Raw genomic sequence first — 57,272 nt, 5'->3', positions numbered from 1 at the left:
GCGTCTGTTGCCTACAAGGTCAATCCGTTTTGGCGCATTTACTGCGAAGTCCACGGCCCATACCGTCGTACGACAGCAGAGGCACCAATATCGGAAAGGCACCTGCCGTATGTGGGATCAGTGATGTCTCCCAGGCTTCGAGCCTGGGTGATTGCTCGCTGATGACAACTACAAACAAGGATCGGGATCGTCATGCGCCATACCACTGTTCTATCCGCAATTTTTGGCACCAGCCTGCTGGCTGTGGCCACGATGGGCCAAGCCGCCGACAAGAAGAGCCTGGTGTTCTGCTCTGAAGGCAGCCCGGCCGGGTTTGACACCGCGCAGTACACCACCGCCACCGACAACGATGCGGCCGAGCCGCTGTACAACCGCTTGGTTGAGTTCGAAAAAGGCGCGACCAATGTGGTACCTGGGTTGGCAACCAAGTGGGATATTTCCGAAGACGGCCTGACCTACACCTTTCACTTGCGTGAAGGGGTGAAATTCCACAGCAACAAGGAATTCAAGCCGACGCGCGACTTCAACGCCGACGACGTGCTGTTCACCTTCAACCGCATGCTTGACCCCGACCACCCGTTTCGCAAGGCCTACCCCACCGAGTTTCCGTACTTCAACGGGATGAGCCTGAACAAGAACATTGCCAAGGTCGAGAAAACCGACCCGCACACCGTGGTGATGACCTTGAATACGGTCGACGCTGCGTTCGTTCAAAACATCGCCATGAGCTTTGCCTCGATTCTGTCGGCCGAGTACGCCGAGCAGTTGCTCAAGGAAGGCAAGCCCAGCGACATCAACCAGAAGCCGATCGGCACTGGTCCGTTTGTGTTCCAGCGTTATCAGAAAGACTCGCAGATCCGTTACGTGGGTAACAAACAGTACTGGGACCCAAGCCGGGTCAAGCTGGACCAGCTGATCTTCGCCATCAACACCGATGCGTCGGTGCGGGTACAGAAGCTCAAGGCCGGTGAATGCCAGATCACGCTGCACCCGCGCCCGGCCGACGTCGACGCCCTCAAGGCCGACCCGAACCTGCAACTGCTGACCAAACCCGGCTTCAACCTGGGTTACATCGCCTACAACGTGCGCCACAAACCCTTCGACCAGCTCGAAGTGCGTCAGGCGCTGGACATGGCGGTGAACAAGCAAAGCATCCTCAACGCCGTGTACCAGGGCGCCGGCCAACTGGCAGTCAACGCCATGCCGCCGACCCAGTGGTCCTACGACGACACCATCAAGGACGCTGCCTACAACCCGGAAAAAGCCAAGGAATTGCTCAAGGCCGCCGGCGTCAAGGAAGGTACCGAGATCACCCTGTGGGCGATGCCGGTGCAACGGCCTTACAACCCCAATGCCAAGCTGATGGCCGAAATGCTGCAAAGCGATTGGGCCAAGATCGGCCTCAAGGTCAAGATCGTCAGCTACGAATGGGGCGAGTACATCAAGCGCACCAAGAACGGTGAGCACGACATCAGCCTGATCGGCTGGACCGGCGACAACGGTGACCCGGACAACTGGCTGGGCACTCTTTACAGCTGCGACGCCATCGGCGGGAACAACTACTCCATGTGGTGTGACCCGGCGTACGACAAGCTGATCAAGCAAGCCAAGGTCGTGACCGACCGCGAACAAAGGACTGTTCTCTACAAACAGGCGCAGCAACTGCTCAAGCAGCAGGTGCCGATCACGCCCGTCGCCCACTCGACGGTCAACCAGCCGTTAAGCGCCAAAGTCGAAGGTTTTAAAGTGAGCCCCTTCGGCCGCAACGTGTTCTCGGGCGTCAGTATCAACCCATAAAAAAATAACCGGATTGCAGGGAGCGACGTTGGCTCCCTGGCAAACGTGCAGCCTTTTGTTGGGAAATTTCCTAGGGCAAACGTTTGCAAAGGCTTGAACGAGTTACACACCCAATAGCCGGTTCACCTAAAAAGACCGGCATTAAAAAGAGAACCAAAGGAGCTCCACCCATGAAACTGAGCAGCAAAGCGCTTCTGGCCCTGGCCATCAGCAGCATCACGGCGACCGCCTTCGCTGAAACCCAGAGCCAGGACTTCGTTCCGACCACATTGGCCGGCACCAGCGCCCAAAGCGAGGCCAAAGGCTTTATCGACGGTCAAAGCCTGGGCGGTACTACCCGTAACTGGTTTTCCAACGAGCAGCGTTTCCGTGGTAGCAAGTTCACTTACCAGAAGCACGGCGAGGCTCGCACCGACGCCTACCGTACCAACTGGCTGCAAGGCACCATCCTTAACTACTCCTCGGGCTTCACCCAAGGCACTGTTGGGGTAGCAACCGAAGTAGCGGGTTACAACGTCATCGCGCTCGACCAGAGCAAGCGTGACATCAAGGGCGGTTCCAACCGTACCCTGGCCGACTCCGACGGCGATGCCGTAGGCCAGTGGAGCAAACTGGGCCTGGCCAACGTCAAGTTCCGTGTGTCCAACACCACCTTGACCGCCGGTCGCCAGAACTTCAGCAGCGGCATTATCGACACCATCGGCAACCGCGCACTGCCGTCGAGCTTTGAAGGTTTTGCCCTCAACAGCGAAGAGTTCAGCAACCTGTCGTTCCAGGGCGCTTACTTCGACCGCGTGTCGCCACGTACCGAACAGAGCCTGTCGAAATTCCGCAGCGAATACGGCAATGGCCAGGAAGCGGATCACGTCTACACCGCCGGTGTGAACTACCAGCCGTTCAAGAGCCTGAAAACCAGCTTCTTCGGCGCTCAAGTCAAAGACTTCTGGAACCAGTACTACTTCGGCGCAACCCATGAACTGGGTGACAGCCAGCAACTGAGCCTGACCACCGGCCTGAACTACTACAAAACCGTCGACGAAGGCAAAAAGTTGATGGGCAAGATCGACAACGACACTTACTCGCTGTCGCTCGGCCTGACTCACCAGGCTCACAGCCTGACCTTCTCGTACCAGGAAGTGAACGGTAACGAGTACTTCGACTACCTGCACGAAACCAACGGCATCTACCTGGCCAACTCCCTGACGTCCGACTTCAACGGCCCGAACGAGAAATCCTTCCAGATCGCCTACGGCATCAACATGGCCGAATACGGCGTGCCAGGCCTGAAGTTCAACATCTACTCGGCTCGCGGCTGGGGCATCGACGGCACTCACTACACCGGCGACGGCGGCGTGAAAGGCTTTGCTTACAACGGTATCCAGACCCAAGACGGCGAGAAACACCAGGAATACGGCGTAGGTACTTCCTACGCGATTCAAAGCGGCGCACTCAAGGCCACCACCATTCGTGGTACCTACGTGACTCACCGCGCCAGCGCCAACCAGGCTGACGGTAACCTGCGTGAGTTCCGCCTGGTCACCACCATCCCGTTCAACATTCTTTAATTAGCGCCAGGTAAACGGCGGGCTCAGGACGAGCCCGCTGTCTACGCTTGTCTGGTTCACTCGATTGCAGAGGGCTCTGAATGAAAATGCTCCCGTTACAAGCTGCCATTGCCGCTGCGCTATTGAGCGTTGCGATCGGCGTTTCGGCCAAACCGTTGGTGGTCTGCACCGAAGCCAGCCCGGAAGGTTTTGACCCGGTCCTGTACACCACCGCCGTCACCGCTGACGCCGCGGCAGAAACCATGTTCAACCGCCTGGTGGACTTCAAGCCCGGCACCACCGAAGTCGTGCCTGCCCTGGCCAAAGACCTGCCGGAAATCAGCGCCGATGGCCTGACCTACACGTTCCACCTGCGTGACGACATCAAGTTCCACACCACCGATTACTTCAAACCCACGCGCAACATGAATGCCGACGACGTGCTTTGGAGCTTCCAGCGCCAGCTGGACCCGAATCACCCGTGGCACAACAAGTCCAACGTGGGCTACCCGTACTTTGAAAGCATGGGCTTCAAGGAACTGCTCAAGAGCGTAGAGAAGACCGATGACCACACCGTGGTCTTCACCCTGACCCGTCCTGAAGCACCGTTCCTGTCCGACCTGGCCATGGCGTTTTCCTCGATTCACTCCGCCGAATACGCCGACCAGTTGCTCAAGTCCGGCAAGACCGATGACCTGAACGCCAAGCCCATCGGCACCGGCCCGTTCATCTTCAACCGTTACGCCAAAGACGCCCAGGTGCGCTTCAAGGCCAACCCGGACTACTTCCGTGGCAAGCCGCCGGCTGACCCGTTGATCCTGGCCATCACTACCGACAGCAACGTGCGCCTGCAAAAGCTCAAGGCCAACGAATGCCAGATCGCGCTGTACCCCAAGCCCGATGATGTGCCGAGCGCCAAGGCTGATCCGAACCTGAAAGTCGCGGAACTGGCGGCGATGACCACCAGCTACACCGCCTTGAACACCACCCACAAGTACATGAGCGACGCGCGCGTGCGCCACGCGATCAACATCGCGTTCGACAAAAAAGGCTACAACGAGTCCCTGTACGGCAAAGGCAACGCTGTCGACGCCACCGGCCCGTATCCGCCAACGCTGCTGGGCTTTAGCGACAAGCTGAAAAACCCACCGCGCGACCTGGACAAGGCCCGCGCCCTGCTCAAGGAAGCCGGCGTGCCGGAAGGCACTGAGTTCACCCTGTTCACCCGTAACGGCGGCGGCCCGACCAACCCCAACCCGATGCTCGGCGCCCAGCGCATGCAGGCGGATCTGGCGCAGATCGGCCTGAAAGTGAACATCAAGGTCATGGAATGGGGCGAAATGCTCAAGCGCGCCAAAAACGGTGAGCACGACATGGTGTCCGCCGGTTGGGCGGGGGATAACGGGGACCCGGATAACTTCCTCACACCAAACCTGAGTTGCGATGCAGCCAAAAACGGCGAAAACTACGCCCGCTGGTGTAACAAAGAGTTTCAAGACTTGATCGACAAGGCGCGCGCTATCGCTGAACCGGCCCAGCGCGCTGCACTCTATGAACAAGCACTGGACGTTTTCGAGAAGGATCAACCGTGGATTCCCATGGCTTACCCGAAAATGTTCACCGCCATGCGCAAAAACGTCGAGGGTTATACCCAAAGCCCTCTGACGACCAATAACTTCGCCACCACCCAGGTGAAGTAATAAGAGAAGACGCTCGGCACCGTCGCCATTGACGGTGCCGAACCTGCCTAACCGGCTGATTGAGGTACACAACAAGATGTTTAGTTTTATTGCCCGCCGATTGGGGTTATTGATCCCCACGTTTTTCGGCATCACGTTGCTGACGTTTGCGTTGATTCGCATGATCCCCGGCGACCCTGTCGAAGTCATGATGGGCGAACGACGAGTCGACCCCGAGATGCACGCACAGGCAATGGAACGCCTCGGCCTTAACAAGCCGCTGTACGCGCAATACCTGGACTACGTAGGCAAACTCGCCCACGGCGACCTCGGTGAGTCACTGCGCACGCGCACCAGCGTGTGGACCGAATTCACCGCCCTCTTCCCTGCGACCCTGGAACTGTCCATGGCCGCCCTGTTGTTCGCCGGTGTCCTGGGCCTGTTGGCCGGGGTGATCGCGGCCTTGAAACGAGGATCCCTGTTCGACCATGGGGTGATGGGCATCTCCCTCGCGGGATATTCGATGCCGATCTTCTGGTGGGGCCTGATCCTGATCATGTTCTTCTCGGTCAGCCTGGGCTGGACCCCGGTTTCCGGGCGTATCGACCTGCTCTACGACATCGAGCCGCGCACCGGCTTCATGCTGATCGACACGCTGCTGGCTGACGAGCCCGATGCGTTCTTCGACGCCCTGCACCACTTGATCCTGCCGGCCATCGTGCTCGGCACCATCCCGCTGGCGGTGATCGCGCGGATGACCCGTTCGTCGATGCTCGAAGTCCTGCGCGAAGACTACATCCGTACCGCCAAGGCCAAAGGCCTGTCGCCGGCGCGCGTGGTATTTGTCCACGGCCTGCGTAATGCGCTGATCCCGGTACTCACCGTGGTCGGCCTGCAAGTGGGCACGCTGCTGGCCGGTGCGGTCCTGACCGAAACCATCTTCTCGTGGCCCGGCATCGGCAAATGGCTGATCGAAGCCATTGGCGCTCGGGACTATCCCGTGGTGCAAAACGGCATCCTGTTAATCGCCTGCCTGGTGATTCTGGTGAACTTCGTGGTGGATATCCTCTACGGCTTCGCCAACCCACGCATCCGTCACCAGCGCTGAGATCATGACCATGACCACACCTACTTCCGCGGTAGCAGTCGATCAAAGCCTGCTGTACCCGTCCCCGTACAAAGAATTCTGGCAAGCCTTTTCCAAGAACAAAGGCGCCGTTGCCGGCCTGCTGTTCATGTTGCTGGTGGTGTTTTGCGCGATCTTCGCCCCTTGGGTTGCGCCGCATAACCCAAGCGAGCAATACCGCGACTTCCTGCTCACCCCTCCAGCCTGGCTGGAAGGCGGGCAGATGCAGTTCCTGCTCGGCACCGACGAACTGGGCCGTGACCTGCTCTCGCGCCTGATCCAGGGTTCGCGCCTGTCCTTGCTGATCGGCTTGTCGTCGGTCGTGATGTCGCTGATCCCGGGCATCCTGCTGGGCCTGTTCGCCGGGTTCTTCCCGCGCATGCTCGGCCCAACCATCATGCGCTTGATGGACATCATGCTGGCCCTGCCGTCGCTGCTGCTGGCTGTCGCCATTGTCGCAATCCTCGGCCCTGGCCTGATCAACACCGTGATCGCCATTGCGATCGTGTCGCTGCCCTCGTATGTGCGTCTGACCCGTGCTGCGGTGATGGGCGAGCTGAACCGCGACTACGTAACGGCCGCCCGCCTCGCTGGTGCCGGCCTGCCACGCCTGATGTTCATCACCGTGCTGCCCAACTGCATGGCGCCGCTGATCGTACAGGCGACCTTGAGCTTCTCCTCGGCGATTCTCGATGCCGCGGCCCTGGGCTTCCTTGGCCTTGGAGTACAACCGCCAACCCCTGAGTGGGGCACCATGCTGGCTTCGGCCCGTGACTACATCGAACGCGCCTGGTGGGTCGTGAGCCTGCCGGGTTTGACCATTTTGCTCAGCGTGCTGGCAATCAACTTGATGGGTGACGGCCTGCGCGATGCGCTGGACCCGAAACTCAAGAACGCCGCCTGAGGAGATTCCCATGTCACTGTTAGAAATCAAGAATCTCAACGTACGCTTCGGCGACGCGACCGCCGTGCCGGTGGTCGATGGCCTCGACATTTCGGTCGACAAAGGCGAAGTACTGGCGATCGTTGGCGAGTCGGGCTCGGGTAAATCCGTGACCATGATGGCGCTGATGGGCCTGATCGAGCACCCCGGCATCGTCACCGCCGACGCCCTGAACTTTGATGGCAAAGACATGCTCAAGCTGAGCAACCGTCAGCGCCGCCAAATCGTCGGCAAAGACCTGGCGATGGTGTTCCAGGACCCGATGACCGCGCTGAACCCCAGCTACACCGTGGGTTTCCAGATCGAAGAAGTGCTGCGCCTGCACCTGAAAATGTCCGGCAAGCAAGCGCGCAAACGTGCGATCGAACTGCTCGAAAAAGTGGAAATTCCGGGCGCGGCCAGCCGTATGGATGCCTACCCGCACCAACTGTCCGGTGGTATGAGCCAGCGTGTCGCAATCGCCATGGCAATTGCCGGCGAGCCGAAACTGCTGATCGCTGACGAACCGACCACTGCGCTGGACGTGACCATTCAGGCGCAGATCATGGAGCTGCTGCTGGCCCTGCAGAAAGAGCAGAACATGGGCCTGGTGCTGATCACCCACGACCTGGCCGTGGTGGCTGAAACCGCACAGCGCGTGTGCGTGATGTACGCCGGCCAGGCCGTGGAAGTTGGCCAGGTGCCGCAGCTGTTCGACATCCCGGCGCACCCGTACAGCGAAGCGCTGCTCAAGGCGATCCCCGAGCACAGCCTGGGCGCCACGCGCCTGGCCACGCTGCCGGGTATTGTTCCCGGTCGTTATGACCGCCCGCAGGGTTGCCTGCTGTCGCCACGTTGCCCGTATGTGCAGGAATCCTGCCGTGCCCAGCGGCCTGGCCTTGACCCGAAAAGCAACAGCCTCGCGCGCTGCTTCTACCCCTTGAACCAGGAGGTGGCGTAATGGCCGTCGTTCTTACCGCCCGCGACCTGACCCGTCACTACGAAGTCTCCCGTGGCCTGTTCAAGGGCCACGCGCTGGTACGCGCGCTTAATGGTGTGTCGTTTGAACTGGAAGCCGGCAAGACCCTCGCCGTAGTAGGCGAGTCGGGTTGCGGCAAATCCACCCTGGCCCGCGCGCTGACGCTGATTGAAGAGCCGTCGTCCGGCTCGTTGAAAATCGCCGGCCAGGAAGTCGCCGGTGCCGACAAGGCCCAGCGCAAGCAATTGCGCAAAGACGTGCAGATGGTGTTCCAGAGCCCGTACGCCTCGCTGAACCCTCGGCAGAAAGTCGGTGATCAACTCGGCGAGCCGCTGTTGATCAACACCAACCTGTCCGCCGCCGAACGCCGCGAAAAAGTGCAGGCGATGATGAAGCAAGTGGGCCTGCGCCCCGAGCATTATCAGCGCTATCCGCACATGTTCTCCGGTGGCCAGCGCCAGCGTATTGCCCTGGCACGCGCCATGATGCTGCAACCTAAAGTGCTGGTGGCGGATGAACCGACCTCGGCACTCGACGTATCGATCCAGGCCCAGGTACTTAACCTGTTCATGGACCTGCAACAGGAATTCAACACCGCCTACGTGTTCATTTCCCACAACTTGGCAGTGGTGCAACACGTTGCCGACGACGTGATGGTGATGTACCTAGGCCGCCCGGTGGAAGTGGGCCCCAAGGAAGACATCTACGCTCGTCCGCTGCACCCGTACACCCAGGCGCTGCTGTCGGCCACCCCGACCATCCACCCAGACCCGAACAAGCCGAAGATCAAGATCGTCGGCGAACTGCCCAACCCGCTGAACCCGCCATCTGGCTGCGCGTTCCACAAGCGCTGCCCGTACGCGACAGCACGTTGCAGCAGCGAGGAGCCGCTGTTGCGGCCGCTGGATAACCGCCAAGTGGCTTGCCACTACGCGGAGCAGTTCGTGGCCTGAGCCTGCGTGCAACAAAAATGCCCTGGCGATAACGCCAGGGCATGACAGGTGTTCTACAAGCCCTTCCCATCAGGTTGCGCATCAGCCTGTTGGGAGGGGCTTTTTTTTGGCTGATCACCACCCGCATTTGATCAACAAATCCCCTTCAGTATTCGAAACCAATCTAACTGCCTGTCAGTTCTCACAGTAGCCAGCCACGGCCTTTTGCATTGTTATGAGCTCACCCCCTTTATCCAATGGACGGGTAATCGCTCATGACAACATTCACTGTTTTTTTCTGCGGCACTGGCTCAACCAAGTTTGACGATACTCACGCCAGTTATTGGAACGGTGAGTTGATTTCCACGCTGGCGCAAAACACTCAAAGCGTCAGTAAGGAGTTTGCCGAATGGATCGTTATCGACGGCCCCGGCAGCGGCAACTTGCAAGCCGATGAAATGTTCTCCGAGTCTGGCAATTATCTTCAATTAAAGGGCACCGCCCTGGGCTCTGGCTGGGAAGAAAATGTGGCTCACGCGGTTAACATCATGAAGGGCACGTTTACCTGGCAGCGCGAAAAACTGACTGAGGAAAACTACACCCAACTGCAAAAAGCCGGCATTCCAATTGAAGACGTCAAAGTCACCGGCAGTTGGTATTGGCGCACTTACGATTACGGTACGCGCAAAGTAACGCAGCAACAGTTGCAAGAGCAGATCATCAAGACCTTTCGAAAAGACGGGATCATTCCCACGCGCGTCAACCTGGTCGGTTGGAGCCGCGGCGGGATCAGCTGCCACATGCTGGCCAACGCCATGCTCAATGACAGCGTCTTGAAGAATGTGCCGGTCAATATCTTCGCTGTCGACCCGGTTCCCGGGCTCTTGAACTTCCAGAGCAGTCGAGTAACGCTCGGCAGCAACGTTAAAGAGTACGTCGGTTTTTACGCCAGGGACGAGCGATCCTCCGGATTCGCGTGTGTCGTACCCGCCTTTGATACAAACACCCATGTTCATATCTATCCAATGCCCGGGCGCCACGCGACCTTGGTGGGTAATGCAGCCCCCGACGGAAACCAGGGTGCAAAGGTATATGCCGAACCCGGCGAGATTGTTCGTCACTTTGCAGAAACTTGCCTGACGCGATGGGGGGTGCGCCTGGAAAAGAAACTCAACCTCACGCCCGGCCAGATTAATGACCGTCTTACCAAAATGAATAATGATTTGAGCGGGTACGTGGCGATGCGAAATACGGTCTACACCACCCGTACGTCCACAGCCGGTGAGCGCAGCATTACCAAGGGCAGCAGTGATATGAAATTCACCGCAGCGAGCAGTACCGATTACCTGCCAGGACAGGGACTTTCAATAGACAAGATAGTGAACAGCGACTACTTCAACGATATCGCATGATTCAAAGGGGGGCGGGTTTAACGGTATACAGCCCTCCCGTCAGGCGGTGCATACCTGACGGGTGGGACTGTACTTCAGGCCGACTCAGGTATCGCTGTCACCTTGATCGCTATCATCGTCATCCGGGGCTTGCTGGTCGTCATCATCCTTGGAACCGCCTTGGTCCTCATCGCCTGGCTCGGCTTCCGACTTGGCCAGTTGCAGTCCCTTGCCCTGCGCTGTCTGCACCGCCGAAAAGCCCGTCTGACTGCCCTGCACCGGGTTATGCGCCCAGGCCGTCGACATCCCCAACGACAACAGCACCAGCACTTTTATCAACAGCACTACACGTTGAAAAATACTCATGGTCGATTTCCGTCCAGTCAGTAGATGAATCCTGCACGACAGCGTTTTACCGTCGCCAGGTTAGAAGCTAGTCCCAATGCCGGGTTTGCGCCAGGCTTCAGGTGTCGCCATCGTCGTAGGTGTCGCTGTCCTCGCCTTCGTTATAGGGGTTTTCCGCATCCTCCTTGGGCGCGGGCTGGGCTTGGGGTTGCCAACTGCCGGAGTTGACCTCGTTCTGCTTTTTCTTGGTCACCGGGCCGGTGTCTTTCCATTGGGGCGTGCCGGTGTCGGCCAACGCCGAGGTGCATGCCAAGGCGGTGGACACACCCAGGGTGCCAAAAAGCACCAACCAGATAGCCCGTTGAGTTATACGCAAGGTAGCCTCCAGATCCGTCGGTGAATGGGTGAATTATTTGAAACGCTAGACCGGATGCGGATATCTCGCCAATTCATCGCCTTGTGGAGATCAAAATGTGGGAGTGGGCTTGCTCGCGAATGCGGAGTGTCAGTCACTGAATATGTTGACTGATACACCGCATTCGCGAGCAAGCCCGCTCCCACACTTAGAATATCGGCGCCCACAAAAAAGGGCGAAGCCATGACAGCTTCGCCCTTTTTGTGCCGCTCAGACCTTAATGGTGCTCACGGGTCGCGCGGAATTTCACATCCGGCCAGCGCTCTTCCATCAACGCCAGGTTCACCCGGGTCGGGGCCAGGTAGGTCAGGTGACCACCGCCGTCCACTGCCAGGTTTTCCACAGCCTTGTTGGAGAACTCTTCCAGCTTCTTCTTATCGCTGCAATCGATCCAGCGCGCGGAGTACACGGTGATTGGCTCGTAGGAGCATTCGACCTTGTATTCCTCTTTCAGGCGGCTGGCGACCACATCGAACTGCAGCACGCCGACGGCACCGAGGATGATGTCGTTGCTGCGCTCGGGGAAGAACACCTGGGTGGCGCCCTCTTCCGCCAGTTGCTGCAGGCCCTGGCGCAGTTGCTTGGATTTGAGCGGGTCGCGCAGGCGTACGCGGCGGAACAGTTCCGGGGCGAAGTGCGGGATACCGGTGAAGCCCAGCACTTCGCCCTCGGTGAAGGTGTCGCCGATCTGGATGGTGCCGTGGTTATGCAAGCCAATGATGTCGCCGGCGTAGGCTTCTTCGAGCTGTTCACGCTCGGAGGAGAAGAACGTCAGGGCATCGCCGATGCGCAGGTCCTTGCCGGTGCGCACGTGGCGCATCTTCATGCCTTTTTCGTATTTGCCGGAGCAGATACGCATGAAGGCGATACGGTCGCGGTGCTTGGGGTCCATGTTCGCCTGGATCTTGAACACAAAGCCGGTGAATTTTTCTTCAACCGGTTCCACCGTGCGCTCATTGGCAACCCGGGCCAGAGGTTTCGGCGCCCAGTTCACGACGGCGTCGAGTACGTGGTCGACACCGAAGTTGCCCAACGCAGTACCGAAGAACACCGGCGTCAGTTGGCCGTCGAGGAATTCCTGCTGGTTGAACGCGTGGCAGGCGCCCTGCACCAGTTCCAGTTGATCGACGAAGCGGTCGTACTCGTCACCCAGGTGGGCGCGGGCTTCGTCGGAGTCGAGCTTCTCGATGATCTTGACGTCGGTGCGCTCGTGGCCGTGGCCGGCGGTGTAGACAATGATGTAGTCGTCGGCCAGGTGGTACACACCCTTGAAGTCGCGGTAGCAACCGATTGGCCAGGTGATCGGCGCAGCCTTGATCTTCAGGACGGCTTCGATTTCATCGAGCAACTCGATCGGGTCGCGGATATCGCGGTCGAGTTTGTTGATGAAGCTGACGATCGGCGTGTCTCGCAGGCGGCAAACGTCCATCAGCGCGATGGTACGTGGCTCAACGCCCTTACCGCCGTCGAGGACCATCAAGGCCGAGTCCACCGCCGTCAGGGTGCGGTAGGTATCTTCGGAGAAGTCTTCGTGGCCCGGGGTGTCGAGCAGGTTGACCATGTGGTCGCGATACGGGAACTGCATGACCGACGTGGTAATGGAAATACCCCGTTGTTTTTCCATTTCCATCCAGTCGGAGGTGGCATGGCGGTCCGATTTGCGGGATTTCACCGTGCCGGCCACTGCGATTGCCTTGCCCATCAGCAGGAGCTTCTCGGTGATGGTGGTTTTACCGGCATCGGGGTGGGAAATAATGGCGAAAGTGCGGCGTTTCGCGACTTCGGCGGCCTGGTGGGTCATGGGAAATCGCCTGGCAGGTGAGTCAAAAAAGGGCGGCGAGTATAGCGCAAACCCAGGGAGCCAGACCACCGTTCACCCGATTGGGGGTGGCTAAATGCTGCCAAGTGTGGAACCTTTTAAAAGGTAGAGACGTCCACTCCCCTGCTATCGCACTCGTACCAGGGGCTGAAAAATCAGCAAGTTAGCCTGACGAGGCTGCGCTCATGGCTTGACCTCATGTCGTCTAACCGGCATTGGCAAGCTGCATTTCGCGACCACATTCGCCGACAGCCAGGAATGGCATTGCCGCTCGGAAATGTGGACGCCGACAGAAGAAAAAAAGGAGTCCGCCTGTGGCTATTCGCTATGGCAAAGGGCTGATAGGAGGAGCGGTTGTCGTCGCTCTCCTGGCCCTGCTGGTCCACTGGATCGGCATCAACACGATCGAACTGTACCGCGACGATTTGTTGTTTTACCTGCAAGCACACCTGATCCTCGTTCTTGTCTCCATGCTGGCCGCCCTCGTTGTAGGCATCCCCGCCGGTATCCTGCTCAGCCGACCGAACATGGTCGGGCGCGCAGAACGCTTCATGCAGATCTTCAACATCGGCAACACCGTCCCGCCCCTGGCCGTACTGGCCATCGCCCTCGGCGTCCTCGGCATCGGCAGTGGCCCGGCCATCTTCGCGTTGTTCCTCGCCTCGTTGCTGCCCATTGTGCGCAACACCTACGAAGGCCTCAAAAACGTTCAAGGCTCGTTGAAAGAAGCCGCCACCGGCATCGGCATGACGCCGCGCCAGGTGCTGTTTCGCGTGGAATTGCCCAACGCCGTGCCGATCATCATCGGCGGTGTGCGCGTGGCCCTGGCGATCAACGTCGGCACCGCACCGCTGGCGTTCCTGATCGGTGCCAACAGCCTGGGCAGCCTGATCTTCCCCGGCATCGCCCTGAACAATCAGCCGCAACTGCTGCTCGGCGCCGCGTGCACCGCGCTGCTGGCATTGCTGCTTGACGGTCTGGTGACCATGGCCAGCCGCCTCTGGCTGGAACGCGGGTTGCGTCCGTCTTAAGGCTTGGCAAAGGAATCGACATGAAAAAGTTAAGCTTGATATTAGGCTGCGTCCTGCTGTTGGCAGGTGTTGCGCAAGCCGCCGAAAAACCCGTCATCCGCATCGGCGCCCGCGTGTTCACTGAACAGACGCTGCTCGCCGAAATCACCTCCCAGTACCTGCGCACCAAGGGTTACGACACCCGCGTGACCGGCGGCCTGGGCAGCAACCTGGCGCGCAGTGCCCAGGAAAGCGGGCAACTGGACCTGATCTGGGAATACACCGGCGTGTCGCTGGTGGCCTACAACCATGTGGACGAGAAGCTCGACAGCGAACAGTCTTACGCCCGAGTCAAAGAACTCGATGCGAAAAAAGGCCTGGTCTGGCTCTCCCCGTCGAAATTCAGCAACACCTACGCATTGGCGTTGCCGGAAAACGTGGCCAAGGAATTCCCGCAGATCAACAGCATCAGCGACCTGACCCAAGCCCTGGCCGAGAAAACCAAAGGCACGCGCCTGGTGGCCCTGGACACCGAGTTCGCCAACCGTTCCGACGGCATGGCCGGCATGGTCAAGCTGTATGACATGAACCTCACGCGCAAAAACACCCGGCAGATGGACGCCGGCCTGGTCTACACCGCGCTGCGTAATGGCCAGGTGTTTGCCGGGTTGGTCTACACCACCGACGGTCGCCTGAACGCCTTCAAATTGAAGCTGCTGGAAGACGACAAACACTACTTCCCGGACTACACCGCCGCGCCGGTGGTGCGTCAGGATTATCTCAACGCTCACCCTGAACTGGCCGCCGACCTGAAACCACTGGCCGCGCTGTTCGACGACGCAACCATGCGCCAGCTGAACGCGCGGGTCGACGTGGACCATGAAAGCCCGTCCGCCGTGGCCGCAGACTTCCTGCGCCAACATCCCATCAGCCAATAAGAGGAGAAGACATGGAATTTCTGAACGCCTTTTCCCATCTTGATTGGGCCCAGGTCCTGCACCTGACCTGGCAGCACATCACCCTGGTCGGCATTGCCGTCATTCTGGCAATCGTCGTGGGCGTGCCGCTGGGCGTGCTGATGACGCGCTTCCCGACCCTGGCCGGCCCGCTGCAAGCCAGCGCCACCGTGCTGCTGACCGTGCCGTCGATCGCGCTGTTCGGCCTGCTGCTGCCCTTCTACTCCAAGTTCGGCCAGGGCCTGGGGCCAATGCCGGCGATCACCGCGGTGTTCCTCTACTCGCTGCTGCCGATCATGCGTAACACCTACCTGGCCCTGACGGGCGTGGAACCGGGCATTCGCGAAGCCGCCAAAGGCATCGGCATGACCTTCGGCCAGCGCCTGCGCATGGTTGAACTGCCCATCGCCGTGCCCGTGATCCTCGCCGGTGTGCGCACCGCCGTGGTGATGAACATTGGTGTGATGACCATTGCCGCCACCATCGGCGCCGGCGGTCTGGGTGTACTTATTCTGGCTTCCATCAGCCGCAGCGACATGTCGATGCTGATCGTTGGCGCCGTGCTGGTCAGTCTTCTGGCCATCTTCGCCGACCTGCTTCTGCAATGGCTGCAACGCTCGCTGACTCCAAAAGGACTGCTCAAATGATCGAACTTCAAAACCTGACCAAGACTTTTCAAAGCAACGGCAAAACCGTATCTGCCGTGAACGACGTAAGCCTGACCGTCAATGAAGGCGAGATTTGCGTGTTCCTCGGCCCCTCGGGTTGCGGCAAAAGCACCACGCTGAAAATGATCAACCGCCTGATCAAGCCCACCTCGGGCAAGATCCTAATCAACGGCGAAGACACCACCGACCTGGATGAGGTGACCCTGCGTCGCAACATCGGTTACGTGATCCAGCAGATCGGCCTGTTCCCGAACATGACCATCGAGGAAAACATCGTGGTGGTGCCCAAGCTGCTCGGCTGGGACAAGCAGAAATGCCACGACCGCGCCCGCGAGTTGATGAGCATGATCAAGCTGGAACCCAAGCAATACCTGCATCGCTACCCGCGTGAACTGTCGGGCGGCCAGCAACAGCGCATCGGCGTGATCCGTGCCCTGGCGGCCGATGCACCGCTGCTGCTGATGGACGAGCCGTTCGGCGCGGTGGACCCGATCAACCGCGAGATGATCCAGAACGAATTCTTCGAGATGCAGCGCGCGCTGAACAAGACCGTGATCATGGTCAGCCACGACATCGATGAAGCGATCAAGCTGGGCGACAAGATTGCGATCTTCCGCGCCGGCAAGCTGCTGCAGATCGACCACCCGGACACGCTGCTGGCGCATCCGGCTGACGAGTTCGTGAGCAATTTCGTCGGCCAGGACAGCACCCTCAAGCGCCTGCTGCTGGTGAAAGCCGAAGACGCGGCGGACAACGCCCCGTCGGTGAGCCCGGAAACCCCGGTGGCCGAGGCGCTGGAGCTGATGGACGAAACGGACCGTCGCTACGTGGTGGTCACCTGTGCCGAGAACAAGGCGCTGGGTTATGTACGACGTCGCGACCTGCACCGTCAGACCGGTACGTGCGGCCAGTACCTGCGCGAGTTCAACGCCACGGCCGCGTACGACGAGCACTTGCGCATCCTGTTGTCGCGCATGTACGAGTTCAACCGCTCGTGGTTGCCGGTGATGGACGCGGAGCGCGTGTTCCTCGGTGAAGTGACCCAGGAGTCGATTGCCGAGTACTTGAGTTCCGGTAAGTCGCGTGGGGGCAAGACCAGTATTGTTTCCCCTGCCGAGACTGCGCTGGCCTGACCTGAAATAACACAGCGCAACAGGTGGGAGGGGGCTTGCGCCCGATAGCGGTGGATCAGTGACTGATGAAGTGACTGACACACCGCCATCGGGGGCAAGCCCCCTCCCACATTTGCCCGTTGGTGAGTCAGGGAAATCCCACCGATTTGGCCCTCCCGGGGAACATCAATCCGTCACACCGGTCGGTTACATAAGTAGCTGCACGCGGTCCTGCGACGAACGCGTGCAAAAACGCGACATTTTTAGTTGATCTATGGCCCCTCACGTCCTAAAGTTCGCGCCGAACGTCCATGCTGGAAACGATCCATCCGGCTCAAGTACTGACGACGAGACAGCAAGGCCAAGGGAAGCGGTTATTCCCGTGGCCTTTTTGCTTTCGGCGACATGCCTTGGGAAGTAGGCGAACCAAAGTGGGGATACGGAGGACGTTCATTTGCACCCATTGATCAAATTAGTTTGCCCTTAGGAGTTCCCAGCATGTCGATCAACGTCGAAGATTATTTCGCGCGCGCCACTTTTGACAAAATGAAGGCGTTCGCCGACAAGCAAGAAACCCCGTTCGTGGTGATCGACACCGCGATGATCAGCCAGGCCTACGATGACCTGCGCGCCGGTTTCGAATTCGCCAAAGTCTATTACGCGGTCAAGGCCAACCCTGCCGTCGAGATCATCGACCTGTTGAAAGACAAGGGTTCGAGCTTCGACATCGCCTCGATCTACGAGCTGGACAAGGTCATGGACCGTGGCGTCAGCCCCGACCGTATCAGCTACGGCAACACCATCAAAAAATCCAAGGACATTCGCTACTTCTTTGATAAGGGCGTGCGTCTGTTCTCCACCGACTCCGAAGCCGACCTGCGCAACATCGCCAAGGCCGCGCCGGGCTCGAAAGTCTATGTGCGTATCCTCACCGAAGGCTCGACCACGGCTGACTGGCCTTTGTCGCGCAAATTCGGCTGCCAGACCGACATGGCCATGGACCTGCTGATCCTCGCCCGTGACCTGGGCCTGGTGCCATACGGCATCTCTTTCCACGTCGGCTCGCAGCAGCGCGACATCAGCGTGTGGGACGCGGCGATTGCCAAGGTCAAAGTGATCTTCGAACGCCTGAAGGAAGAAGACGGCATCCACCTCAAGCTGATCAACATGGGCGGTGGCTTCCCGGCCAACTACATCACCCGCACCAACAGCCTGGAAACCTACGCCGAAGAAATCATCCGCTTCCTCAAGGAAGATTTCGGCGACGACCTGCCGGAAATCATCCTGGAGCCGGGCCGTTCGTTGATCGCCAACGCCGGCATCCTGGTCAGCGAAGTGGTGTTGGTTGCGCGTAAATCCCGCACCGCCGTCGAGCGTTGGGTATACACCGACGTGGGCAAATTCTCCGGCCTGATCGAAACCATGGACGAAGCCATCAAGTTTCCGATCTGGACCGAGAAGAAAGGCGAGATGGAAGAAGTGGTCATCGCCGGCCCTACCTGCGACAGCGCCGACATCATGTACGAGAACTACAAGTACGGCCTGCCGCTGAACCTGGCGATTGGTGACCGTTTGTACTGGCTGTCGACCGGTGCGTACACCACCAGCTACAGCGCCGTGGAATTCAATGGCTTCCCACCGTTGAAGTCTTACTACGTGTAAGCAATTCGCACACAAAAAACCCATGACATGTCATGGGTTTTTTTATCGGTTAGCAAAGGCTCGCGGCGCGCTGTTGGTAGGCCTCGGCCATTGCACGAATCTGTGGGTCAGTGGCTGCGGCCAACGCAGCGTGGGCCGTTCGCAAAAACTTCAGATTGCCGCCCGCCAGCGCCTTGCGCAGCCACGCCAATGCCTCGTCGATTCGGCCTCGGTCAGCCAATATCGCGGCATAACTGAACTGCCCGCGAAAATCCCCGCCTTCGGCTGAGCGCCGATACCACTCGACGGCCGCCTCAAAATCCCTCGGGCAATAGTGGCCGTCTTCCAAATAACGCCCCACAAGGTTCATCGACTTGGCGTGGCCCTGCTCTGCAGCCAGCCGATAAAACCCCAGCGCTTGCGGTCGGTCTTCGTCGACACCACGACCGGTGGCCAGCAGGTTGGCATAGTTGTATTGGCCCCAGTCCAACCCGGCCTCTGCCGCCAGGCGATACTCCCGCGCAGCTGCCACCTCATCTACGGCGCAGCCCCAGCCATGTTCCAGGCAACGCCCGGCCATATTGCGTGCCATCAACTGCCCGCCGTTGGCGGCGATCTGGAACCAGCGCAGCGCCAGCGCTTCATCGCGCGCAATGCCGCGCCCTTCCAGCAGGATTTGTCCCAGCAAGGCCTGGGCATCAACCACGCCCGCCTTGGCTGCCATCAAAATCGCCTGGGCGGCGCGCACCGGGGAATCGTCGAGCATGCTTTGCAGTTGCTCGACGTTGAGCACTTCTTCACGGCGCAATAAAAAGCCCATGTCAGACCTCGACCCAGCGGCGCAACAGGTTGTGGTACGTGCCGGTGAGCTGGATCAGCGCTGGATGGTCAGGAACATCGCGGGTCAGTTGCTGGATGGCGCCGTCCATCTCGAACAGCAAGGTGCGCTGGCTGTCTTCACGCACCAGGCTTTGGGTCCAGAAGAACGAAGCGTAACGCGCGCCACGGGTTACGGCGTTGACTTTGTGCAGGCTCGAACCTGGGTACAGCACCATGTCGCCGGCCGGCAGCTTGACCCGCTGCAGACCAAAGGTGTCCTGGATCTCCAGCTCGCCACCGTCGTATTCATCCGGATCACTGAAAAACAGTGTGGACGACAGATCGGTCCGGACCCGTTCATGGCTGCCCCGCGCCTGGCGCACGGCGTTGTCGATGTGGAAGTCGAAACTGCCACCGGCCGTGTAGCAATTGAGCAAAGGCGGGAAGACCTTGTGCGGTAACGCCGCTGACATAAACAGCGGGTTTTTCCACAAACGCTCGAGCATCGCCGCGCCAATTTCCTTGGCCAGCGGGTGGCCCTCGGGCAATTGCAGGTTGTGTTTGGCTTTGGCGGACTGATGCCCGGCGGTGATTTTACCGTCGGCCCACTCGGTGTTTTCCAAGGCTTGGCGAATGCGCAGCACCTCCTCGCGAGAGAACAGGCCGGGAATGTGCAGCAGCATGGGGCGGTACCTGAAGGCAGAGAGGCGCCAATGGTATTGATTCTTATCCGCCCTGTAAAACGCGGGAGACGAACGAGTTCGTAAAAACCGTAAGCAAAAAGTGTAAAGAATGTAAATTCAGTGCGAATAGTAATGTATCGCAATTGATAGAAACTCTTGTTGACCCTATATTCCGCGGCCTTACAACCTTGGGGAAGGGACACGTCAATGTCGCGCACACTGCTAAAAACACCAGCCAGTTCACCACGCATGCTGGCTTCGGCCATCGGCGTCGCACTCAGCGCCAGCTCTGCCGCCCAATTGGCGCAAGCGGCCGAAAGCACCGAACACAAAGGCGAGCGCAACAGCATCTCCCTGGGCGCCACCAGCATTACCGGCCAGGAGCAGGACAACACGTCCTACCAGGTGGAAAAAGCCGCTTCGCAAAAGTACACCGCGCCACTGGTAGACACCCCGCGTTCGGTGACCGTGGTGCCGCAACAAGTGCTCAAGGACACCGCCGCCACCTCGTTGCAGGACGCCTTGCGCACTGTACCGGGCATTACTTTCGGTGCCGGTGAAGGCGGCAACCCTCAGGGCGACCGTCCGTTCATTCGCGGTTTTGATGCCCAGGGCGACACTTACCTGGACGGCGTGCGCGACACCGGCGGCCAGAGCCGCGAGATCTTCGACATCGAATCGATTGAAGTCAGCAAAGGCCCGAACTCCTCGTTTGGCGGTCGGGGTTCGGCTGGCGGCAGCATCAACCTGGTGAGTAAAACGCCACAGGCGCGCGACTTCACCAACGGTGGTTTCACCTACGGCTCCGACCAGACCCGCCGCTACGTGCTCGACGTGAACCGCCAGTTCCTCGACAACGCCGCGTTCCGCTTGAACCTGATGAGCCACGAGCAGAACGTGGCTGGCCGCGATGTCATCGACTATGACCGCTGGGGTGTAGCACCGTCGCTGACCTTCGGCCTGGGCACGCCGACGCGCGTCAACTTCAGCTACTACCACATGGAAAGCAACGACCTGCCGGACTCGGGCATTCCCTACGGCTACAGCTCGCCGACCGCCACTGCCCACGGGCACGACAAACCCACCGATGGCGGCGACAGCAACAACTTCTACGGCTTGAAAGACCGCGACTTCCGCAAGACCCGCGCCGATATCAGCACGTTCTCCATCGAGCACGACCTGAACGACGACATGACGCTGAAAAACACCCTGCGCCATGGCAGCACCGGCCAGGACTACGTGCTCACTCAGCCGGACGACAGCCAGCGCAACGTCAGCCGTTTCGGCACCGTGTGGCGCCGTGCCAACACGCGAGTGTCGACCACCGACACCACCACCAACCAGACCGACCTGTTCGGCAGTTTCCAGCTGGCGGGCATGAAGCACTCGTACTCCACCGGCCTGGAATTCACCGGCGAAGAAACCCGCGTCAGCGGCTACACAGTCAGCCCGAACGCCAACCCGACCTGCACCGTGGCCAAAGGCAGCCTGGGCGGGCAGTGCACCTCGCTGAGCAACCCGACGCCGGATGACGCCTGGACCGGCAGCGTCGCGCGTAACTACTACGGCACCAACACCAAGGCCACCAGCCGCGCCGCCTACGTGTTCGATACCCTTGAGCTGGACCCGAAATGGCTGTTGAACCTCGGCCTGCGCTACGACACCTTCGACACCGAAGCCAACACGAACGCCGCCGCGGGGCGCAGCAAAATCAAGGACGACAGCCAGTTTTTCAACTGGCAGGCGGGCCTGGTCTGGAAGCCGCTGGAGAACGGCAGCATTTACACCTCCTACGCCACCTCGGCATCGCCTGCCGGCGGCATGGTCGGTGAAGGCCAGGAAACCAACGGCTTCGTCACCGGCATCAACACCAGCGACCTGAAACCCGAAGAAACCGTCAACTACGAGCTGGGCACCAAGTGGGACCTGTTCCACAACCGCCTGTCCCTGACCGGCGCGATCTTCCGTACCGAGAAGAAAAACACGCGCATTCTGGTGGACTCCAACACCTACGAAACCGCGGGCGAATCGCGAGTGGACGGCATCGAACTGTCCGCCAGCGGCAAGCTCACCGAACAATGGCAAGTGTTCGCCGGCTACAGCTACCTGAAAAGCGAGCTGGTTGACCCCGGCAAAAACGGCAACCGCCAGGGTGTCGTCACTGCCGGTTCCAACAAGGGCAACCAAATGCCCAACACGCCGAAAAACACCTTCAGCCTGTGGACCACCTATGACATCACGCCAAAGCTGACCATCGGCGGCGGCGCGTTCTACGTCGACCAGGTTTACGGCGACGCGGCCAACACCGTTTACGTGCCGTCGTACACGCGCTACGACGCCATGGCCAGCTACAAGCTGACCAAGAACGTCGACCTGCAACTGAACGTGCAAAACCTGACCGACAAGACCTACTACGACAAAGCTTACGCGGCGCACTTCGCCAACCAGGCGGCCGGTCGTACGGCGTTGTTGACCACCAGTTTCCACTTCTAAACGCGGCCCACTTCTGGCCCAAAGCCCCACGCATCGGATGCGTGGGGCTTTTGCGTGTAAAACAGAATATTTCTCGTTAGCCCACGGCATAATGCGCGCCGTGACTTATATATCCAGATGAGCGAGGCGGTCCGACGTGTTGAAGAAAACCCTGTTCCAGTTGCACTGGTTCTTCGGCATTACCGCCGGGCTGGTGCTGGCATTGATGGGGATCACCGGGGCTGCGGTCTCGTTTCAGGATGAAATTCTGCGCGCGCTCAATCCGACCGTCTTAAGCGTCGAAAAACGCGAAGCCGGCGTGCTGCCGCCTGCCGAACTGGTGCGCAAGCTGGAGGCCACCGAAGGCAAGACCGTGTCGATGCTGTGGGTAGAAAGCGACAGCGGCAACGCCGCGCGCGTGTTCTTCACCGCACCACCGGGCGAGCGGCGTGGCCAGATGCGCTACTTCGACCCGTACACCGGCAACTACATGGGCGACGCCGTCGGCCAGGACGTGTTCGGTTTCATCTTGCAGCTGCACCGCTTCCTGGCGGCTGGCGATACCGGCCGGCAAATCACCGGCGCCTGCACGCTGATCCTGGTGTTCTTCTGCCTGTCGGGCCTGTACCTGCGCTGGCCGCGCCAGGTGGCAAGCTGGCGCGCCTGGCTGACGCTGGACTGGCGCAAAAAGGGCCGCAGTTTCAACTGGGACCTGCACTCGGTGTTCGGCACCTGGTGCCTGCTGTTTTACCTATTGGCCGCGCTCACCGGCCTGTATTGGTCGTATGACTGGTACAACCAGGGCGTAACCAAACTGCTCTCCGACGCCCCGCAAAATGAACGCATGCGCAAACGCGGCCCGCCGCCCGAAGGCCCGGCGCCCGTGGCCGACTACGACGCGATCTGGAGCAGCATCTACGCCAACGCCGGCCCCGGCTTGAGCGCCTACAACATCCGTATGCCGGCCGTCGCCGGGCAGCCGGCCATTGTGTATTACCTGCTCAAAACATCGCCGCACGACCGCGCGCTGAACCAGATCAACCTCGACCCGGCCACCGGCGAGGTCAAGTCCCATGACCGCTACGCGAGCAAGACCTTCAAGTCGCAATTGCTCACCAGTGTCTACGCGCTGCACACCGGCAGCTACTTCGGCCTGGTAGGCCGCATCATCCTGACCGTCAGTGCGCTGTGCATGCCGCTGTTCTTTATTACCGGCTGGCTGCTCTACCTCGACCGCCGCCGCAAAAAACGCCAGGTCCGCGATGCCCGCAAAGGCCTCGGCGCCAACCACAGCGACGCCCCGGCATGGCTGATCGGCTTTGCCAGCCAGAGCGGCTTTGCCGAACAGCTTGCATGGCAGACAGCCGGGCAATTACAGGCCGCCGGCCTGCCGGTGAAGGTGCAGCCGTTGGGCAGTGTCAGCCAGCAAGACCTGTGTGAGTCAGAACATGCACTGTTTGTGGTCAGCACCTTCGGCGACGGCGAAGCGCCCGACAGCGCCCGTGGTTTCGAGCGCAGCGTGCTCGGCCAGGACCTGTCGCTCAAAGGCCTTAACTACTCGGTGCTGGCCCTGGGTGACCGCCAGTACGAACACTTCTGCGGCTTTGCCCGGCGCCTGCATTTCTGGTTGACCCATCAAGGCGGCAACCCGTTGTTCGCGCCTGTGGAAGTCGACAGCGGCGATACCGAAGCGCTGCTGACCTGGCAACAGCAACTGGGCCAGCTCACCGGGCACGCGCCGGCATCCGCCTGGCAGACCGCCCAGTACGAAAACTGGACCCTGACCCGACGCACCCTGCTCAACCGCGATAGCGTCGGCTCGGACATTTACTTGCTCGGCCTCACACCGCCTTCGTCACACACCTGGCTGGCCGGCGACCTGGTGGAAATACTGCCGCGCAATTGCCCGTGGGCCATCGAACACTTTCTTGCCGGCCTGGGCCTGGCCGGCAGCGACGGCGTGTTGATCGACGGCCTTGCGCAAACCCTCAACCAAGCCCTGGCCACCCGCCAACTGCCGGACAACCGCGCGCACTTGGTCGGCCTGCACGCCCAGGCACTGGTGAACGCCCTGGTGCCCCTGGGCATGCGCGAATACTCCATCGCCTCGATTGCCAGCGACGGCGTGCTGGAGTTGATCGTGCGCCAGGAACGTCACCCCGACGGCAGCCTGGGCCTGGGTTCCGGCTGGCTGACCGAACACGCCGCCCTCGGTTCAAGCATCAGCCTGCGCCTGCGTCGCAACAGTGGTTTCCACCTGCCAGAGGCGCCAGTGCCGCTGATCCTTTTGGGCAACGGCACCGGCCTTGCCGGCCTGCGCAGCTTGCTCAAGGCGCGCATTGCCGCTGGTCAGCAGCGCAACTGGCTGCTGTTTGGCGAGCGCAATATCGCTCACGACTACCTGTGCCAGGACGAGCTGCAAGGCTGGCTGGCCAGCGGCGATCTGGCCCTGCTGGACCTGGCGTTTTCACGCGACCAGCCAGAAAAAATCTACGTACAGGATCGCCTGCGCGAGTCGGCGGACGTGCTGCGTCGATGGCTGGCAGACGGCGCGGCCATTTATGTCTGCGGCAGTTTGCAGGGCATGGCAACGGGCGTGGACCAGGTGCTGCATGAGGTGCTGGGCAGCGAAGCAGTCGAGCGCCTGATCGAGCAAGGGCGCTATCGCCGGGATGTGTACTAAGCCCTCATAAACACCGAGGATCAAATGTGGGAGCTGGCTTGCCTGCGATGCAGGCACCTCGGTGTATCAGTGACACCAGGGTGATGCAATCGCAGGCAAGTCAGCTCCCACAGTTTTTAAGTGCATTGCAGGTCAGGCCGGCTGCAGTTTTTGCTCAAACACGGAGACCCCATCCAAGTCGCGCAAAATCACCGTCAATTCCGCCGTCTGCCCATCAATCTGCACCTCACCAAAAAACTGAAACCCGGCCAGCGGCGAGGTGTTCTGCGCAGGCGGCGCCTTCTCGAACACCACCTGCGGGCCAAAGGTTTTATCCAACGGGTTGGGCCCAAAACTCCCTGCATTCAAAGGCCCGGCCACAAACTCCCAGAACGGCTCGAAATCCTGAAACGCCGCCCGGTCGGGGTGGTAATGGTGCGCCGCGCAGTAGTGCACATCCGCCGTCAGCCACACATGGTTACGCACCTGCTGGGCACGCAAAAACCCCAACAGTTCGGCAATCTCCAGCTCACGGCCCTGGGCCGGGCCAGGGTCGCCGTTGGCAATCGCTTCCCAGCGCGGCACGCCAGGGCTGACCTCGCCGTCAGGCACGCCAAGGCCGATGGGCATGTCGGCGGCGATGACCTTCCATTGCGCCGTTGAGGCCTTGAGTTCGCGCTTGAGCCAGTCCAGTTGCTCACGGCCCATGAACGGTTTTTCGCCTCCCAGGTTGTCGTCGTTGGGGCCACGGTAACTGCGCATGTCCAGTACGAACACATCCAGCAACGGGCCGTAACTGAGCTTGCGATAGATCCGCCCGCCGCCATCGGCGCTTTGCCGACGCATCGGTGAATACTCCAGCCAGGCCTGACGTGCGCGGCCGACCAACGTGTTGATGTCCCTGGTCTGATAGCGCTCATCGAGTTGCTTGCTCGGCGACCAGTTATTCACCACCTCGTGATCGTCCCACTGCCAGATCTGCGGCACCTCGGCGTTGAAGCGGCGCACGTTTTCGTCGAGCAGGTTGTAGCGGTAATTGCCGCGGTACTCATCCAGGGTTTCGGCGACTTTGCTCTTGGCTTCGGTGGTGATGTTGCGCCAGATGCGCCCGTCTTCAACGCTCAACTGCGCCGGCACCGGGCCGTCGGCGTAGATGGTGTCGCCGCTGTGAATAAAGAAGTCCGGCAGGCGCAGGCGCATCGCTTCGTAGATGCGCATGCCGCCAATGTCCGGGTTGATACCAAAGCCCTGGCCGACGGTGTCGCCGCTCCACACAAAACGGATGTCACGGCGTTGTTGCGGCACGCTGCGCAGGTGGCCGAACCACGGCTCGCTGGCGACGCCGGTCTGGGCGTCTTCAAAATGCACGCGGTAAAAGATCGACTGGTCGACCGGTAACCCCGTGAGTTCGACGCGGGCGGTAAAGTCGGTGCGGCTGTCGGCCAGTGGCGAGATGAATTTTCGCGGGTTGCTGAACACGCTGCGGGTGTCCCATTCCACCACCATCTTGGCCGGGCGGTCGCTGCGGCTCCAGATCATCGCGCGGTCGCCCAGCAGGTCGCCGGACTGCACGCCATCGGTGAGTTGCGGCCGGTCCTTGACCGACGCGATCACCGCCGGCGCCAGGCCCGGCAGCAGCAGGCCGGCGCCGACGGCTTGCATCACGCGGCGACGGCCGAGATCGAAGTGGCTCATGCAGGTGCCCTCTTGAGTATCAAAAGGTCAACTAAAGCACGCGGGGATGAAGCGGATGTGACACCGACTCGGCAACTCTGAAGCGCCAAATGTGGGAGCGGGCTTGCTCGCGAAAGCGCAGTGTCAACCAACGACTGCATTGACCGGCACACTGCTTTCGCGAGCAAGCCCGCTCCCACATCTTTGACCGGTGTCAGGCCTTTCCTGCAGCTACGGTGAGTTCCACCGCCTCAGGGCGCTTGATCAGCGCATACACCAACCCAGTCAACAGGCTGCCGGCAACAATCGCCAGCAAGTACACCAGGGCATGGTTCATCGCATTCGGAATGACCAGCACAAACAGGCCACCATGAGGCGCCGCCAGTTTGCAGCCGAAGTACATCGACAGCGCGCCGGTCAAGGCGCCACCGGCGATGCTGGCCGGGATCACGCGCAGCGGGTCTTTGGCCGCAAACGGAATCGCGCCTTCGGAAATAAAGCACAGCCCCAGAATCATCGCGGCCTTGCCGGCTTCGCGTTCGGTCTGGGCGAACTTGCGCCGCGCCAGGAACGTGGCGATGCCCATGCCAATCGGCGGCACCATGCCTGCGGCCATGGTCGCGGCCATCGGCGCGCCGCTGGAAGCGGCCAGCAAGCCGACGGAAAACGCATACGCCGCCTTGTTGATCGGCCCACCCAAATCGACGCACATCATGCCGCCCAGGAGGATGCCCAGCAGCACCGCATTGGTGGTGCCCATGGTGCTGAGAAAGTCGGTCAGGCTGGTGAGCAGCCGTGCGACTGGCGGGCCGACCAGATAAATCATCGCAAGGCCGGTGAACAAACTCGCCAGCAATGGAATGATCAGGATCGGCTTGAGCGCCTCCAGGCTCTGCGGCAATTTCACCGCGCGGGTGATCAACTTGACGCAATAACCCGCGAGGAAACCGGCGAAAATCCCGCCTATAAACCCCGCGCCCAGCGTGCCCGCGAGCAGGCCGCCAATCATGCCCGGCGCGAGGCCGGGGCGGTCGGCAATCGAGTAGGCGATATAGCCCGCCAGCAGCGGCACCATCAGCATAAAGGCCTGATCGCCGACGGTTTTGAGTGCCGCCGCCAAGGTGCCTTTTTCTTCAAAGGCATGAATGCCGAACACAAACGACAAGGCGATCAGGAGCCCGCCGGCCACCACCATCGGCAACATGAACGACACACCGGTGAGCAGGTGTTTGTACACGCCGGTCTTTTCCGATTTTTTCGCCACCGCGCTGCCGGCCGCACTTTCCACTGCGCCTTCGGCCAAGGCTTTGTTGAGCGTGGCTTCGGATTGCTTGAGGGCAATGCCGGTGCCGCAGCGGTAAATCTTCTTGCCGGCGAAGCGCTCGGTGGCCACTTCAATGTCGGCCGCCAGCAACACCACGTCGGCATTGGCGATAGCCTCCGGGCTCAAAGGCGTGCGCGCGCCCACCGAGCCTTGGGTCTCAACCTGCAAGTCGTAGCCCAGGCGCTTGGCGGTTTGCTGCAAGGCTTCGGCAGCCATAAAGGTGTGCGCTACGCCGGTGGGGCAGGCAGTGACCGCGACGATACGCGGCGCGGTGCTGGCTGCCTGCTGCGTCGCCACATAGACCTCAGCCTCTGCGGCGCCGCGGCGCAATACTGCGTCTACATCCGCCAACGCCTGGGCCGGCGTGCTCTGGAACACGCGCTTGCCGACAAACCGCTGCATCTCCACCGGCGTGCTGCTGACCAGCAGCACCCAATCGGCGTCATCGAGCGTGGCCTGGGACAACTGGCGCTCCGGGTGCTGCACGTCCACCACTTCGACGCTGGTGTGCAAGCCCTGGCGCTGCGCGGCAGCGTCCAACAAGCGGGCGCACAGCACACTGGTGACCATGCCGTTCGGGCAGGCGGTAACAATGGCTAATTTCATCACAAACCCTCTTATTGTTCTGTCAGCGCGCGCACATGGACGCCGCTTTCGAGACGCGCCAACTGCGCGTCATCGCTGATGCCAAACCCGATCTGTGTGACGGCCATCGCGGCAATTGCCGTGGCGCGCCGCAAGGTGGTTTGCGGCAGATCAACCCTGAGCAAACCGTGAAGCATCCCGGCCAGCAGCGAATCGCCGGCGCCCACCGTACTGGCGACGCTGACCTTGGGCGGCGTGGCGTGCAGCGCGGTGCCCGGGCTGAACCAGTTCACGCCGTCGGCACCGTGGGACACCACCACATGTTCCACGCCTTGAGCGTGCAACCGCTCGGCGGCCTGGGCCTGTTGCGCGATGGAGTCCGTGGCGCAATCCAAGGCCTCGGCCAACTCTTCAGTGTTGGGCTTGATCAGCCACGGGCCCGCCTGCAAGCCGGCGCGCAAGGCTTCGCCGCTGGTGTCGAGGGCGACTTTCAAACCGAGGCTTTTCAGGTGTACCAGCAAGCCCTGAAACCACTGCGCGCTGATGCCGCGCGGCAAACTGCCGGCAACCACCACCGCGTCGTGCCCCGGCGCAATCAGCGTCAGTTGATTGAGTAACGCCTGCTGGGCCTGCTCACTGACCTGCGGTCCCGGTGCATTGACGTCGGTAACCCGGCCGTCCTGCTCGGCGATCTTGATGTTGCTGCGGGTTTCGCCCGGTACGCGAATAAACGCGTCGGTAAAACCACGCCGAGCGATCAACGCCTCGAAGGCTTGCGGATTGTCCTCACCGAGAAAGCCGCCGACGGTGACGTGATGACCAAGGTCCGCCAACACTTGGGCGACATTCACACCTTTGCCGGCGGCGTGGGTCAGCAGGGTTTCGCTGCGGTTGACCGCCCCCGGCTCCAGGCGTGCCAGGCGTACGGTAAGGTCCAACGCCGGGTTCAGCGTCAGGGTCAGAATCTTTGCCATTTACACGGCCTCCACTAGGGCTCGCACTTGCGCGGGCGAACCCACCGCAAGGGCTTTTTGCGCCAGGCTCTGGGCCTCGCTCAGACTGAATTCGCGTACCCGCGCCTTCACTTCAGGAATGCTGCGGGCCGACACGCTCAACTCATCCACTCCCAGCCCGATCAGCACCGGCACTGCCAGCGGGTCCGCCGCCAATTCGCCGCACACGCCGACCCACTTGCCATGGGCGTGGGCAGCACGCACGGTGATGTCGATCAGTTGCAACACCGCCGGGTGCAGGCCGTCGGCCTGGGCCGACAGCGTCGGATGGCCGCGATCGATAGCCAGCGTGTACTGGGTCAGGTCGTTGGTGCCGACGCTGAAAAAGTCGACTTCCTTGGCGAGTACCGGCGCGAGCAAGGCGGCGGACGGCACTTCGATCATGATGCCCAGCTGCAAGTCGGCGACCGGGATTTCCAGGCGCAGGCGCTCGGTCATGTCCCGGGCCGCGCGCCATTCATCGACGCTGCCGACCATGGGGAACATGATGCGCAGCGGTCGGTTGTCCGCCGAGCGCAGCAGCGCACGCAATTGCGCTTCCATGATCTGTGGGCGTTGCAAGGTCAGGCGAATACCACGCACACCGAGGAAGGGGTTTTCTTCCTGGGCGATCGGCCAATACGGCAGCGGTTTATCACCCCCAACATCGAGGGTGCGCACCACCAGCGGGCGACCGCCCAGGCCGTCGAGTACGCGGCGGTATTCGGCCTCCTGAGTGGCTTCATCCGGCGCTTGTGGATGAGCCATGAAAATCAGCTCGGTGCGCAGCAGGCCGATGCCTTCGGCGCCCTGCTCCACCGCGCCGGCAACACCGGCGCTCTCGCCGATATTGGCGAACACTTCCACGGCGTGACCGTCACGGGTCAACGCCGGTTCGTGGCGCTGCGCCGAAGCCGCTTGCAGGCGCTGCTCGCGGGTGTCGCGCTCAACGCCAGCGCGTTGCAAGGTGGTGGCATCGGGGTCGACATGCAGGCGACCGCGCTGGCCATCGAGCAACAACGACGTGCCGGACGCGAGCAGCAACACCGCCGCGCCCGCGCCTACCAAGGCGGGAATGCCCAGGGCCCGCGCGACGATGGCGCTGTGCGCCGTGGCGCCGCCACGCGCGGTGAGAATGCCGGCGACACGGGCCGGGTCCAGACGCGCGACGTCGGAGGGGCCGACTTCGTCCATCACTAAAATGTAGGGTTCGCTCGGCTCCTGGGCGGTTTCAACGCCGCACAATTGCGCCAGTACCCGACGGCCGATGTCGCGCAGGTCGGCGGCACGCTCGGCGAGCAAGGCATCCTGCAACGACTCCTGCTGTTTGGCGGCGGCCTCGATCACACTCATCCACGCCGCTTCGGCGCTCTCGCCCTGCTTGAGGCGGGTGTCGACTTCGTCGGTCAGTTCCGGGTCGTCGAGCATTTCCTGGTGGGTGATGAAGATCTCGCGGATGGCTTTGGCCTGGCTGCGTTCGATCAGGCCCTGGATATCGCGGCGCACATCGGCCAGGGCGCTCTGCAGGCGCTGGCGCTCAATGGCCGAGGACTCGCCGCGAAGGGGGTAATCGAAGACGTGCTGAATCTGGATATGTGCAGGCCCGATGGCAATGCCCGGCGCGGCAGCGATGGCCTGGATCTGGCTGCCGGCTGCGGGCGCGCTGATGGCCGGTTCGCTGTCGACGGTGGCGGGCTGGGCACTTACGGTCGGCAGTGGCTCGACCTCTTCGCCCAGACCCTCTTCTACCGCCGCGAGCAACGCAGGCAATGCATCGCCGGCAATTGTCGGTTCAGCGACAAACTCCAGCACCTGGCCGCGACGGGCGCCAAGGCTCAGCAACTTGCTCAAACTTTTCACCGACACGGCGCCCACCGGGCCATCCACCAGGCGCACGCGAATATCGCCGTCAAAACCTTTCGCCAATTGCGCGAGGATCTTCGCCGGCCGCGCATGCAAGCCATGGGCGTTGGCCAGGGTGACGCGCACGCTGGGCCAGTCAGGCGGCAGTTCGCCGCCGAGCACTTCGAGCACCGCGCGGCTGCTGGTGGCACGGCCGAGTTCCTGGCCGCGCCCTTCAATGAGCAACGCACACAGGCGTTCGAGCAAACTCTGGTGCGCTTCGCCGAGGCTGGCCAGGCAAAACAAACCGTTGAGCGGCTGGCCGAGGTAACGCATGGGTTTGTCCGGCGTGACGAACGCAAGGCCCGGACGCTTGACCGTCTGCTCGCTGTGCAACCACCACAGGCCATCGCCCAGCGGCAACGCGTCGACCTGCTGCAACACGGCAGCAAAACCATTGCTCACGCAATCAGCCTGGCGCAGCAGACGTGCGCCTCGCCAGACAAGCTCTTCGAAGTCATCGGCGGACACGCCAAGGCTGATCATTTGCGCGTCCAGCGCCAGTTCCTGCGGCGCGCCTTGCAGCAGCTTCAGTAAGGCGTCAGCCGAACCGGCACGGCGCAGCGCCTGGCCCAGATCGGTTTCACCGAGGGCGCGGGTCAGCAATTGCAGCAAACGCAAGTGTTCATCGGATTTGGCGGCAATGCCGATGGCCAGGTAGACGATCTGGCCATCACCCCAGTCCACCCCTTCGGGGAACTGCAGCAGGCGCACGCCGGTGGAAAAAACCTGGTCGCGGGTTTCGGGGGTGCCGTGAGGGATGGCAATGCCTTGGCCGAGAAAGGTCGAGCCTTGGGCTTCACGCGCTTGCAAGCCACTGAGGTAACCCTCGGCGACCAGGCCGTCGGCCACCAGTTTGTCAGCGAGCAGGTGCAAGGCAGCAGATTTATCCACAGCCACCTGGCCCATGGATATCTGCTCTACAGTGAGCTCAAGCATGCCGTTCTCCTAGTTAGTGCGGTGGGCGCACTAGGTATTGTTTTGAATAAATCAGCGGGGCTGCGTTCAAAAATAGCTGACTGAGTGGTCAATTGGCAGTAGCCACTAAGTAGCGAACGTCGTAAAAATACGCTGGCTGAAACGTTTAATCTAGAATTTATGGCAGATTACGCGCTAATTATGCAAGCTTGAAGCGCCACTCGGCGCTTGAGCTCGGCCAATAGTCGTGTGCAGTAATCGGTTACGATTGGACAAAATGTCGGGGCAAGCTCTAAAAAACAAGGAAATCCCGGTTTGAAACTCAGTGATATCGCACGTCTGGCCGGTGTGTCCGTGACCACCGCAAGCTACGTCATCAATGACAAGGCCGCGCAACAACGCATCAGCAGCGCAACCGTCGAACGGGTGCGCGCGGTGGTTGAAGCCCATGGCTTTACCCCAAACCCTCAGGCGGCCGGGCTGCGCAGTCGGCACACGCGCACCTTGGGCTTTATCCTGCCGGACCTGGAAAACCCCAGTTACGCACGGATCGCCAAATTATTGGAACAAGGCGCACGGGCGCGCGGCTATCAGTTGCTGATCGCCAGCTCCGACGATGAGGCCGAGAGCGAGCGCCAATTGCTGCAGCTGTTCCGCGCGCGGCGCTGCGATGCGCTGTTTGTGGCCAGTTGCCTGCCGGCCAGCGATGACAGCTACCGTGAGCTGCAAGCTAAAGGGCTGCCAGTGATTGCGATCGACCGGGTGATGGAAACGGAGCAGTTTTGCTCGGTAGTCAGTGATGACCGCCAGGCCTGCCAGCAGTTGACCAGCAGCCTGCTGCAACCGTTGCCCAAACAGATCGTGCTGATCGGTGCGCGTCCCGAGCTGGGCATCAGCCAGGAGCGCGCCGCCGGTTTTCATGAAGCGCTGAAAGGCTTCACGGGTGAGGTCATCGTCGAACAGGGCGAGGCCTTCAGCCGAGATTGCGGCCGACAGCTGATGGAGCAACTTCTGCAACAACTGGGGCATTTGCCTGACGCGGTGGTGACCACTTCGTACGTGCTGCTGCAAGGTGTGTTCGACGCGCTGCAGGACTTCCCGCTCAAATCCCGGCCGCTGCGCCTGGGCACTTTTGGTGACACCCAGTTGCTGGACTTCCTGCCGCTGCCGGTCAACGCCATGGCCCAGCAACATCAGCTGATTGCCGACACCGCCCTGCGCCTGGCGTTGGCCGCCATCGAGGAAGAACAGTACCAGCCGGGCGTGCACGCCATCGGCCGGACCTTCAAGCAGCGTATTCACGAGACTTGAGCGTGGAGCTGATCGACACCCATACCCACCTGGACTTCCCGGACTTCGACCATGATCGCCGGCAAGTCCTCGCCCACAGTCGCCAACTCGGCGTGCAGCGCATGGTGGTGTTGGGCGTGTATCAGCAAAACTGGCAACGGCTGTGGGATCTGGTGCAGGAAGACGAAGGCTTGTTCGCCGCCTTCGGCCTGCACCCGGTGTACCTCGATGAGCATCGCCCCGCCGACCTGACAGAGCTGGGCGACTGGCTGACGCGCTTGAAGGGCCACCGGCAACTGTGCGCCGTCGGTGAAATCGGCCTGGATTACTTTCTCCAACAGCTGGACCGCGAGCGCCAGCAGCGCCTGTTTGAAGCGCAGCTGAAACTGGCGGTGGACTTCCAGCTCCCGGCGTTGCTGCACGTACGCCGCAGCCATGCAGCAGTGATCGCTACCCTCAAGCGCATTCGCCTGCCACGCGGCGGCATCATCCATGCGTTTGCCGGCAGTTTTGAGGAAGCCCGCGAGTACATCAAGCTGGGTTTCAAACTCGGCCTGGGCGGTGCCGCCACGTGGCCGCAGGCGCTGCGCATGCACAAAGTACTCGCGCGATTGCCCCTAGACGCGGTGGTGCTGGAAACCGACTCGCCCGACATGGCGCCCGCCATGTACCCAGGCCAGCGCAACAGCCCGCAACACCTGCCGGACATCTGCGCCGACTTGGCCGAACGCATGGCGATCAGCCCATTACTGCTGGCCGAGACGAGCACACGCAATGCGCGCGAGCTGTTCAACTGGTAGCGGTTTGACCGCCTGTAAGTTCAATGTCAGCCGTTGCCGATGGCGGGCGTAACGCAACACGAGAAAGTGCATCAGCACCGCCACCAGCGAAACGTTGAGCTGCCCGACAACGCTGAGCAACCCGACCCACTCAGCCACCAGCGCCACAATCAGCACCGAGCAGGTCAATACCACCATGCTCGGGGCCACCATGGCCCAGTGGTCCAGCGCCTTGAACTGGCGCAACTGCCTGGGGCATATCAACTGCAGGGTGCGTTGGCAATAGGGGCATTCGAAGGGCTCGTGGATGGCAATCGCATTCACTTGCCAGGGCTTGAGTTCAAACGTGATGTCGCAATGGGCGCAATGCCCTTTGATCCCCATGGCAGTGGCCATCGCTGTGCCTCCCTTGAACCGTGACGGGTTGAAACAAATTCTCACCCATTCAGGCATTCAAAAAAGGCACACACAGAAATCAGGACGGGCACCACGGCCTCCAAAGACCAAGTCCTACGCGCCTGCCCTACACACGAAACGCGCCGATCAATTGCTTCAATTCGACGACTTGCACCGACAGCAGCCGACTGGCCGTTTCGGTCTGATGCGCGCCCTCGGCGGCATGCTCGCCCGCACGATTGATGGCAACGATGTTCTGGTCGATATCGTGGGCAACGGCGGTTTGCTGCTCCACGGCCGCGGCAATCTGCTGGTTCTGATCGACGATCATACCGACGGCGCCCAGGATATTTTCCAGGGCTTGCTGGACCTTTTCCGACTGCCCCACGGTGCCATTGGCCATGGCATGGCTAGTGCCCATGGCCTTGACGGCCGCGCCGACACCGCTGTGCAGTCGGCTGATCATCTGTTCGATTTCTTCAGTGGACTGCTGGGTGCGTCGGGCCAGGGTGCGCACCTCGTCGGCCACCACGGCAAAACCGCGGCCCTGCTCGCCGGCGCGCGCCGCCTCAATCGCGGCATTCAGCGCCAGCAGGTTGGTTTGTTCGGCGATGCTCTTGATCACCTCGAGCACGCCACTGATCGACTGGCTGTCGGTGGCCAATTGGTTGATGACCTGCACTGACGCCTCTATCTCTGACGCCAGGCTCGCGATGCTGCCCTGCTGGGATTGCACCAGGCCCCGGCCGCTGACGGTTTCGTCGTTGACGCTGTGGGCACTGCTGACCGCCGCCGCCGCACTGCGCGCCACTTCCTGGGCGGTGGACGACATCTGGTTCATGGCCGTCGCCACCTGCTCGATCTGGCTGCGCTGCCCGGAAACCGCCTGGTTGCTGTGGGCCGACACGGCTTGCACTTGACCGGCTTGCAACTCGACCTGGCTGACGGTGTGACCGACGCGCTCGATCAAGTCATGAATCCTGGCCACCGTGCCGTTGAATACCTGGCCCAACTCCCCGAGTTCGTCGCGGCTGTGGGCAACAAAGCTGACGGTCATGTCGCCGCCCGCGACCTTGTCCATCATCGCCCCCAGGCGACGCAACGTGGTGCGGGTCGACGCATAGAAACCGGCATACAAATAAAAGATCAGCACAAACACCGCCACCAGCGCCGAGATCAGCACCACCATGTGCGTGCGTTTTTGAGCCAGACGCTGCTCAAGTTGCCGTTCGAGAAACGTCAGGGTCGCTTCATTGAGTTGGTAGGTTTGAGCCATCAACTGGCTGACGCTTTGATAAAAACCCTGCCACGGCGCATCGAGGGTTTCGGCCATCACCACCTGCTCTTCAAACAACTCGCTGCCGTGCTTGAGACTCGCGCTGCTGGCCGTCGCCAGAGGGTCGAGCGCCGTATGCGCGGCGGTGCTGGCGCCCAGTGCGTCCTGCAACTTCAGGGCGTACTCGGCCTGGAGTTTTTCCAGTGTCGCAGCAGTTCATCAAAGCGCGTACTGGATGATGAATTCAGAAACCCCTGGCCCAAGGAGTACGCGCCCATGGCCCGCCCTTCACCCAGGGTTTGGGTGACTTGCGGGGTCACGCTGGTGACCAGGTCGCTGAGTTGGCGCAAATCGCCCTGAGGGTCACGGCTCAAGCCGGACTGGCTGGCGATGATCTGGCTGAGCATCTGGGCCTTGTTGAGCAATTTGCCAATCAGCGCGCTTTTGCTCAGCAGCGAGGTTTCCTGTTGCTGAGCGTTGAATGCGGCGATCATCTCGTCGCGCTTGCCATCAAAAACACGCGTGTGCTCAGGGTCGCCGGTCATCGCGTTGAGGCCTTGCAGGCGGCTCAACACGCTCTGTTCCAACGCACTGATCTTGCCCTCCAGATCACCGGCCTTGCCGGACTGCCCCAGCACCGCGTTGATCTGCACCTGGTTATTGAGGGTTTCCAGGTCACGGCGCAGCGCCAGGCTGCGGCCGAGCAGATCGAGGCTTTGCAGTTCGATGCGAGTGCCCTGCCATTGCGACCAGGAATCACGCACCAGGAAATAGTTGGTGGCCAGCATCGGCAGCAGGAACAGCACGCTGATCAGGCTGAATTTCATGCCGAAACTCAAGCGGTTCATCAGCGCGACGGCGGGATAGAGCAAGCTCTTCACAGGTGAACTCCCTTTCTATTATTTTTATTGAGGCGCAGGGGCGCACCGGCAGATAGCCACTATTTGGCGCTCTGTCTGTATAGCTCAATTTGAAAGGGAGTTTTGTAACGTAAGGTTAACGAGCTGTGGTAAGCGGTTTTTTGTGGCGTGGCAGCAAAGTCCCTCGCCACAAAAACCCGGTCGTCTGGCCAGCTACGGCAGTACGGTCCAGATCGCAAACCCGGCATACCACAGCACCGCCGCGCGCAGCAGCAGTTCCCACAGCCGATCCAGGCTGTTGATACCCTCAGGCCCCACCACGGGCGGTGGGATTTCAGCCGCCGCCAGGCCGACTTTTTCTACCAGTTGTGCAGCGCTGATGTCCCAGCTCAACAACTCATGCAACATCACGCGCCCAACCGCGACAAAGTTACCCACCAGGGCAAAACTTGCCGCCAGAAGGCGCACCGGCACCCAGTCAAACGCGTGACGCAATTGCCCGGCACGCTCGGCGACCTGCGGGTTCTGGCTGTATTCGCTGGCCAATGCCAATAGGCGATACGCCAACGCCGCCACCGGCCCCAACAGGAAGTACCAGAAGATCACTGCAAAAAAGCTTTGATAGGCCTGCCATAGCAAATGGCCTTGAAGGCGCTCCAGCAGTTGCTCGCCATTGTCAGCCACCACCTTCAGGTCTCGTTCGGCCACATGCTCGGCGGCCTGCAGGTCACCGCGTCGCCATGCATCGCGAAATGGCCCAAGCCCAGCCAGCAGATCGCCGCGCCCGAGGCTGTAAATCACCACCAGCAGATGCACCGGCAGCGCCAGCAGGCCATAAGCCACGGGTTCCAGCACCAACAGCAACAACGCCAGCAAGGCCACCGGCAGTAACACCAGCAGGACAAGAATCAGCCAGGGCCGCTTCCCCATACGCGGGCTGGATTCCAGCTTGGCCAGCTCACGCAACCATCCACCGTCGCGTTGTAACCGCTGACGCAAGGCCGAGAACTTCTCGATCCAGACCGCCAACACCAACACCAGGAAACTCATCGTGCGTGTCCTCCATCCTGCAGGGCGCTGCGAAAGCGCGTCCAATCAAAAGCCGGGCCCGGGTCGGTCTTGCGACCCGGTGCGATATCACTGTGACCACAAATACGCTGCCGGGTGATGTCTGGATAAGCCGCCAGCAGCTGTCGTGTGAGGTCAATCAGCGAAACATACTGAGCCTCGGTAAACGGTAGCTCGTCCGTCCCTTCCAGCTCGATTCCCAGGGAAAAGTCATTACACACCTCGCGCCCCTCGAAGCTCGATATCCCGGCATGCCAGGCGCGGTCCAGGCACGACACAAATTGCGTCACGCTGCCGTCGCGCTCAATCAGAAAATGCGCAGACACCCGTAGGTCGGCAATGCCTTCAAAGTAAGGATGTTGCGTGACATCCAGGCGATTCTGGAAAAACTCATGCACCTTGCCAGTGGCAAACTGTGCCGGTGGCAGGCTGATGTTATGCAGCACCAACAGTGAGATCTCGCCGGCGGGGCGCTCGTTGAAGTTGGGCGAAGGGCAATGGCGAATGCCCTGGCACCAACCGCTGGTGGGGTCCAACTGCATACGGGTTCCTTGATTGAGACGAGGTGTTACCAGTATGCCGCGTTCAGGCCTGCGGTTGCGATCACTTGCCGCGATTGAGTTGACGCAGGTTGCCCACCACACACGCCAACGCGCGGTCGAACAGCAGCCCGTCGTCCAGGGTACGCAGGGCTCCGCGCTTGAACGCCATGGCCAACTGGTCGGCACTTTTCTCCAGGACTTTGAGCCCGGTGCGGCTGACAAAAATGTAGCTGTTGGCCGGCGCCATGATCGCCGTCAACTTGCAGCGCAACGCTGTGGTTTCGTCCTGCTGGAACTCAAACCAGCCACCAACGCGCAGCTGGTGAGCCTTGAGCAGGTCCGGGTCATCGCTCGGCAAGGGTTGCAGTGAATCAGGCAACCCGACACTGAACGAAAACGGCTCACGCACTTTGATCAGCGCGTCGATGCATTCGCCTTCGGCAGACTGAACATGCATGGCTTGCAACTGAACAAAAAACTCACGGGTGCTGAAAGGGTCGAACGCCGCGCTGGTCAAGCCGTTGCGCAACGCCGTGAGCAGCCCGGGCAGTTGCTCCAGCAGGTGCCGGCCGGCCTCGGTGTCTGTCTGCAGACCCACACTCCAGATCAACTCGTCCATGGTGCGCACGCCCGCCTGCCACTGCACCGATTGTTCGCCGTGCTTGAGGCTGGCCAACAACAGCACCTGGCTCCACGCCTGTTGCAGAAAGCGCACCACCGATTGCGGCAAGACCTTGCCGAGCAAGCGCCGATTGAGCAGATCGGCCACACGTTCACGTGCGGCTTGCGTGCGTATGCGCCCTTCTTCGGCCTCACGGGTGTGTTGTTCAAGCAGCGCGCTACGGCGTTGTTCATCCGAGGTGAACGCAGTGAACTGCGCCAGCAGTTGGGAAAAAATCGTCAGGTCTTCGACGAAGTCATTCAACAAACACTGCACCACTTGCTCAATATGCAGGTACAGGCTGTCGCGCTGATAGTCATCGTGCGGGCTCCAGCCCATGGCAGCCGAGGCGATTTCATTAAGCAGTCGACGTGCCGGGTGGCTGGCGCGGCTGAAGAGGCTCTTGTCCAGCACCGCCACTTTCAACATCGGAATCTGCAAGCGCGCGATCAAGCCCTTGAACGCATCAGGCACGGTGCGATCGTTGAGGATGAACTCGAACAGCAAGGCGACCAGATTGATCACATCTTCATCGGCGCCTTCCACCACACGCGACTTGCCACTCTTGACGCTGACGCGGGTCAACAGTTGTTCAAGCTGGTTACGCAGGTCGAAATCGTCTTCGGCCTCAGGTTCTGGCACATATTGTTGCAAGTGCGAGAGCAGGCGCAGCAGGTCGCGCGAGGCAATGGGTTGCGGTTCGGCGCAGGCTTCCAGGGTAGGCGCCACGCTGCCACGCACCGCCGCCAACAAAACCTGCAGGGCGGCGAAGGCTTGCTGGCCGTTCTCATCCTGGGGCGGGTCGATGGTTGGCGGGTTGCCTTCACGCTGCTGGTCACGGGCGGCACGCCCGCCAGGCCGACGCGAGGGTACCGCCTTGAGTTCGGGCAAAACCCCGGTGGCGACCAGCAACTGATTGGCTTCGCCGAACAATTGGTCGGCGTCACTGAGCACGTACTTTTCAAACAGTTTGAGCATGATCAGCTTGACGCGAATCTCTACGCCCAGGCTGCGCCCCGCGCGCAGAAAGAACTCACACAGCAGCGCCGGACCCAACGGGTTGTCGCGCTCGCTCAGAGGCTTGCCAAGCAATGCACTCAGGCGCGCGGTCAGTTGGCCCAGCGCCAGGCCATCGCGATGTCGCACCCGGCCGAGCATGGCCTCCAGCGCAACGGCCTTTTCCAGTTCGTCGCTGGACGTGCCGCGCGCCGCCTCATACGACACCACCGGCACCAAATGCGGCTCGCCTGGCTCTGCATGGCCCAGACTGGCGAAAGCGGCAAACAGCTGCTCCATGAACACGCGTTCAAAATTTTTGCGCTTGAGGCGCAAGTCACGCATCGCTTCAAAGAAGATGTGATGGTCAACGTTACTGCGAGCCTTGTCGGCCATTTCGAACAGCGTGTCATCGGCGTTATCGAACAGTTCCTGCAGACCTTGCTGCAACTGTTGAGCAGCCTTGTCGCGAACCTGCAGCAACACCACCGGCAGGCGCGCAAGCGGCGATGGCGTGGCGTGCGCCTTGTTGATTGGCACCACCTTTCCGTCAATGTGCATCCTGGCCTCCTGAAACGGCGGTGTTGGGGTGGGGAACTATCAGCTACAGGCCCCGATGGGGGCTGCGAAAACCGGTTATCACCAGGACGTCAAAGCTATGACGCCAATTGTAAGGCGCGGGATTATCTTGCAAATGAGGGTAGTTGCGCCAGCAAACTCTGCCATTGCTGTGTAAATGAGTGTTGAGTCTGGGTTCACAGCCGCGCTGCCCCTATAATCCGAGGCACTTTGTTTGTGGAGCCTGTTATGCCGAATCTCCGTCTTGCCGACCTCACCGCCGAAATCGAAGCCAACGTGCGCCGTGCACTGCTGGAAGATATCGGCAGCGGCGACATCACTGCGCAACTGATTCCGGCCGAACGGCTGGCGAAGGCTACGATCATCACCCGCGACGCGGCCGTCATCGCCGGTACGGCCTGGGTCGATGCAGTGTTCCGCCAGCTTGATCCGCGGGTCGCGGTGCATTGGCAGGTTGCCGACGGTGAGCGTGTCAGCCCCAACCAGGCGCTGTTCCACCTTGAGGGCCCTGCCCGCTCACTGCTCAGCGGCGAACGCTGCGCGCTGAATTTTCTGCAGATGCTGTCAGGCGTTGCCACGCGCGCTCAGTACCTGGCGGATTTCGTCGCCACGACTCAGGTCAAGCTGCTGGACACCCGCAAAACCCTGCCGGGCCTGCGCCTGGCGCAGAAATACGCGGTGACCTGCGGCGGTTGTCATAACCACCGCATCGGGTTGTATGACGCATTCCTGATCAAGGAAAACCATATCGCGGCGTGCGGCGGGATTGCGCAGGCGATTACCGCCGCGCACAAGATCGCGCCGGGCAAGCCGGTGGAAATCGAAGTGGAAAGCCTGCAGGAACTGCGCGAAGCGCTGGCGGCGGGCGCCGACATCATCATGCTCGACGAATTGAGCCTGGATGACATGCGTGAGGCCGTGCGCCTGAATGCGGGCAAGGCCAAGCTGGAGGCCAGCGGCGGGATCAATGAAACCACGCTGCTGCCCATCGCCCAAACCGGAGTGGACTACATCTCCATCGGCGCAATGACCAAGGATGTGAAGGCGGTGGACTTGTCGATGCGGCTGAGCATCTGACGTTTTAATGCAGGCGCCGGCAAGCCGGCGCCTGCACAGTGTTTCAGATCGCGAGATTGTTCATCCCGCAATACTCGTTCCAGTCGACACCCAGCACCTCGGCGGCCTCCTTGTGCAAGGCCAGACGTGCGGCCTCGAACTCTTCCGGCGTCGAGGTGTACTTGAGGGTCAATTCCCATGGCTGCAGGCCCTGGGCTTCGGCCTCATCCTCAAATGACCATTGGATCTGGTCCCTTTGATCATCGGCGCTCAGGTCCTTGATCTCATCCAGCAGTTCCGGCGACTCCGCAACGTACTTTTTGAGGGCTGCTTCGTGCCGCGCTTCCTGGGTCATTTCTGGTGTGGTCATGTTGTTCTCTTAGATCGAGGAATGGGGATGCATCTGGGTCATCAAGGTTGCGCAGATACGAAAGAGCAAGCATGAATGCCGGCTCGTCTGGCCTTCAGAACCATTCTGGGATCATCTGAAAACAGTGTTGCCTTTTAAAACAGTGTTGCCTTGTGCCCGAGACAGGAATCGAACCTGCGACCTTCGCGTTACGAGTGCGCTGCTCTACCGGCTGAGCTACACGGGCGGTGGGCTAAAGCTAGCACCGCATTGGGCAGGCGGCAACTAACTCGCCTACCGCCCGACGGCCGTCAAGCCCCGTCGGCGCCGCAGCCTTTGGCAACGTATTGCGCTTCAGCCGTGGTCGCGCACGTCCAGCCCGTGGTGGCGCTGCGCGTCAACGTGATGGTCTTGCCCAGCACGGGCGCAGGCGCATCAAGAATTTCACAGCGAATGGAGCCTGCGCCGGTGGCCACATCGCCTGCCACGTCGATCTTGCAATTGGCAGTGGGACTGGTGCCGCCGATCAAGGCCAGGGTCGGTACGGTGCCCTGGTTGAGGGTGTCCTCGAAACCTGCCTTCAGCGCGGAAACTTCAGCCAACCCCGCGGTGAACTTGGCCTTGGCCTGGTACTTGGTATACATGGGCAAACCGATAGTGGCCAAAATGCCGATGATTGCCACGACGATCAACAGCTCAATCAAGGTAAAGCCTTTCTGACGCATCACATTCACTCTCCAGAATAAAAAACGCTCACAAGGCGCGTCCTGCGCCCCGCATTGTGCAACGGCGCCAGTGTACTCATCCACGCACGACCAATCGCCTGCAAGACGCACAATCTGACATTTTATCCTTCGCCGCCAGCCTGTCCGAATCCCTCACCTGACTAAGCTATAAATCTTCAACGACCTGTGTGCGGAAACGTGACATGAATGACGCTGCAACGATCTACGCCTGGGAAGGCATCAACCGCAAAGGACGCAGAGTCTGCGGGCAAACCACAGGCCAGAACCTGGCGCTGATCAAGGCACAACTGCGCGAGCAAGGGATTTGCCCCGGCCGCATCCGCAAGAAAACCCCACGCCTGCCAAGCTTCGCCCCGCCGATAAAACCCGCCGATATTGCCCTGTTCACCCGCCAGCTGGCGACATTACTGAAGGCAGGCATACCGCTGTTGCAGGCGTTCGACATCATTGGCGAAGGCTTCGACAACCGCCTGATGCGCCAGCTCATCAGGGGCTTGAAACAGGAAATCGCTGCCGGCAACAACCTGGCGGCCGCGCTGAAAAAACAACCGCGCTATTTCGATGACCTGTATTGCCACCTGATTGCCGCCGGCGAGCACGCCGGCGCCCTGGAAACGCTGCTGGAGCGCGTTGCCATCCATCTGGAAAAAAGCCAGCAGCTCAAGGCGCGCATCAAGAAGGCCATGACCTACCCCATCGCCGTCATTGTGATTGCAGGCCTGGTCAGCACGGTCTTGCTGATCCACGTGGTGCCGCAGTTCCAGAACCTGTTTGCCGGGGTCGATGGCACACTGCCGGGCTTCACCCTGAGTGTCATAGCCTTGTCCGAGTTCCTGCAGCATGCCTGGTGGATGGTGGCACTGGGCCTGGCCGCGACATTTATCGGGCTGCGCCACGCCTACCGCGAATCTGCCGGGCTTCGTCACTGGCTGGACCTTGGTTTGTTGAACGCGCCACTGGCAGGCACACTGGTGAAAAAAACCGCGGTTGCCCGCTACGCCCGCACACTCTCAACGACCTTCGCCGCGGGCGTGCCGTTGGTGCAGGCGCTGGATTGCGTGGCGGGAGCGGTGGGAAATGGGTTGTTCAAACAGGCGATCGAGCATATGCGTCACGATGTATCCACTGGCATGCAGTTGCACCAATCCATGGCCAACTGCCGCCTGTTTCCCAGTATGGCAATCCAGATGACGGCCATCGGGGAAGAATCGGGAACCCTGGACCGCATGCTGGAAAAAGTCGCCAATCACTACGAGGCCGATGTGCAAAACCTGGTCGATAACCTCACCAGCCTGATGGAGCCCCTGATCATGGTGGTATTGGGCGGTATCGTTGGCGCACTGGTGATAGCCATGTACCTGCCAGTGTTCCAGTTGGGGTCGGCATTTTGAACCCGTTGCTGAATGAACAACCGTGGCTTTTTGTCGGGCTGGCACTGGTGCTGGGCCTGATTGTCGGCAGTTTCCTCAATGTGCTGGTGTGGCGCCTGCCGAAAATGCTCGAGCGCGAATGGCGCGCCCAGGCCCAGGAGGTGCTCGGCTTGCCTGCTGACCCTGCGGGCCCGGCTTACAACCTGGTGCGCCCTCACTCCTGCTGCCCCCGGTGCAATCATCCGATTCGCGCGTGGGAAAATATTCCGCTGCTCAGTTACCTGCTGCTCAAGGGGCGTTGTGCCCATTGTCGTGAACCTATCAGTGCCCGCTACCCGTTCACCGAACTTGCCAGCGCGCTGGTCACGGCGGCGGTAGCCTGGCATTTCGGCTTCGGCTGGCAAGCCGGTGCAGTGATGCTGCTGAGCTGGGGGTTGCTGGCGATGAGCCTGATCGATGTGGATCATCAACTGCTGCCCGACGCTCTGGTGTTGCCGCTGTTATGGCTGGGGCTGATTCTCAACAGCGTGGGCTTGCTGGCAACGCTGCCGGATGCGCTTTGGGGGGCGGTCATCGGATACATGAGCCTGTGGACGGTGTTCTGGCTGTTCAAGATGATCACCGGCAAGGACGGCATGGGCTATGGCGACTTCAAGTTATTGGCCTTGCTCGGCGCCTGGGGTGGCTGGCAGATTCTGCCGATGACACTGCTGATGTCTTCGTTGCTCGGGGTGCTTGCAGGGCTGATCCTGCTGCGCTTGCGCAAGCCCCAGGGGTCGGCACCGATGCCGTTTGGTCCGTGTCTGGCGATTGCCGGCTGGATTGCATTGCTCTGGGGTGGTCAAATAACCGACTTCTATTTGCAGTCTGTCGGTTTCAAATGACCACTTCTGTCGCAACACCCTGGATTCTTGGCCTCACCGGCGGCATCGGTAGCGGCAAAAGCGCGGCCGCTCAGCACTTCATGGATTTGGGCATCGACCTGGTCGACGCCGACCATGCCGCGCGCTGGGTGGTTGAGCCCGGCCGCCCGGCATTGAAGCAAATCACCGAGCACTTCGGTGCAGGCGTGCTGTTACCCGACGGCCAGCTGGACCGCGCCGCGTTGCGCAAACTGATTTTTGAGGTGCCGCAAGAACGCCGCTGGCTGGAAGCCTTGCTGCACCCGCTGATTGGCGAGGAGATTCGCAGCCACCTGGCGCGCGCGCGGTCGCCTTACGCGATCCTGGTGTCACCGCTGCTGATCGAGTCCGGCCAGTACAGCATGACCCAGCGCATCCTGGTGATTGACGTGCCGCAATCACTGCAAATTCAGCGTACCCTGCAGCGCGACGGCATCAGCGAACAGCAGGTGCAGGCGATTCTGAAGGCCCAGTCCAGCCGTGAAGACCGCCTGAACCATGCCGATGACGTGCTGGTCAATGACCAGGACCTCGCCTGGCTGCACAGCGAGGTCGAGCGACTGCACCACTTTTACCTTACTTTGTGTGGAGGCCGATCATGAGCCAACCTATGACCGTCGACTGCCCAACCTGCGGTGCACCCGTGGAATGGAAAACAGACAACCTCAATCGGCCGTTTTGCTCGGACCGTTGCAAACTCATCGACCTGGGCGCCTGGGCATCAGAGGAGCACAAGATTCCGGTCAGCCCGGATGCCGAAGACGACCTGTTCTCCGAAGACTTTCAGCCTAAGCACTAAGGCCGCATAAAGGCGTATTCCTGCTGGTCGTCGAGGTTCTCTGCAAGGTATTGCAGCTCGTCGGCCAGGTCTTCGAAACTGCGCACACCTTTACTCTGCTGCACCACGGCGCTGAGCATGGCGCGCAAGGTCAAGCCTGGGTCGAAACCGATTTCCTGTGCGGCGTCCTGACTTCTGCGCAACTCCTGCCGTGCCCATTCATACACACTCATGCCCTGCGCTCCTTCAAGAATTTCGCAGAGCATGGGCCTGTGTGGCCGCCCGGGATTTGATCTGGGTCAACGCCGCGAATCGTCGTCCTTCCCTGGCGCAGAGAGGTAGCGCGTACGGTTGAAGGTCTCAAGCCACTCCGGGCAAAACACCACCAGGGCGCTGATGACCATGCCGTTGATAAAGGCTTCGGGGAAGATGATCAGCCACAGGTAGCCGATGAAGTCTTCCAGCCACTCCGGCATCGCAAAACGCCCGTCAAACCACAGCAACCCCAGCGCAGCCAGCAAACAGAGCAGCGCCGACAGTGCGGCGGCGAAAAAGCCCGAGCAGAAGATATACACAAAGGGATTGCGGGGTTGGGCGCGCTCTACCAGCACTGCACAGCCTTCCGTGACCAGCACCGGCAACACGATCAGCAGCAGGCCATTGACCCCGACGGCGGCCAAGTCCTGACGCCCCAGCAGCACCAGCCCGAACTGCGCCGCCAACCCGCCGACGATTGCCAGAGGCCAGTCGAGCAGCAGGGTCACGGCGGTCATGCCGATAAAGTGGTAGGAAACGCCCGTATCGAAATCCCGCCGCACCAGCCACAACATGAACAGCGCGAACACCGTACCAAACAGCAGATGCTGACGCCGCCGGTCGGCGAACAGCTCGACCCATGGCGAGCGCAGGATTGCCCACATCACCACGGGCGCATACAACAGCCAGCCGATGCTGAGGGTTTCCGGCGCCAGCACGGCGGCACTGATCACGGCTTCACCTGCTCCAGTGCCTGGCGCAGCTCGTCGGCGGAGCTGTATTCGTGCTGCGCAATCAACTTGCCGCTATCGAGTTGCAGCCACAGCACTTTATCCACAGCCCCAGGGTAACGCGGGGCAATACGCGCATCACGGTCCAGCATGACCCGGTAGTTGTAGGCCTGCATCGCCGGCACGGCGAACAGCTTGGCGATGAGCCGGGGCATGCGCTGGATATCGGCGATGAACACCGCGTGGCGCGCCTCGAGGTAGCCCTTGGGCTGACCTTGCAGCGCGGCATCTACCTGCTTGGCGGCGTCCATGCTGCGGGCTACCAGCAAAATCTGCGCCTGGTCATCCAGGGTGTAGGCCTGGTCGAACTGGTCGAGCAGGGTCCATGGCGCCACGCGCTCACCCACCTCAACGGCTTGGGCCCACAACGGTAAAAGGCTCAGCAACAGCACCACGAAAAACTTCACCGCAGACTCCTTGATTCGAATGAGGGTCGAGTAGCCAGTCTACACCGGCCGTTTAAAGCAAGACTTCCTGCGGTCATCATTTGGACGCTAAGCTGCAAATATGGATGACTCAGATTACTTGCGCCTGCTCACCGTAGCGGCCGAACAAGCCAATGCGTTCCTGTCCAATGCCCGCAAATGGGAGCGTGAGCGTTGGGTCTGCCAGCGCCTGCTGCAAGGCTTGAATGTGCCCTACCGGGCCGAGGAGTTTCATGCCGCCGGTCAAGAACCGCCGGATGTGTTGTTTCGCGACGCCTGTTTCGAGGTGTTTTTTGTATTGGATGAAGGCCGGCGCCTGAACGACGAATGGCGCGATGAGTTGCTGCGCCGACGCAGCGCGTTTTCCCTGAGCCAGTTGGTCCGGCGCGAAGCCAAGCCGCGGCGTATCCCCGCCCATGAATTCCTGTTGCGCCTGGCGCCGACGCTGCGCAAAAAAGCGCATAACTATAAAGAACGCGGCATTGACCTGGGCGAGCTGGACCTCATCGCCTTCACCAGCCTCAAGCGCGAAGTGCTGGACCTCAACAGCCATTTTCCGCCCCCCACCGAATACTTGCGCCAGGGCTGGCGCTCGCTGTCGCTGGTCGGGCCGACCTTTGCCCGGGTACTGTTCGCTCATCCTGATGCCCCGGATTTCTTGCGCAACAACTTGGGCCGCAGCATAGTATTCGACGTGGGCATCAGCCTGTGACGCGGGCACAGGCTACGCTTGTGGCGACACCGCCAATCTGCTGACTGTAACGTGGCGCCCTTTTGCAACGTCTACCTGACGAGGCCTTTATGACCAGCCGCCTGAACCCCGATGACCAACAGCATGTCGAAGAGTACCTGCAACTCTCCCAGAACCGAGTCGAGCGCAAGCCTTTCCGGCCGTGGCTGCTCCTTGGTGTGGTGCTGGTGGCGGTGATCGGGCTCGGTCTGCTGAGCCGCCTTTTGAGTTACCTGACGCTATGAGCTGCCTGGCGCTCGCGGGGGTAACTGCTCCGATTTCTTTTAGCCTTGCGAGATATTCCCATGACCCATCGTATTATTATTGTCGGCGGCGGCGCCGGCGGCCTGGAGTTGGCTACCCGCCTGGGTAAGACCCTGGGCAAGCGCGGCACCGCCAGCGTTACGCTGGTGGACGCCAACCTGACCCACATCTGGAAGCCACTGCTGCACGAAGTGGCTGCCGGCTCGCTGAACTCTTCTGAAGACGAACTCAATTATGTTGCCCAGGCCAAATGGAACCACTTCGAGTTCCAGCTGGGGCGCATGAGCGGACTTGACCGTGAACAGAAAAAGATTCAGCTGGCCGCCACCCTTGACGAAGAAGGCCGCGAACTGGTGCCTGCGCGCGTGCTGGGCTATGACAGCCTGGTGATCGCAGTCGGCAGTACCACCAATGATTTCGGCACCGAGGGCGCAGCGCAACACTGCCTGTTCCTCGACACACGCAAGCAGGCCGAGCGTTTCCACCAGCAGTTGCTCAACCACTACCTGCGCGCCCATGCCGGGCAGACCGATACCATTGAACAGATCAGCGTTGCCATCGTCGGCGCCGGCGCCACCGGCGTTGAGCTGGCCGCCGAGCTGCATAACGCCGCCCACGAGCTGGCAGCGTACGGCCTGGACAAGATCAAACCGGAAAACATGCACATCACCCTGATCGAAGCCGGCCCGCGGGTATTGCCCGCGTTGCCGGAACGAATTGGCGGGCCGGTGCATAAAACCCTGGAGAAACTCGGGGTCACCGTGCTGACCAATTCGGCGGTCAGTGAAGTGACGGCCGACGCCCTGATCACCAGCAGCGGCCAGGTCATTCCGGCCAGCTTGAAAGTGTGGGCCGCCGGGATTCGCGCGCCGGGCTTCCTCAAGGACATCGACGGTCTGGAAACCAACCGCATCAACCAATTGCAGGTGTTACCGACGCTGCAGACCACCCGCGACGAAAATATCTTCGCCTTTGGCGACTGCGCCGCCTGCCCGCAACCAGGCACCGACCGCAATGTACCGCCCCGCGCACAAGCCGCTCACCAGCAGGCTTCGTTGCTGGCCAAGTCGCTGAAACTGCGGATTGAAGGCAAGGACCTGCCGTCCTACAAGTACACCGACTATGGCTCGCTGATCTCGCTGTCACGTTTCTCGGCGGTGGGTAACTTGATGGGCAACCTGACCGGCAGCGTGATGCTGGAAGGCTGGCTGGCGCGGATGTTCTATGTATCGCTGTACCGCATGCACCAGATGGCGTTGTACGGTTTCTTCCGCACGGCCATGCTGATGCTCGGCAGCAAGATCGGGCGCGGAACCGAGCCAAGGCTCAAGCTGCACTGATTGACTGAACGGCAGAAAAAAATCCCCCTATCTCACGATAGGGGGATTTTTTATTGGGCTAAATCTGCTGGTAGAACTCAGCCATGTAATCGACAAACGCCCGCACCTTCGGCGCCAAGTGCCGGGACTGTGGATAAAGGGCGTAATAGTGCCGCTCGCCCAATGAATAATTGGGCAGAATTCGCACAAGCTGACCGTGCGCCAAGTCGCTGTGCACAGTGGCCTGGGTGAAACACGCAATACCCGCCCCCGCCAACGTGGCCGCGTGCAACGCACTGATGGTGTTGGTGCTGAACCGCCCCGAGGGGGTGACCGTAACCACCGCGCCACGCGCCGCGTTCAGTTGCCAATCCGACGAAGCCCCAATGAAAGTCAGCAAGTGATGGTTGTTGAGCTCCTGCGCCGAACGCGGCAACCCATGGCGGCCGATGTAGCTCGGCGACGCGACCAGAACCTGGCTGGACAGGGTCAACGTGCGGGCAATCAATGACGTGTCTGCCAGGGCGCTGGCAATGCGTATCGCGACATCAAACCCGTCGGCCACCAGGTCGACGAACTGATCATCACAGCACAGCTGCAGCTCAATATCCGGATACCGTCGTTGAAAACCCGGTAGCCAGTGCGGCAGATCCAGTGTGCCCACCACCAGCGGCACACTGACCCTCAGCAGGCCTTCGGGGCGCTGGTGCCCGTGGGCGATGGCCTGGGATGCAGCGTCGAGACGATCAAGGATATCCACGCACGCGACGTAGTACTGCTCCCCGGCCGCCGTCAGACTGAAGCGTCGCGTGTTGCGGTTGATCAGTTGAGCGCCCAGCTCAATCTCCAATTGCTGCAATTGCCGGGAAATCGTCGAATGCGTGGTCTCCAGGCGCTCTGCGGCTGCAGAAAAACCCTTGGCTTCGACGATGCACCGAAAGGCGCGCATGGCAGATAACTGGTTCATGAAGCAGGCGATCCCAAGGTGGTCAGGGGAATCAGTTAACCGGCAAAGCGATAATTTGCGAGGTGGTCAGCACCGAACCGAAGGTGTCTTCGATTTCAGCCAGTGCCGAGTTGTGCAACTCATCCTTGGTTACCGAACGGCCATCGGCGCGGGTAATAGCCCGGGTGGCACTGGCATCGGATGCTACCACAACGTCATAGCCCAACGGCGCGGCGTCACGGGCGGCGCCGGCGACACAGGCGTGAGTCATCAGGCCACTGATAATCAGGGTTTTGACGCCGGCTTTCTTCAATTGCGCATCCAGGTCGGTGCTGGCAAACACGCTGACCGTGGTCTTCTGCACGAGCTTGTCTTGTGCACGAGGCTTCATCAGCGGGTGAAAATCGACGGTCTTGCCATTCTTGGCGAAGACCGCCGCGTCGTCCGGGGCAATGTGCTGCACGTGAATGACCGGGATGCTTTCCTTGTCGGCAAACCTGATCAGACGCTGGGTGTTTTCCAGGGCTTTCATGCCGTCAGGGATCGGCATGCGGCCGGTGAAGTATTCATTCTGGAAGTCGATGATCAGCAAAGCGGTGGTTTTCGGGTCAAGACGGTCGGTCGGCTTTGCCCCCAACATCGCGCGAATGGTCGGCTGCGGGTGTGCGGTTGTTTCAGCGGCGACAGCGTAAGGGCCGAGGCCCACCATCATACCGAGGCCAACGAGCGTGGACTTGAGTACGGCAGATAGCGAACGGACAGGGAGAGCGGTTGGAGTGAGGATCATCATGCAGATTCCTTGAGGCGAGTGAATTGACGAGGCCCAGTCTAGGAGGCCGCGATCAGTGCACCAACGCACCCATCAGCACAATATCTGTTTGGAATTCGCACAAGTGAGGCCAAACAACAGGCAAAAAAAATCCCCGTATCTTTCGATACGAGGATTTTTAATATGGTCGGGGTAAGGGGATTCGAACTCCTGACATCCTGCTCCCAAAGCAGGCGCGCTACCGGACTGCGCTATACCCCGGTAAAAAAAAGGCGACCTTTCAGTCGCCTTCTGCGACCAGGGCTTTTGACCTCTGATCTTAAGATCTGATCCCAGCGTTAACTGGTCTCAAAAATGGTGGGTCGTGTGGGATTCGAACCTACGACCAATTGGTTAAAAGCCAACTGCTCTACCAACTGAGCTAACGACCCAAAAATGGTCGGGGTAAGGGGATTCGAACTCCTGACATCCTGCTCCCAAAGCAGGCGCGCTACCGGACTGCGCTATACCCCGGTTTTGAAATTGGCTCCGTGACCAGGACTCGAACCTGGGACCCAATGATTAACAGTCATTTGCTCTACCGACTGAGCTATCACGGAACTACATATTTCAAATGTGTAACTTTACTGCGTTGAAACGTTCTCTTCGGCTTGTCCGTATCGCTACGTTCATGTCTCTGAGGCGCGCTATTCTACAATCTTAAAAACCCCTGTCAACCCTTTAAATTGCTTTTAAGACAATGATTTGCGCTTCTTTCTGATTTCTTCTTGGGGAGAAGAAACCCGTGGGCTGACGTTGCTGCGGGGCGCACTTTACAAGCCTTTGCCTTACAGTTCAACGCCCTATCGAAAAAAAAGGCCCCGCAATGCGGGGCCTCCTCTTATAGCCATACAGGCTGGGCTCAGTGGAAGACGATTTCGTCGTTTTCCACAGTCGCCGTGACACTGGTGCCCGGCATGAAGCTGCCCGACAGGATCAACTGCGCCAATGGGTTCTCGATCCAGCGCTGGATCGCACGTTTCAGTGGCCGTGCGCCATACACCGGGTCGTAACCCACCGCGATCAGCTTGTCCAACGCCTCGCTGCTCAGCTCCAGGTCGAGCTCGCGCTCGGCCAGGCGGCCACGCAGGCGCCCCAACTGGATCTCGGTGATGCCCGCAATCTGATCCCGCGCCAGAGGCTCGAAGATCACCACTTCATCGACCCGGTTGATAAATTCCGGACGGAAATGAGAGGTCAGCGCATCCATCACCGCGGCGCGCTGGCCTTCGCGATCACCCACCAACTCCTGAATCTGCGCCGAGCCCAGGTTGGAGGTCATCACGATCACCGTATTACGGAAGTCCACGGTACGCCCGTGGCTGTCCGTCAGACGGCCGTCTTCCAGCACCTGCAGCAGGATGTTAAACACATCCGGGTGGGCCTTCTCGACCTCGTCCAGCAGGATCACCGAGTAAGGCTTGCGACGCACGGCTTCGGTCAGGTAACCGCCCTCTTCGTAGCCCACATAGCCTGGTGGGGCGCCGATCAAGCGAGCCACCGAGTGCTTCTCCATGAATTCGGACATATCGATCCGCACCATGGCCTCTTCGGTATCAAAGAGGAACTCGGCCAAAGCCTTGCACAGCTCGGTCTTACCCACGCCAGTTGGGCCGAGGAACATGAACGAGCCACTCGGACGGTTCGGGTCGGACAAGCCGGCCCGGGAACGCCGTACCGCGTTGGACACAGCCACCACGGCCTCTTCCTGGCCGATGACGCGCTGGTGCAACAGGCTTTCCATCTTCAGCAGCTTGTCGCGCTCGCCTTCAAGCATTTTCGACACCGGGATACCGGTCCACTTCGAAACGACTTCGGCGATTTCCTCCTCGGTCACCTTGCTGCGCAACAATTGGTTCTCGGGCTTACCGTGCTGGTCGACCATTTGCAGGCTGCGCTCCAGGTCCGGGATCACCCCGTACTGCAACTCGGCCATGCGATTCAGGTCACCTTTACGGCGCGCGGCTTCCAGTTCCTGCCGAGACTGCTCGATCTTTTGCTGAATCTGCGCAGAACCCTGCACCTCGGCTTTTTCCGAGGTCCAGATTTCCTCGAGGTCTGAATATTCACGCTCCAGACGCACGATTTCTTCCTGGAGTTTTTCCAGGCGTTTCTTCGCAGCCTCGTCTTCTTCTTTCTTCAGGGCCTGGGATTCAACCTTCAGTTGAATCAGGCGCCGATCCAGACGGTCGAGCACTTCAGGCTTGGAGTCGATCTCCATGCGAATACGGCTGGCCGCTTCGTCGATCAGGTCGATGGCCTTGTCCGGCAACTGGCGGTCAGTGATGTAGCGATGGCTCAATTTGGCAGCCGCAATAATCGCCCCGTCAGTGATCGCCACCTTGTGGTGGACCTCATAGCGTTCTTTCAGGCCACGCAGGATCGCGATGGTGTCTTCTTCGCTGGGTTCTTCCACCAGCACTTTCTGGAAACGACGCTCAAGGGCCGCGTCTTTCTCGATGTACTGGCGGTACTCGTTCAGCGTGGTAGCGCCAACGCAATGCAGCTCACCGCGCGCCAAGGCTGGCTTGAGCATGTTGCCGGCATCCATCGAGCCCTCGCCTTTACCGGCGCCGACCATGGTGTGCAGTTCGTCGATGAACAGAATGATCTGCCCTTCCTGCTTCGACAGTTCATTAAGCAGGGATTTCAGGCGCTCTTCGAACTCGCCACGGAACTTGGCGCCGGCGATCAGCGAGCCCATGTCCAAAGACAGCAGACGTTTGCCTTTAAGACCGTCCGGCACTTCACCATTAATGATGCGCTGGGCCAGGCCTTCGGCAATCGCGGTTTTACCCACGCCAGGCTCACCAATCAGCACCGGGTTGTTCTTGGTGCGGCGCTGCAGCACCTGGATGGTGCGACGAATTTCGTCATCACGGCCGATCACCGGGTCAAGCTTGCCTTCTTCGGCGCGCTTGGTCAGGTCGACAGTGTATTTGTCCAGGGCCTGGCGCGACTCCTCGTGGTTGGGGTCATTCACCGCCTCGCCGCCACGCAGGTTGTTGATGGCGTTTTCCAGGGCCTTTTTGCTCACGCCCTGGCCCAGCAACAACTTGCCAAGCTTGCTGTTGTCGTCCATCGCCGCGAGCAGTACCAGTTCGCTGGAGATGAACTGATCACCTTTTTGCTGAGCCAGGCGATCTGCCTGGTTAAGCAGGCGCGCCAGGTCCTGCGACATGTTCACGTCGCCGGTAGGGTTTTGGATTTTTGGCAGTTGGTCGAGCTCTTTGCTCAACTCTTTGCGCAGGCTGTTGACGTCAAAGCCCACCTGCATCAGCAAGGGCTTGATAGAACCACCTTGCTGTTCCAGAAGCGCCTGCATCAAGTGCGCAGGCTCAATCGCCGGATGGTCGAGGCCGACCGCCAGGGATTGGGAGTCTGATAGAGCTAACTGCAATTTGCTGGTTAAACGATCAATACGCATTAGTCACCTTCCTTTTGAGCAGGCCGGAGCTATTTGCGAGCGAGCTTGCTCGCGAGTAACGCATCCTGAATGAAGAAACCTGCCAGATACCCCTATAGATGGGGTAGATTCTGCAAGATTCAAGCGGGTTATCGTTGATGTGGATCAGCATTGATCCAAGTCAAGAGAGTCTAGCGCTCAAGCCAGATAAGGGAGGCAAATCGACCCGTGCGGGGGCTGCGACGGTAAGAAAAGAAGCGCGGGTCAGTCACGGTGCAATAACCGCCACCATAAACAGCGGTAATTCCACGCGCGGCGAGCCGCAGACGCGCCAACTGGTAAATGTCAGCCATGTACTTGCCGGGGTTGTGGCTTGGCACGAAGGCTTCAGCGGTGATCGGCAGTTGCTGCATGAAGGTTTCGCGCACTTCCGGGCCGACTTCAAAGGCTTGTGGGCCAATGGCAGGGCCCAGCCAGACCAACACATCGGCTGGCTCGCAGCCCAGGCTTTCGAAAGCGGCTTCAAGCACACCCGCTGCCAGCCCACGCCAACCGGCATGGGCGGCCGCCACGCGAGTACCGGCGCGGTTGCAGAACAACGCGGGCAAACAATCGGCAGTCATGGATGTGCAGGCGATACCAGGCGTGCTGGTCCAACTGCCATCGGCTTCGGCGATGCGCGAGGGGTCAGCCTCGACCACGGTCACGCCGTGGACTTGGCGCAGCCAAACAGGCTGAATATCAAAGGCGTCGGTCAGACGACGGCGATTCTCAAGGACGGCTTCAAGGTTGTCCTCGACATGGTCGCCCAGGTTGAGGCTGTCGAACGGCGCCAGACTGACGCCGCCCGCACGGGTGGTGACGCAGGCTTTAACCTGAGCCGGCGCTGGCCAGTCAGGAATCAGCCAGTCATTCATCCGATAAACGCCTCGCGATCCTGCTTGAGCAACGACAACAACCAGACCAGATCGTCTGGAAGAGGCGATTCCCAGCTCATCCGCTTACCGCTCGTCGGATGATCAAGCTCCAGGAAACGTGCATGCAGCGCCTGACGCGGGAAGGATTTCAGCGATTCAACCATGGTCTGACTCGCCGCCGGCGGAATACGGAAGCGACCGCCGTAGGCCGGATCTCCGACCAACGGGAAGTTAATGTGCGCCATGTGTACGCGAATCTGGTGCGTACGACCGGTTTCCAGCTTGACCCGCACGTGAGTGTGGGACCGGAAACGCTCCAGCACACGGTAGTGGCTGACGGCCTGCTTGCCGCCTTCCATTACCGCCATACGCTGGCGCTGCTGGCCGTGGCGACCGATAGGGGCGTTGATCTTGCCACCCGCCACCACCACGCCAATCACAATGCACTCGTAGATGCGGCTGACGCTACGGCTCTGCAACTGTGTGACCAGCTGCGTCTGGGCCTGGATGGTCTTGGCCACCACCATCAAGCCGGTGGTGTCCTTGTCCAGGCGGTGCACGATGCCGCAGCGCGGGACATTGATGATGTCCGGCACGTGGTGCAGCAAGGCATTGAGCAAGGTGCCATCAGCGTGCCCGGCGGCCGGGTGAACCACCAGGCCTGCGGGTTTATTGATGACCAGGATGTCGTCGTCTTCATAGACGATGTCCAGCTCGATGTCTTGGGCGACCCATTCTCCCTGTGCTTCCTGCTCGGCAGTCAGCTCAAGAATCGCACCGCCATGGACTATGTCTCGCGGGCGGATAACCGCTCCATCCACAGTCAGGCGGCCGTCTTTGATCCAGGCGGAAAGGCGCGAGCGCGAGTGCTCAGCGAATAATTGTGCGGCGACTTGATCGAGGCGTTGGCCGCCCAATTCGGACGGCACCTCTGCGCGAAGTTCAATTTTATCGGACATGCTCAGACTAGGCGTGGCACAGCCTTTGGTTTCGGCTGCGCGCTTGTGGTTAAATACGGCGTCTTTTGCCCCGAGGCTTTCAACGGGGCGCTCATCATAACAGGACGGCCCCGCCCAAGACAGCGGCCGTCATAGGGACGCAAGCCGCCATGCAAGTGAAACACCTGCTGCTGATCGCCATCCTCGCCATGACTGCTGCTTGCTCGTCAACAAAGGAAGTCGTCGACGAAAACCTGAGCGAAGTCGAGCTGTATCAATTAGCTCAAAAAGACTTGGACAATAATAGCTACACCAGTGCCACAGCCAAGCTGAAGGCCCTGGAGTCGCGCTATCCGTTCGGGCGCTACGCCGACCAGGCACAGCTCGAGCTGATCTACGCCAACTACAAAAACGCCGAGCCGGAAGCTGCCAAGTCCGCCGCCGAGCGTTTTATCCGC

The 57,272-nt window shown here is 60.5% G+C and carries 51 protein-coding genes and 5 tRNA genes (1 of these 56 running past the window's edge); 26 read left to right on the top strand and 30 right to left on the bottom strand.

Features of this window, described 5'->3' with window-relative positions; translation table 11 throughout:
- Positions 1-252 precede the first annotated feature (252 nt).
- The 8 genes from AACW30_RS04490 to AACW30_RS04455 all read left to right on the top strand — a co-directional run bounded on the left by AACW30_RS04490 (position 253) and on the right by AACW30_RS04455 (position 10,391).
- Positions 253-1,797: an ABC transporter substrate-binding protein gene (locus AACW30_RS04490; RefSeq protein WP_371924155.1), complete on the top strand. Its 1,545-nt coding sequence runs from the start codon at positions 253-255 to the stop codon at positions 1,795-1,797.
- A gap of 170 nt (positions 1,798-1,967) precedes the next feature.
- Positions 1,968-3,362, top strand: a complete 1,395-nt coding sequence (locus tag AACW30_RS04485; protein ID WP_106578635.1) for an OprD family porin — start codon at positions 1,968-1,970, stop codon at positions 3,360-3,362.
- Positions 3,363-3,442: 80 nt separating this feature from the next.
- Positions 3,443-5,041, top strand: coding sequence for an ABC transporter substrate-binding protein (locus tag AACW30_RS04480; RefSeq protein WP_106578634.1), 1,599 nt, complete (start codon positions 3,443-3,445; stop codon positions 5,039-5,041).
- 76 nt (positions 5,042-5,117) lie between these two features.
- Positions 5,118-6,128, top strand: a complete 1,011-nt coding sequence (locus AACW30_RS04475) for an ABC transporter permease subunit (RefSeq protein ID WP_106578740.1) — start codon at positions 5,118-5,120, stop codon at positions 6,126-6,128.
- A gap of 10 nt (positions 6,129-6,138) precedes the next feature.
- Positions 6,139-7,050 carry an ABC transporter permease subunit gene (locus AACW30_RS04470; RefSeq protein ID WP_106578633.1) on the top strand — a complete coding sequence of 304 codons (912 nt, stop codon included), beginning with the start codon at positions 6,139-6,141 and terminating at the stop codon, positions 7,048-7,050.
- 10 nt (positions 7,051-7,060) lie between these two features.
- Positions 7,061-8,029: an ABC transporter ATP-binding protein gene (locus AACW30_RS04465; RefSeq protein ID WP_106578632.1), complete on the top strand. Its 969-nt coding sequence runs from the start codon at positions 7,061-7,063 to the stop codon at positions 8,027-8,029.
- Entirely contained in the window at positions 8,029-9,000 is a 972-nt protein-coding gene (locus tag AACW30_RS04460; RefSeq protein ID WP_106578631.1) for a peptide ABC transporter ATP-binding protein, read from the top strand. Before AACW30_RS04465 ends, AACW30_RS04460 begins: the two co-directional genes overlap by 1 nt.
- Positions 9,001-9,254: 254 nt before the next feature.
- Positions 9,255-10,391, top strand: a complete 1,137-nt coding sequence (locus tag AACW30_RS04455; protein WP_124416421.1) for a hypothetical protein — start codon at positions 9,255-9,257, stop codon at positions 10,389-10,391.
- An 84-nt stretch (positions 10,392-10,475) separates the two neighbouring features.
- Here the strand turns inward: AACW30_RS04455 and AACW30_RS04450 are convergent, their stop codons facing one another.
- The 3 genes from AACW30_RS04450 to AACW30_RS04440 all read right to left on the bottom strand — a co-directional run bounded on the left by AACW30_RS04450 (position 10,476) and on the right by AACW30_RS04440 (position 12,931).
- Positions 10,476-10,736, bottom strand: coding sequence for a hypothetical protein (locus AACW30_RS04450; protein WP_106578629.1), 261 nt, complete (start codon positions 10,734-10,736; stop codon positions 10,476-10,478).
- A 97-nt stretch (positions 10,737-10,833) separates the two neighbouring features.
- Entirely contained in the window at positions 10,834-11,091 is a 258-nt protein-coding gene (locus tag AACW30_RS04445) for a hypothetical protein (protein ID WP_106578628.1), read from the bottom strand.
- A gap of 256 nt (positions 11,092-11,347) precedes the next feature.
- Entirely contained in the window at positions 11,348-12,931 is a 1,584-nt protein-coding gene (locus tag AACW30_RS04440) for a peptide chain release factor 3 (RefSeq protein ID WP_106578627.1), read from the bottom strand.
- Between the two features lie 332 nt (positions 12,932-13,263).
- Here AACW30_RS04440 and AACW30_RS04435 point away from each other — a divergent pair, with 332 nt between their 5' ends.
- From AACW30_RS04435 to AACW30_RS04415, 5 genes are all read left to right on the top strand, one after another.
- Complete coding sequence (locus AACW30_RS04435) at positions 13,264-13,980, top strand: ABC transporter permease (protein ID WP_025856261.1); 717 nt, start codon at positions 13,264-13,266, stop codon at positions 13,978-13,980.
- Between the two features lie 20 nt (positions 13,981-14,000).
- Positions 14,001-14,897 (top strand): glycine betaine ABC transporter substrate-binding protein, encoded by an 897-nt coding sequence (locus tag AACW30_RS04430; protein WP_124416419.1) that lies wholly within the window; start codon positions 14,001-14,003, stop codon positions 14,895-14,897.
- An 11-nt stretch (positions 14,898-14,908) separates the two neighbouring features.
- Positions 14,909-15,562 carry an ABC transporter permease gene (locus tag AACW30_RS04425; RefSeq protein ID WP_027604864.1) on the top strand — a complete coding sequence of 218 codons (654 nt, stop codon included), beginning with the start codon at positions 14,909-14,911 and terminating at the stop codon, positions 15,560-15,562.
- The gene (locus AACW30_RS04420; protein WP_053131666.1) at positions 15,559-16,716 is read left to right on the top strand and encodes an osmoprotectant ABC transporter ATP-binding protein OsmV; all 1,158 of its coding nucleotides are present in this window, start codon (positions 15,559-15,561) and stop codon (positions 16,714-16,716) included. The genes AACW30_RS04425 and AACW30_RS04420 overlap by 4 nt, the downstream gene beginning before the upstream one ends.
- A gap of 477 nt (positions 16,717-17,193) precedes the next feature.
- Positions 17,194-18,357 carry a type III PLP-dependent enzyme gene (locus AACW30_RS04415; RefSeq protein WP_017138295.1) on the top strand — a complete coding sequence of 388 codons (1,164 nt, stop codon included), beginning with the start codon at positions 17,194-17,196 and terminating at the stop codon, positions 18,355-18,357.
- 49 nt (positions 18,358-18,406) lie between these two features.
- Here AACW30_RS04415 and AACW30_RS04410 read toward each other — a convergent pair whose 3' ends face one another.
- Entirely contained in the window at positions 18,407-19,156 is a 750-nt protein-coding gene (locus AACW30_RS04410) for a tetratricopeptide repeat protein (RefSeq protein ID WP_200624361.1), read from the bottom strand.
- A 1-nt stretch (position 19,157) separates the two neighbouring features.
- Positions 19,158-19,838: a Fe2+-dependent dioxygenase gene (locus AACW30_RS04405; protein ID WP_106578624.1), complete on the bottom strand. Its 681-nt coding sequence runs from the start codon at positions 19,836-19,838 to the stop codon at positions 19,158-19,160.
- A 207-nt stretch (positions 19,839-20,045) separates the two neighbouring features.
- Between AACW30_RS04405 and AACW30_RS04400 the strand changes: the two genes are divergently transcribed.
- Together AACW30_RS04400 and AACW30_RS04395 are read left to right on the top strand one after the other, a co-directional pair.
- Positions 20,046-22,331: a TonB-dependent receptor gene (locus AACW30_RS04400; RefSeq protein ID WP_106578623.1), complete on the top strand. Its 2,286-nt coding sequence runs from the start codon at positions 20,046-20,048 to the stop codon at positions 22,329-22,331.
- 136 nt (positions 22,332-22,467) lie between these two features.
- Positions 22,468-24,993 (top strand): PepSY domain-containing protein, encoded by a 2,526-nt coding sequence (locus tag AACW30_RS04395; protein ID WP_200624360.1) that lies wholly within the window; start codon positions 22,468-22,470, stop codon positions 24,991-24,993.
- A 132-nt stretch (positions 24,994-25,125) separates the two neighbouring features.
- On the opposite strand, the gene AACW30_RS04390 is transcribed toward AACW30_RS04395, so the two are convergent.
- The 4 genes from AACW30_RS04390 to ptsP form a co-directional block, all read right to left on the bottom strand.
- On the bottom strand, positions 25,126-26,667 hold the full coding sequence (locus tag AACW30_RS04390; RefSeq protein WP_200624359.1) for an alkaline phosphatase D family protein: 1,542 nt from the start codon (positions 26,665-26,667) through the stop codon (positions 25,126-25,128).
- A 193-nt stretch (positions 26,668-26,860) separates the two neighbouring features.
- Positions 26,861-28,576, bottom strand: a complete 1,716-nt coding sequence (locus AACW30_RS04385; protein WP_200624358.1) for a PTS fructose-like transporter subunit IIB — start codon at positions 28,574-28,576, stop codon at positions 26,861-26,863.
- A gap of 11 nt (positions 28,577-28,587) precedes the next feature.
- On the bottom strand, positions 28,588-29,529 hold the full coding sequence (gene pfkB / locus AACW30_RS04380) for a 1-phosphofructokinase (protein WP_200624357.1): 942 nt from the start codon (positions 29,527-29,529) through the stop codon (positions 28,588-28,590).
- The gene (gene ptsP / locus AACW30_RS04375; protein WP_200624356.1) at positions 29,530-32,388 is read right to left on the bottom strand and encodes a phosphoenolpyruvate--protein phosphotransferase; all 2,859 of its coding nucleotides are present in this window, start codon (positions 32,386-32,388) and stop codon (positions 29,530-29,532) included. It abuts the gene before it with no gap.
- 294 nt (positions 32,389-32,682) lie between these two features.
- On the opposite strand from ptsP, the gene cra reads away from it, so the two are divergent.
- Both cra and AACW30_RS04365 read left to right on the top strand, forming a co-directional pair.
- Positions 32,683-33,678 (top strand): catabolite repressor/activator, encoded by a 996-nt coding sequence (cra, locus tag AACW30_RS04370; protein ID WP_200624355.1) that lies wholly within the window; start codon positions 32,683-32,685, stop codon positions 33,676-33,678.
- Positions 33,679-33,680: 2 nt separating this feature from the next.
- Positions 33,681-34,457, top strand: a complete 777-nt coding sequence (locus tag AACW30_RS04365) for a TatD family hydrolase (protein ID WP_200624354.1) — start codon at positions 33,681-33,683, stop codon at positions 34,455-34,457.
- Here the strand turns inward: AACW30_RS04365 and AACW30_RS04360 are convergent.
- From AACW30_RS04360 to AACW30_RS04340, 6 genes are all read right to left on the bottom strand, one after another.
- Positions 34,404-34,832: a hypothetical protein gene (locus AACW30_RS04360; RefSeq protein WP_124416411.1), complete on the bottom strand. Its 429-nt coding sequence runs from the start codon at positions 34,830-34,832 to the stop codon at positions 34,404-34,406. The two genes, AACW30_RS04365 and AACW30_RS04360, sit on opposite strands and share 54 nt — an antisense overlap.
- Positions 34,833-34,959: 127 nt before the next feature.
- Positions 34,960-35,889 (bottom strand): methyl-accepting chemotaxis protein, encoded by a 930-nt coding sequence (locus AACW30_RS31475; RefSeq protein ID WP_442793509.1) that lies wholly within the window; start codon positions 35,887-35,889, stop codon positions 34,960-34,962.
- Between the two features lie 392 nt (positions 35,890-36,281).
- Positions 36,282-36,989 carry a hypothetical protein gene (locus AACW30_RS31470; protein WP_442793505.1) on the bottom strand — a complete coding sequence of 236 codons (708 nt, stop codon included), beginning with the start codon at positions 36,987-36,989 and terminating at the stop codon, positions 36,282-36,284.
- Positions 36,990-37,181: 192 nt separating this feature from the next.
- Positions 37,182-38,018 (bottom strand): regulatory signaling modulator protein AmpE, encoded by an 837-nt coding sequence (gene ampE, locus AACW30_RS04350; protein WP_200624353.1) that lies wholly within the window; start codon positions 38,016-38,018, stop codon positions 37,182-37,184.
- Positions 38,015-38,578, bottom strand: a complete 564-nt coding sequence (gene ampD / locus AACW30_RS04345) for a 1,6-anhydro-N-acetylmuramyl-L-alanine amidase AmpD (protein WP_200624352.1) — start codon at positions 38,576-38,578, stop codon at positions 38,015-38,017. The genes ampE and ampD overlap by 4 nt, the downstream gene beginning before the upstream one ends.
- A gap of 61 nt (positions 38,579-38,639) precedes the next feature.
- The gene (locus tag AACW30_RS04340) at positions 38,640-40,796 is read right to left on the bottom strand and encodes a DUF1631 domain-containing protein (protein WP_200624351.1); all 2,157 of its coding nucleotides are present in this window, start codon (positions 40,794-40,796) and stop codon (positions 38,640-38,642) included.
- Positions 40,797-41,042: 246 nt separating this feature from the next.
- Between AACW30_RS04340 and nadC the strand changes: the two genes are divergently transcribed.
- On the top strand, positions 41,043-41,891 hold the full coding sequence (nadC, locus tag AACW30_RS04335) for a carboxylating nicotinate-nucleotide diphosphorylase (protein ID WP_106578610.1): 849 nt from the start codon (positions 41,043-41,045) through the stop codon (positions 41,889-41,891).
- A gap of 43 nt (positions 41,892-41,934) precedes the next feature.
- On the opposite strand, the gene AACW30_RS04330 is transcribed toward nadC, so the two are convergent.
- The 3 genes from AACW30_RS04330 to AACW30_RS04320 form a co-directional block, all read right to left on the bottom strand.
- Positions 41,935-42,240 (bottom strand): DUF6388 family protein, encoded by a 306-nt coding sequence (locus AACW30_RS04330; protein ID WP_106578609.1) that lies wholly within the window; start codon positions 42,238-42,240, stop codon positions 41,935-41,937.
- Between the two features lie 153 nt (positions 42,241-42,393).
- Positions 42,394-42,466 (bottom strand) — tRNA-Thr (locus tag AACW30_RS04325).
- A 64-nt stretch (positions 42,467-42,530) separates the two neighbouring features.
- The gene (locus tag AACW30_RS04320; protein ID WP_106578608.1) at positions 42,531-42,944 is read right to left on the bottom strand and encodes a pilin; all 414 of its coding nucleotides are present in this window, start codon (positions 42,942-42,944) and stop codon (positions 42,531-42,533) included.
- A 203-nt stretch (positions 42,945-43,147) separates the two neighbouring features.
- On the opposite strand from AACW30_RS04320, the gene AACW30_RS04315 reads away from it, so the two are divergent.
- From AACW30_RS04315 to yacG, 4 genes are read left to right on the top strand one after another with little or no spacing between them, the layout of a single operon-like run.
- Positions 43,148-44,356, top strand: a complete 1,209-nt coding sequence (locus AACW30_RS04315) for a type II secretion system F family protein (RefSeq protein ID WP_200624350.1) — start codon at positions 43,148-43,150, stop codon at positions 44,354-44,356.
- Positions 44,353-45,219: a prepilin peptidase gene (locus AACW30_RS04310; protein WP_200624349.1), complete on the top strand. Its 867-nt coding sequence runs from the start codon at positions 44,353-44,355 to the stop codon at positions 45,217-45,219. Before AACW30_RS04315 ends, AACW30_RS04310 begins: the two co-directional genes overlap by 4 nt.
- Positions 45,216-45,839: a dephospho-CoA kinase gene (gene coaE / locus AACW30_RS04305; protein ID WP_200624348.1), complete on the top strand. Its 624-nt coding sequence runs from the start codon at positions 45,216-45,218 to the stop codon at positions 45,837-45,839. The genes AACW30_RS04310 and coaE overlap by 4 nt, the downstream gene beginning before the upstream one ends.
- The gene (yacG, locus tag AACW30_RS04300) at positions 45,836-46,036 is read left to right on the top strand and encodes a DNA gyrase inhibitor YacG (protein WP_106578604.1); all 201 of its coding nucleotides are present in this window, start codon (positions 45,836-45,838) and stop codon (positions 46,034-46,036) included. The genes coaE and yacG overlap by 4 nt, the downstream gene beginning before the upstream one ends.
- Here yacG and AACW30_RS04295 read toward each other — a convergent pair.
- From AACW30_RS04295 to AACW30_RS04285, 3 genes are all read right to left on the bottom strand, one after another.
- A complete protein-coding gene (locus AACW30_RS04295) occupies positions 46,033-46,248 on the bottom strand; it encodes a hypothetical protein (protein ID WP_003171680.1) in 216 nt (71 codons plus the stop codon). The two genes, yacG and AACW30_RS04295, sit on opposite strands and share 4 nt — an antisense overlap.
- Positions 46,249-46,314: 66 nt before the next feature.
- A complete protein-coding gene (locus AACW30_RS04290; RefSeq protein WP_200624347.1) occupies positions 46,315-47,004 on the bottom strand; it encodes an energy-coupling factor ABC transporter permease in 690 nt (229 codons plus the stop codon).
- A complete protein-coding gene (locus AACW30_RS04285) occupies positions 47,001-47,468 on the bottom strand; it encodes an FAD/FMN-containing dehydrogenase (protein ID WP_124416405.1) in 468 nt (155 codons plus the stop codon). The genes AACW30_RS04290 and AACW30_RS04285 overlap by 4 nt, the downstream gene beginning before the upstream one ends.
- Before the next feature lie 100 nt (positions 47,469-47,568).
- Here AACW30_RS04285 and AACW30_RS04280 point away from each other — a divergent pair, with 100 nt between their 5' ends.
- The 3 genes from AACW30_RS04280 (at position 47,569) to AACW30_RS04270 (ending at position 49,820) form a co-directional block, all read left to right on the top strand.
- Positions 47,569-48,198, top strand: coding sequence for a DUF1780 domain-containing protein (locus AACW30_RS04280; protein ID WP_106578601.1), 630 nt, complete (start codon positions 47,569-47,571; stop codon positions 48,196-48,198).
- 89 nt (positions 48,199-48,287) lie between these two features.
- Positions 48,288-48,461: a DUF3094 family protein gene (locus AACW30_RS04275; RefSeq protein ID WP_064450648.1), complete on the top strand. Its 174-nt coding sequence runs from the start codon at positions 48,288-48,290 to the stop codon at positions 48,459-48,461.
- A 60-nt stretch (positions 48,462-48,521) separates the two neighbouring features.
- Positions 48,522-49,820, top strand: coding sequence for an NAD(P)/FAD-dependent oxidoreductase (locus AACW30_RS04270; RefSeq protein WP_106578600.1), 1,299 nt, complete (start codon positions 48,522-48,524; stop codon positions 49,818-49,820).
- Positions 49,821-49,878: 58 nt separating this feature from the next.
- Here AACW30_RS04270 and AACW30_RS04265 read toward each other — a convergent pair whose 3' ends face one another.
- The 9 genes from AACW30_RS04265 to rluD all read right to left on the bottom strand — a co-directional run bounded on the left by AACW30_RS04265 (position 49,879) and on the right by rluD (position 56,835).
- Entirely contained in the window at positions 49,879-50,766 is an 888-nt protein-coding gene (locus AACW30_RS04265) for a LysR family transcriptional regulator (RefSeq protein WP_200624346.1), read from the bottom strand.
- Positions 50,767-50,797: 31 nt separating this feature from the next.
- Positions 50,798-51,532, bottom strand: a complete 735-nt coding sequence (locus AACW30_RS04260; protein WP_200624396.1) for a cysteine hydrolase family protein — start codon at positions 51,530-51,532, stop codon at positions 50,798-50,800.
- 166 nt (positions 51,533-51,698) lie between these two features.
- Positions 51,699-51,775 (bottom strand) — tRNA-Pro (locus AACW30_RS04255).
- A gap of 94 nt (positions 51,776-51,869) precedes the next feature.
- Positions 51,870-51,945 (bottom strand) — tRNA-Lys (locus tag AACW30_RS04250).
- 5 nt (positions 51,946-51,950) lie between these two features.
- A tRNA-Pro gene (locus tag AACW30_RS04245) sits at positions 51,951-52,027 on the bottom strand.
- 10 nt (positions 52,028-52,037) lie between these two features.
- A tRNA-Asn gene (locus tag AACW30_RS04240) sits at positions 52,038-52,113 on the bottom strand.
- Between the two features lie 302 nt (positions 52,114-52,415).
- On the bottom strand, positions 52,416-54,980 hold the full coding sequence (clpB, locus tag AACW30_RS04235; protein WP_119736524.1) for an ATP-dependent chaperone ClpB: 2,565 nt from the start codon (positions 54,978-54,980) through the stop codon (positions 52,416-52,418).
- Between the two features lie 170 nt (positions 54,981-55,150).
- A complete protein-coding gene (gene pgeF / locus AACW30_RS04230; RefSeq protein ID WP_200624345.1) occupies positions 55,151-55,876 on the bottom strand; it encodes a peptidoglycan editing factor PgeF in 726 nt (241 codons plus the stop codon).
- On the bottom strand, positions 55,873-56,835 hold the full coding sequence (gene rluD, locus AACW30_RS04225) for a 23S rRNA pseudouridine(1911/1915/1917) synthase RluD (protein ID WP_005784662.1): 963 nt from the start codon (positions 56,833-56,835) through the stop codon (positions 55,873-55,875). Before rluD ends, pgeF begins: the two co-directional genes overlap by 4 nt.
- A gap of 149 nt (positions 56,836-56,984) precedes the next feature.
- Here rluD and AACW30_RS04220 point away from each other — a divergent pair, with 149 nt between their 5' ends.
- Positions 56,985-57,272, top strand: the start of a protein-coding gene (locus tag AACW30_RS04220; protein WP_106578596.1) for an outer membrane protein assembly factor BamD. It continues 738 nt past the right edge of the window; 288 of the gene's 1,026 nt are visible here — the first part of the coding sequence; it begins with the start codon at positions 56,985-56,987; its stop codon lies beyond the right edge, outside the window.

The sequence above is a fragment of the Pseudomonas sp. MF6747 genome (assembly GCF_963890955.1).
In the GTDB taxonomy this organism is placed as follows: domain Bacteria; phylum Pseudomonadota; class Gammaproteobacteria; order Pseudomonadales; family Pseudomonadaceae; genus Aquipseudomonas.
The sequence above is the reverse complement of the archived record's forward strand: the minus strand, read 5'-3'. Positions and strand labels throughout refer to the sequence as shown.

What these genes read in the sequence shown, in the direction of transcription:
- AACW30_RS04490 (WP_371924155.1), top strand. Translation starts at nt 253, where the DNA reads ATGGGCCAAGCCGCCGACAAGAAGAGCCTGGTGTTCTGCTCTGAAGGC.
- AACW30_RS04485 (WP_106578635.1), top strand. Translation starts at nt 1,968, where the DNA reads ATGAAACTGAGCAGCAAAGCGCTTCTGGCCCTGGCCATCAGCAGCATC.
- AACW30_RS04480 (WP_106578634.1), top strand. Translation starts at nt 3,443, where the DNA reads ATGAAAATGCTCCCGTTACAAGCTGCCATTGCCGCTGCGCTATTGAGC.
- AACW30_RS04475 (WP_106578740.1), top strand. Translation starts at nt 5,118, where the DNA reads ATGTTTAGTTTTATTGCCCGCCGATTGGGGTTATTGATCCCCACGTTT.
- AACW30_RS04470 (WP_106578633.1), top strand. Translation starts at nt 6,139, where the DNA reads ATGACCACACCTACTTCCGCGGTAGCAGTCGATCAAAGCCTGCTGTAC.
- AACW30_RS04465 (WP_106578632.1), top strand. Translation starts at nt 7,061, where the DNA reads ATGTCACTGTTAGAAATCAAGAATCTCAACGTACGCTTCGGCGACGCG.
- AACW30_RS04460 (WP_106578631.1), top strand. Translation starts at nt 8,029, where the DNA reads ATGGCCGTCGTTCTTACCGCCCGCGACCTGACCCGTCACTACGAAGTC.
- AACW30_RS04455 (WP_124416421.1), top strand. Translation starts at nt 9,255, where the DNA reads ATGACAACATTCACTGTTTTTTTCTGCGGCACTGGCTCAACCAAGTTT.
- AACW30_RS04450 (WP_106578629.1), bottom strand. Translation starts at nt 10,736, where the DNA reads ATGAGTATTTTTCAACGTGTAGTGCTGTTGATAAAAGTGCTGGTGCTG.
- AACW30_RS04440 (WP_106578627.1), bottom strand. Translation starts at nt 12,931, where the DNA reads ATGACCCACCAGGCCGCCGAAGTCGCGAAACGCCGCACTTTCGCCATT.
- AACW30_RS04430 (WP_124416419.1), top strand. Translation starts at nt 14,001, where the DNA reads ATGAAAAAGTTAAGCTTGATATTAGGCTGCGTCCTGCTGTTGGCAGGT.
- AACW30_RS04425 (WP_027604864.1), top strand. Translation starts at nt 14,909, where the DNA reads ATGGAATTTCTGAACGCCTTTTCCCATCTTGATTGGGCCCAGGTCCTG.
- AACW30_RS04420 (WP_053131666.1), top strand. Translation starts at nt 15,559, where the DNA reads ATGATCGAACTTCAAAACCTGACCAAGACTTTTCAAAGCAACGGCAAA.
- AACW30_RS04415 (WP_017138295.1), top strand. Translation starts at nt 17,194, where the DNA reads ATGTCGATCAACGTCGAAGATTATTTCGCGCGCGCCACTTTTGACAAA.
- AACW30_RS04410 (WP_200624361.1), bottom strand. Translation starts at nt 19,156, where the DNA reads ATGGGCTTTTTATTGCGCCGTGAAGAAGTGCTCAACGTCGAGCAACTG.
- AACW30_RS04405 (WP_106578624.1), bottom strand. Translation starts at nt 19,838, where the DNA reads ATGCTGCTGCACATTCCCGGCCTGTTCTCTCGCGAGGAGGTGCTGCGC.
- AACW30_RS04400 (WP_106578623.1), top strand. Translation starts at nt 20,046, where the DNA reads ATGTCGCGCACACTGCTAAAAACACCAGCCAGTTCACCACGCATGCTG.
- AACW30_RS04390 (WP_200624359.1), bottom strand. Translation starts at nt 26,667, where the DNA reads ATGAGCCACTTCGATCTCGGCCGTCGCCGCGTGATGCAAGCCGTCGGC.
- AACW30_RS04385 (WP_200624358.1), bottom strand. Translation starts at nt 28,576, where the DNA reads ATGAAATTAGCCATTGTTACCGCCTGCCCGAACGGCATGGTCACCAGT.
- pfkB (WP_200624357.1), bottom strand. Translation starts at nt 29,529, where the DNA reads ATGGCAAAGATTCTGACCCTGACGCTGAACCCGGCGTTGGACCTTACC.
- ptsP (WP_200624356.1), bottom strand. Translation starts at nt 32,388, where the DNA reads ATGCTTGAGCTCACTGTAGAGCAGATATCCATGGGCCAGGTGGCTGTG.
- AACW30_RS04360 (WP_124416411.1), bottom strand. Translation starts at nt 34,832, where the DNA reads ATGGCCACTGCCATGGGGATCAAAGGGCATTGCGCCCATTGCGACATC.
- AACW30_RS31475 (WP_442793509.1), bottom strand. Translation starts at nt 35,889, where the DNA reads ATGACCGTCAGCTTTGTTGCCCACAGCCGCGACGAACTCGGGGAGTTG.
- ampE (WP_200624353.1), bottom strand. Translation starts at nt 38,018, where the DNA reads ATGAGTTTCCTGGTGTTGGTGTTGGCGGTCTGGATCGAGAAGTTCTCG.
- ampD (WP_200624352.1), bottom strand. Translation starts at nt 38,578, where the DNA reads ATGCAGTTGGACCCCACCAGCGGTTGGTGCCAGGGCATTCGCCATTGC.
- AACW30_RS04340 (WP_200624351.1), bottom strand. Translation starts at nt 40,796, where the DNA reads ATGCACATTGACGGAAAGGTGGTGCCAATCAACAAGGCGCACGCCACG.
- nadC (WP_106578610.1), top strand. Translation starts at nt 41,043, where the DNA reads ATGCCGAATCTCCGTCTTGCCGACCTCACCGCCGAAATCGAAGCCAAC.
- AACW30_RS04330 (WP_106578609.1), bottom strand. Translation starts at nt 42,240, where the DNA reads ATGACCACACCAGAAATGACCCAGGAAGCGCGGCACGAAGCAGCCCTC.
- AACW30_RS04320 (WP_106578608.1), bottom strand. Translation starts at nt 42,944, where the DNA reads ATGCGTCAGAAAGGCTTTACCTTGATTGAGCTGTTGATCGTCGTGGCA.
- AACW30_RS04315 (WP_200624350.1), top strand. Translation starts at nt 43,148, where the DNA reads ATGAATGACGCTGCAACGATCTACGCCTGGGAAGGCATCAACCGCAAA.
- coaE (WP_200624348.1), top strand. Translation starts at nt 45,216, where the DNA reads ATGACCACTTCTGTCGCAACACCCTGGATTCTTGGCCTCACCGGCGGC.
- yacG (WP_106578604.1), top strand. Translation starts at nt 45,836, where the DNA reads ATGAGCCAACCTATGACCGTCGACTGCCCAACCTGCGGTGCACCCGTG.
- AACW30_RS04295 (WP_003171680.1), bottom strand. Translation starts at nt 46,248, where the DNA reads ATGAGTGTGTATGAATGGGCACGGCAGGAGTTGCGCAGAAGTCAGGAC.
- AACW30_RS04280 (WP_106578601.1), top strand. Translation starts at nt 47,569, where the DNA reads ATGGATGACTCAGATTACTTGCGCCTGCTCACCGTAGCGGCCGAACAA.
- AACW30_RS04275 (WP_064450648.1), top strand. Translation starts at nt 48,288, where the DNA reads ATGACCAGCCGCCTGAACCCCGATGACCAACAGCATGTCGAAGAGTAC.
- AACW30_RS04270 (WP_106578600.1), top strand. Translation starts at nt 48,522, where the DNA reads ATGACCCATCGTATTATTATTGTCGGCGGCGGCGCCGGCGGCCTGGAG.
- AACW30_RS04265 (WP_200624346.1), bottom strand. Translation starts at nt 50,766, where the DNA reads ATGAACCAGTTATCTGCCATGCGCGCCTTTCGGTGCATCGTCGAAGCC.
- AACW30_RS04260 (WP_200624396.1), bottom strand. Translation starts at nt 51,532, where the DNA reads ATGATCCTCACTCCAACCGCTCTCCCTGTCCGTTCGCTATCTGCCGTA.
- clpB (WP_119736524.1), bottom strand. Translation starts at nt 54,980, where the DNA reads ATGCGTATTGATCGTTTAACCAGCAAATTGCAGTTAGCTCTATCAGAC.
- pgeF (WP_200624345.1), bottom strand. Translation starts at nt 55,876, where the DNA reads ATGAATGACTGGCTGATTCCTGACTGGCCAGCGCCGGCTCAGGTTAAA.
- rluD (WP_005784662.1), bottom strand. Translation starts at nt 56,835, where the DNA reads ATGTCCGATAAAATTGAACTTCGCGCAGAGGTGCCGTCCGAATTGGGC.